Raw genomic sequence first — 56,563 nt, forward strand, 5'->3', positions numbered from 1 at the left:
GGCGGAGAGTTGTTGGTGCCGAGTGCACGCGGCATCGTCGACCAGCTCGCCAAACTGGGCTTCGAGGCTCCCAATCCGATGGATACGACGGCGCAAGAGTGCCCAGTCGCAGGGTGCTCCCAATCCATCGTCACCGATACCCTTCGAGTCAAATCGTTCACCAGTACAGGTAAGGCGGAGAGTTACGCCAAAGAGCGCGGTCTCGACCAAGTGGCGACCATCGTCGTCTCCTTCGCGCCACCAGTATCCCCATCCGATCAGGATCGCTATTGGGCCGAAGTCCAACGGCTCGTGCAGTGAGCTGTCACCGTGAGTAGCTGGCCGACGTGGACGCTTGGAATGATCTTCCTGATCGCGGCGGCGGCGATCTGGGGCGCGGGCATTGAGTTGTCGAGACAGACCGACGTGCTGTCGACGCGGCTGAATCTGGGGTCTGCGCTCGGCGGCCTGATCCTGCTCGCGATAGCGACCAACCTGCCCGAGATCGCCATCGTGACCAGCGCCTCGCTGTCAGGCAAGGTCGAGGTCGCCGTGGGTAACATTCTGGGCGGCATAGCAATTCAGACCGTCGTGCTGGTGGCGCTTGACGCATTCGGTGTGCGGGGACGCAAGCCACTCACGTACCGGGCGGCATCATTGGTGCTCGTCCTGGAAGCGACGTTGGTCGTCGCGATCTTGGCGATCGTGATCGCAGGAACTCAGATGCCGAAATCGGCAATAGCGCTCCGACTGACTCCGGCAACGGTCCTGATCCCCATCGTGTGGGTGACCGGGCTGCTGCTGCTTCGGCGGGCAAGGACGTCCTTGCCGTGGCATGAATCCGGTCAGCCACCTGATGGCCAGAGTCGGCCACGCGGGCACAGCACACAGCACGCCGAGCAACAGGCCAGCGATCGCGGAACCAGTACGCGGGCTTCGGTGGGGATGTTCGGTGTGGCTGCGGTGGTGACCCTGGTCGCCGGAGTATTACTGGAACGCAGCGGTGACGTGATCGCCGACCACATCGGTTTGTCCGGTGTGCTGTTCGGGGCGACCGTGCTTGCCGCCGCCACCTCACTTCCGGAACTGTCGACCGGTCTGACCTCGGTGCGCCACGGCGACTACCAACTCGCCGTCTCCGATATCTTCGGCGGAAATGCTTTCCTACCGGTGCTTTTCGTGCTGGCCACGCTGCTCACGGGGCACGCCGTACTGCCGGATGCCGAAGGAACCGATATCTACCTGACGGCCGTTGCGATGGTGTTGACTCTCGTCTACGCCGCAGGTCTGCTGTTTCGACCGCGACGCCGAATACTGAGGCTCGGCGCCGACTCGCTCGCGGTGCTGATCCTGTATGTCCTGGGCGTCGTCGGACTGTTCGTCATCGTCAACGGTTAGTGCGAGGAGTTCACAGTGCTACTTGTCCTGGCTTTCGGCCTGGTGCTTCTGATCAGTGTCTCGCTCTCGGGTGTCGCCGCCAGAACGGTGCTGTCGACGGCCCTGCTCTTCTTAGTGGCCGGCGCGCTGATCGGACCCGGGGGACTGGGTGTCGTCACCATCGGCCCGGATGACCCGATCGTTTCTCTGCTGGCCGACATCGCACTGTTCACCGTGCTGTTCACCGACGGTCAGCGCGCTAATCTCTCTGCACTGAAAGAGAATTGGACTCTGTCCGGCCGCGCGCTCGGTCTCGCGATGCCACTGACGATGGTCGGGATTGCGCTCCCTGCGCACTATCTCGCCGGTCTTGATTGGCCCACCGCCTTTCTCATCGGTGCGATTCTGTCGCCGACGGATCCGGTGTTCGCCGCCGCGCTCGTCGGCAGATCCGATGTTCCGCTGCGGCTGCGCCGACTGCTCAATGTCGAGTCCGGTCTCAATGACGGCCTCGCTCTGCCGTTCGTCCTGATCTTCCTTGCCACCGCTCAACACGAGCACTCCGACCTCGGCGAGGTGGTCACCGAGCTGTTGCTCGGTCTCGTGCTCGGTGCCGCCGTCGCGGCAGCGGTGGCATTCGCCTGGAGGGCCAAGATCCTCACCGCCGAGCCACGACTGCAGCCACTGGGGCCCATGGCAATTGCCATCCTGGTCTACGCGGGATGCCACCTGACCCACGCCAACCCGTACCTGGCGGCGTTCGCGGCTGGGTCGACACTGGCCACCCTCGATCATGTCGCGGCGGAGCGCTTCGAGCCGTTCGGCGAACTGCTCTCTGAATTGACGAAGTTCGCGGCCCTGTTGGTGTTCGGTGCCCTGATCACGCCTGATCGGCTGTCCCATCTCGGTCGGCAGGAATGGCTTTTCGCCGTCGTGGCCATCGTCCTGGTGCGTCCGGCGGCCATGTTGCTCTCGCTGTTGCGCACGCAGTTGCCGCGCAGTGAGCGACTGACCGCGGCCTGGTTCGGGCCGAAGGGATTCGCCTCAGTGGTTTACGGGCTGTTGGCGTTGCAGTCCGGAATCGCGGATAGGGAGCTGGTTTTCGACTTGGTTGCCGTCACCATCGCGTTGTCCATTGTGCTGCACTCGTCGACCGATGTGCCGGTTGCGCGAATGCTGCGAATAGAGCCTCCCGACAACTTGCCTGCCGGGCGCCCCGACGTCGATCCGCGTGAGACGGACGCGTCATCGGGGCCCGAGATGCGATGAAATGCCAGTGATGCCCTGGCCACCAACATGATCCGTCGTCGGATGGTTAGAACCCGCCGGATGACCACGTGAGCCGACGTGGCGGGGCGTCCAGCCATTGGCGTGACCAGATCAGGCCAACACGAAGTACCGCAGCCACAGATACGGCGCGGCGATCGCGATCGTCAAGGTGGTGACGATCGCGCCCTTGCGGGTGAACTCCCAAAAGCTGATGGGGTGGCCTTCTCGGGCGGCGATGCCGAGCATGACGACGTTGGCGCTGGCTCCGACGGCCGTGAGGTTGCCGCCGAAGTCGGCGCCCGCCGCCAGCGCCCACCAGAGTGCATCTGCCTGGACGGGATCGGAGATTGCGGCGGTCAAGTCCGCGACGACCGGACTCATGGTGGCGACATACGGGATGTTGTCGATCACGCCGGAAAGCACTGCGGAGACGATCAAGATCAGCATCGTCGCTGTCAGCGCGTTACCGCCGGTGACATCGGCGGCAAGCCGGGCGAGGCTGCCGATCACCCCGGTCTTCACCAGCGCCCCCACCAGAACGAACAAGCCGATGAAGAACAGCAGGGTTTCCCATTCGACGCTGCCGAGGTAGTCCTCACGGTCGACACCAGAGATCAGGATGAGCAGCCCCGCGCCCAAGAGTGCCACCACAGACGGAGCGATGTGGATGACGGAATGGCCGATGAAGGCGGTGAAGACCAGCGCCAACACCACTCCGCATTTCCACAGCAGGCGTGGGTCGCGGATGGCCTCGCGTTCATTGAGCGACATCACGTCAGCGACTCGGTCCGGGTGAACGGCGAAAGCCCCGCGAAAGAGGATCGGCAGGACGAGCACGAAAGCCACCAGCACGATGATCACCAGCGGAGCCATGTGTACCAGGAAGTCGTTGAACGTCAGGCCAGCGCGGCTGGCGATGATGATGTTCGGCGGATCTCCGACCAGGGTGGCGGCGCCACCGATGTTGGAGGCGAACACCTCCGCCATCAGGAACGGCACCGGGTTGATATCGAGACGCTCGCACACCAGCAGCGTCACCGGCGCGATGAGCAGCACCGTGGTCACGTTGTCGAGGAATGCCGACGCGACTGCCGTGATCACCACCAGCAGGACCATCACCCGCCGCCCGGAGCCGCCGGCCCGTTTGGTGGCCCAGATCGCCGCGTACTCGAATATCCCGGTCTGGCGCAGCACCCCGACGATGATCATCATGCCGAGGAGCAAGAAAACGACGTCCCAGTCGATACCGGTCTCGTGCGAGTAGAACGCGTCCTCGGAGCTGACGATGCCGAGTATCAGCACCACGGCACCGCCGCCAAGCGCCGCCTTCACCTTGGACACCCGCTCGGTGGCGATCAACGTGTAGGACACGATGAAGACCAGCACCGCGACCGTAGTCATCGCAGATCACCGGCCAGGGATGGCCCGCTCAGTGAGATTGGAGCGCGACTTCGAGAAGCCGCGAGGCCGTGATGACCCCGATCAGGTCCTTGCCTGCGAGCACGGCGACCAACGGAGCACGTTCGTGCGCCATCACGGCAGCGACCTCCACGATCGTGTCGTCGGCCTTCACCGTGGGCATGTCCGGGCGTTGCTTGGGCAGTACTGCGGCGACCGTCTTGCCACTGAGTTTGTCCGCGATGCGGTCGGCCATCGATTCGCTCAAAACCCCCGCCAGCGCGGGATCGTCCCGGACATATCCCGGCACGAGCAGTCGGACTACCTCCGATGCGGGCAGGATCGTCGTCGGGCAGCCGTGTTCGTCGGTCACCACCAACCCCGCGAGCCGGCGCTCGGCCATTAGCCGCACCGCATCCAGGGCGTTGGAGTCCGCCGTCACGACAGGGAATTCTTCGGCGATCTGCTCGGCGCGCACCACTAGACACTACGTCGCAGCCGGAGACCGGTACCGCTATCGGGCAGGTTGCCGCCGCCAACACTGCGCCAGCACATTCAAGGACAAGCGCCATGCCGGACTCCCACCGTTGCGTTCAAGTCGACACCGGCGGTGCGACTGCCGACCAGACTTCCCGGCACTCCGCCCATAAACATGCCGTAGTTACTCGTCTCGGGCAACCGCGGTCGGTTGGCAATCGCCTGCGTCCGGGTGTATGTACTCACGTTGGGTCCCCCATCGCGGTGGTTCACCGTTTGTGGATCTGGGCACTCGACCTCGCTCCAAAATGTGCGAGTCGGCTCTGAAAGGCAAATGCAAAGCAGTTGCGCCGCTGCGAGTTTCGCCTGTGGAGGCCGCTGCCGCTGAGCCGGTGAACGGCAGCCTTGATGGAAAAATCGACCTGCGAACCTGTAATTCGATCGCGGCGGGATGAGTCATCTGGCTCCGGCGGCCACGGTACCGCCGACCGACCAATGCGAGCGCTCGCCGAGGTCTAGCACCTTCAGATCAATTTCTTGTTGAAAGGCACTACATGACAATGCATCTCGGGACAACGCGCCGGGCTTCACGGTCGAAACCACGCAGGGAGCGATCAGTTTCTGCGATTGGCTCGGCGACAGCTGGGGGTCCTGTTCAGTCAGGGTGCGGAGATCAACTTTCCGATGATCGCCGACACAGACCATAAGGTTTCGATGCCCTACGACATGATCCACCATCCCGTGACTGTGCCTCCGCGATCAAATCCGCATGAGCTTCATCTCGACGAGCCGGTCCGCTGCGGTGTCGACCTGCTGGGTCACAGCCTCCCGCACGTGGGCCGGGTCGGAAACCTGCTGCCCGTCGAGTTCGACCGGGAACGCGCCCTCTTCGGCCAGCGCCAGCAGCTCCCTCACCAGTGCATCCCGATCGCGGGTGCCGTCGAGCAGCGGCAGCAGATGCCGGTCTAACGGGGACAGGATGAGCGCCTCATGCCAGAGATTGAAGATCGACGCATCCTCGTTCCAGCGGGTGATCTCCGCCATGCGTCTGATGGTCTCATCCAGCCGCAGCTGGGCGTCGGGGACCGACTCCGGTAGTACCGGATCGAGCCGGTATCGCGCGTGTCCCTGCCCGATCAGAACCCCCAGCAGGCCATCGACATGCTCGCCGAGATTCTCGGCCGGGGCGAAACCGGCGGACATCAGCCGTGCCTGTACCGCCTCGACCAGCTCCCGATGGGACATCGTCCACGGCCAGCGACCGTTGAGTTCCTCCAGCGTCGCCTTGAGCCCGGGATCGTTGGTGAACAGCGTCGCCCCGTTGGCAACCTCGTACTCCTGGCGGGAGTGATCCATCACGGTCCGGCCCTCGACGGGTGGCGTCCAGGCGGCGAAATGCAAACGGCCATAACGACTCAGGTCGGGGTTGTAGTTGATCTGGGGTGCTCGCTGCGCATGAACCAACAACGATTCGCGGAATGCCCGGTTGACCACGAAATCCAGGTACTGCTCCGCGAGCACCTGGACGCCGCCAGATTTCGCGGCCACATAGTCGGCGACCTTCGGTCCGTGGTTGGACGCAAACATCGTCTCAGGACGTGCCTCTGCCAGAAATGCCAGACCGTGCGCGCTCGCTTTGCCCAGCAGCTCGTAGAAATAGCAGGGTGTGTTGAATGCTTCCAACTCGTCGTGCAACAGATAAGAATCGCCGAAACCTTCGTCGCGGGCCCGGAATTCCGCCAGCACCCTGGCCAGTACGCCGCCGGACGGGGCAACGTCTTCGAGGAAGTCGGCCATCTCGCGCGCATCGCGGGCCTTCTCGCTGGGAGTCGTGCTGGCACCGCTGGCCAGCAGCATCGCATCTCGCATGTACTCCTTGGCTTTCCAGCCCGGATACACGTTGTAGCTGAGGTAACCCACCCCCTCGGGGGTGAGCAATTCATGTATCGACGCCAGGACGGCATCCTGGACCTCCGGTGGCACCCAGCTGTATACGCCGTGGGCGATGATGAAGTCGAACTTCCCCAGCGCCGCCAAATTCAACCGGGAGACGTCTGCGGCCAGCAACTCAAGGTTGCCTAGGCCCAAGGCTGCCGCGACGGTACGCCCTTGACGGATCTGCACCTCTGAAAGGTCGATGCCGAGCACCTGCGCCTGCGGATGGGTAGCCGCAAAGGGAATGAGGTTACCGCCAGCGGCGCAACCGATTTCGAGGACGCGGGCGTGTGCTACCTCCGGTGTTGCCAAACCGAACAGATAGGCGACGGCAGCCAGGTGCCCTGGTGCAGACTGCGGAAACGCGTCGGAGTGGTAGGGGGTCGTATCGTAATCGGCGCGGAGTCGATCGACCGCCGCACCGTTATCGCCTGCCTGCATTGTCGACAGGCTGCCCGGTAGTGCTTGCCGACCGGCGAACAGTGGGTGAACACCGCGCTAGGTGGGATCGCCTCTGGACGTGCACGGGGCGATATGACCGTCGTCGATGAGGGTCAGGGTCACCCGCATCTGGTCGGGTTGGAGGCTGCCCGTCCAATTGTCATAGGGATGGTCCAGAAACCCCACGACGAGCAACGCCGATGTCACCAACGCCGAGACGAACGCGATGGGCACCGCCTGAATGACGGCGCTCTCCCGACGCTCGGCCTGCTGATCGAACCATTGACCGTAGGCCGCTTCCTGCTTCGGGTTCGTGGGATCGGTCGCGGCGAAGTCCGTCACCACCGTGTCGACCCAGTGTTCTACCGAGGCAGACGATTCGCCGCGTTCCATCGCCGGCCATTCGTCTGAAATGACGGCACGTGCATCGCAGATGAGGTCGCCGTGTAATCGGCTCCCGTCGTGCCCTTCGAGCACGGCGGCCACGTTGTGCAATTCGGTGACCGAGATGGCCTCCATGCTGCCGCCGTCGCGGGCGCGCTGATAGTTCTGCAGCGCCAATTGACCGATACGAACCTAGGTGAAACCCCTAGCAGAGGCGACTGGCTCCGGCGTGGGGCGGTTTGGGTTGCCTAGAAGATCCCGCTGTAGGCGTTCAACGCCGGCTGGCCACCCAGGTGTGCGTAGAGAACCTTTGATCGGGGGTCGATCTGCCCAGAATGCACCAGATCCACCAGACCCGCCATCGACTTACCCTCGTAGACGGGATCGAGGATGATCCCTTCGAGTCGGCCGGTCAGCGTGATCGCGTCGACCGTTGATTTCACCGGTATGCCGTAGAGATCGCCGGCCCAGCCCTCGAGAATCGTGATCTCCTCATCCCGCAGTTCGCGACCCAGCCCGATGAGCTCCGCGGTGTTGCGGGCGATACGTTCGACCTGAGCCCGGGTCTTTTCCACCGTCGCGGAGGCGTCGATGCCGATGACGCGGCGGGGCCGGTCCTGACCGGCGAAACCTGCGATCATCCCCGCGTGTGTCGATCCCGTCACCGTGCAGACCACGATGGTGTCGAAGAAGATGCCGAGTTCCTGCTCCTGTTGTTGCACTTCGTATGCCCAGTTGGCGAAGCCGAGTCCGCCTAGCCGGTGATCGGACGCGCCCGCTGGGATCGCATATGGAGTACCGCCTGCGCGTTTGACATCCTCGATGGCGTTCTGCCAGCTGTCTTTGAATCCGATTCCAAAACCGGCGGGATCAAGGCGCACGTCCGCTCCCATGATGCGGGAGAGTAATATATTGCCGACCTTGTCATTGACGCAATCGGGCCAGTCAACCCATTTCTCCTGTACTAGAACGGCTTTCAGCCCAAGGCTGGCGGCAACGGCCGCCACCTGACGGGTGTGGTTGGACTGAACACCCCCGATGGACACCAGTGTGTCGGCTCCCTGCTCGAGCGCCTCTGGGATGAAGTACTCCAACTTTCGAGTCTTGTTGCCACCGTAGGCCAGACCGGAGCTGACATCCTCGCGCTTAGCCCAAATCTCGGCACCGCCAAGATATTGGCTCAAGCGACGAAGCGGGTGGATGGGGCTCGGGCCGAAGGTCAGCGGGTAGCGCTGGAAATCTGCGATAGTCATTGAGCCTCTCCTGTGACGATGGGTATAACCGCGGCGCCACGCTGCCCAGTTCCTGCCAAACCGCGCCGAATTCACTTGACCCAAAAGCAATGTTCACCGTAACATGCAATATATTGCTCACGGGGCTGGTCTTTGTCAATCGCACTGACTGCAGGGCTGGGGCAGTTGTGGAGGCGGGGTAGAGCTGGGCTCCGCACTCGAAGATGACCAGTTTGACGCGCTCTCTTGACTCTCTCCCTAGGGGAGGCTGCACCGTGACGGTATGACACATAACAGGACCGAAAACACCAGCATCTCGTGGAACGCGTTGCCGTCGGTGATCACTAGTTGTCTGGCCGCGCATCGGGGACTGCCCCCAGTTTGGTTGACTCCTGACCTGTGAGGATTCGTCCTTGCTGGAAGGATCAATTCCGTGCCGAAAGCATTTCCCGCCGAGTTCCGCGCTGACGTGATCGCTGTAGCCCGCAAGGGTGAGGCGCCGCTACGTCAGATCGCGAAGGACTTCGGCATCTCCGAGGCCTGCCTGCATCGCTGGCTCAAGATCGCCGACCGCGAAGACGGTATCGACCGAAAAGGAGCAACCGCGGCCGCGGGTGACGTCTCTGCCGAGCTGCGTGAAGCGCGCAAACGGATCAAGCTCCTCGAGCAAGAAGCCGAGATCATGCGCCGTGCCGTCGGCTACTTGTCGCGGGACGTCAACCCAAAATGATGTACCCGCTGGTCCTTGATCTTGCCGCAGACGGTGTCCCCGTCACGGTGACCTGCCGGGTTCTTGGCTTCTCTACCCAAGCGTTCTACAAGTGGCGCAAAGCCCCTGTGACACAACGCGACTTGGACGATGCACATCTCATCAACGCCGCCCTCGACATCCACGCCGACGACCCCACCTTCGGCTACCGCTTCATCGCCGATGAACTCCCCGCACTCGGGATCATCGCCGGCGAGAACAGAGTGGCTCGACTGTGCTCGCAAGAACGCATCTGGTCGGTCTTCGCCAAGAAGCGCGGACTGAACAGGAAGGCCGGGCCACCCGTGCACGACGACCTCGTTGGCCGCCAATTCTCTGCCCAGACCGCCAACGAGATCTGGTTAACCGACATCACCGAGCACCGCACCGATGAAGGCAAGCTCTACCTCTGCGCCATCAAGGACGTGTACTCCAACAGAATCGTCGGCTACTCGATCGACTCGCGGATGAAGGCGTCGCTGGCCGTGGCCGCCCTGCGTCACGCCGTCGGCGTCCGCTCGCCCGTCGCTACGATCGTGCATTCCGACCGCGGCAGCCAATTCCGGTCACGGAAATTCGTGTACATGCTGTCGCACAACGGGTTACGAGGCTCCATGGGCCGCGTCGGGGCATGTGGAGATAACGCCGCCATGGAGTCTTTCTTCGCACTATTGCAACGTAACGTCCTCGACCGGCAACGGTGGTCCACCCGAGCCGAACTGCGACTGGCGATCGTCACCTGGATCGAGCGCACCTACCACCGACGCCGCCGCCAACGCGCCCTTGGCAAGCTCACCCCGATAGAGTTCGAACTGCTCCACACCCCAGCCGCAACCGCGGCCTGAAATTCACACCCCGCGAGTCAACTGAACTCGGGGCAGTCCCTCGGGCTCGTGATGTCTCCACTGCGGTCACCGCCTTCGCGGAAGGCGCCGTAGTAGTCGACGAAGGCCACACCTACTTGGGAGTCAAGTAGATCGCCGATTGGCTCGACGGTGCCGGTAGCGAATACTCCTTCACCACAGCGTTCACCGGTGCCACCACGTCTGGGGAAGAACAGTTCGACGTGACCCAGCGACTGGAGGGCGACTTCCCCGGAGGGGTAGCCGATCTGCACTACCGATTCTTGCTGAGCGGTCCGGTAATCGATCGACTCGTCGTTGAACCGTGAGCCGACGGCGGCGTCCCACGCGATGACTGTGTCGCGACCCGATGCAGTCGCTGACTTCATCGATCAGGCTGCACACACGACTCGCAGCTGACAAATCCACGAATGACGAAGGTGTGAAAGACATGACAACGACCGACGGCGGACCCGGACATCTGGCATCGGCAGCCGAGTTCGAGCATTACGACTTTGTGGTGATTGGCGCCGGCTCGGCCGGGTGTGTCATCGCTGCCCGACTGTCCGAGGACCCAACTGTTCGTGTGTTATTGCTCGAGTCTGGCCCGGCTGACGCGAGTCCCCAGATATCCACTCCACCGGCCTGGCCGGCGCTGTGGGGGACCGATGTCGACTACGCCTATGACACTGTCCCGCAAGCGAATGCCGACGGCCTGAGCCGCAACTGGCCGCGCGGACATACCCTCGGCGGTAGCAGCAGCATCAACGCAATGGTGTTCCTGCGCGGCCACCCGAGCGACTTCGACGCCTGGGCGCAGGCCGGTTGCACGGGCTGGGACTACGAGTCGGTGGTGCCCTACTTCCGGCGCCTCGAGACGGTCAGCGGTCGGGATACTCGCTACCGCGGGACCGACGGACCGATGTACCCGGCGCCAGCCGCTGCCGAGGTCGCCAACCCACTGTCGCAGGTCTTCCTCGAGGGCGCGGTTGCAGCGGGCTTTCCCTTAACCGACGACTTCAACGGCGCGGTTTCCGAGGGCGCCGGTTGGCACGACTTATCAATCTCAGAAGGGAAGCGGCAGAGCACTGCCGCCGCGTACCTGCGCCCGATAAGTGGGCGCAGGCCGAATCTGTCCCTTTCCACCCAATCCCGGGCGCGTAAGTTGCGGATTGAGGGAAATCGTTGCGTAGGAGTCGAATACGAACGTGACGGGATGATCGCGATCGCGTACGCGGACGCCGAGGTGGTGCTCAGTGCTGGCGCGGTTGACTCACCACGGTTGCTGCTCCTGTCCGGGATAGGACCGGCCGCTGAACTCGAAGCGGCCGATGTCATCGTTGTGCATGACCTGCCCGGGGTGGGTCGCAATCTGCATGACCACCCGTTCTCCGGTGTCGTCTACGAGGCGGCGCAACCGATACCTGTCGGCCGGACCAACCTCGCTGAGACCTCAATGCTGTGGCGCAGCGATGAGTCGCTTGCCGGCCCGGATATGCAGCTGATGTTCATTCACGTACCGTTCCACCTGCCGCACCTGGCGGCCCCCGCGAACAGCTTCACGCTCGCGGTCGCCACGGTACCCGAGGCTCGCGGTTCGATCCGGCTCGCAGGACCAGACCCGACGACTGCGCCTTTGATCGATCCGAATTACCTTGGTGCTGAGTCAGACGTGGCGCGGATGATCCACGGTCTGCAGGTGGCCCGGGAAATCGCGGCCAGTGAGCCGTTCACGCCATGGTGCGCGCGCGAGGTGCTTCCCGGGCCGGAAGCCACTGACGAGACGGCACTGCGCGCCTTCCTGGCCCGCAGCACCGGCACGTACTTCCATCCAGTCGGCAGTTGTGCGATGGGCATCGGGTGTGAGGCGGTCGTCGATCCGGAGCTGCGAGTGCACGGGCTGACCGGCTTGCGGGTGGCCGACGCATCGATCATGCCCAAAGTTCCGTCCGTCAACACCAATGCCGCGACCATCATGATCGGCGAGAGGGCTGCCGACCTGATCCGTGGGCGAACCTCTCGGTCTGGCTGGACGCGATCAGCATCTCTTTGATGGGGGACGAATGACAATCGGGGAACTCGGTGCGGACCTTACGGGTACCGATGACGGCAGACCACTGGTTGTGCTTCTGCACGGGCTGACTTTCGATCGCGGCATGTGGGCTCCGCTGATCAGCGCCTTGGACAGCCGCCGGGTATTGGCGGTCGACCTGCCCGGGCACGGCGATTCGCCCGTGCGCGACTCATACGACGTCATGGATGTCGTAGATGAGTTGCATGCAGCAATCATGTCGATCGGCGCGGGCAAGCCGGTGTTGGTGGGGCACTCGATCGGAGGTCTGCTGGCCACGGTGTATGCGGGCAGGCACCCGGCGCGTGCAGTCCTGAACATCGATCAGCCGTTACTGCCTGGCCCCTTTGGGGAATTCCTGCGGTCGGCCGAACAGGTGCTGCGCGGGCCGGACTATGTAGGTGTTTGGAACCAGCTGCTCGCGGGGATGGGAGTCGAGCACCTGAGCCGACAGCTGCGAGATCTGGTGCGCTCGAAGCCTCGTCAGGATCTACTTCTTGGATACTGGAGCGAGATTCTGGAGATATCGCCGGTAGAACTTCGAAGGCGGCGGACGAGCGACCTGCACGCCTTACGGGAATTCGGGACCGCCTACCACCACATCAGCCGGACCGTGTTAGACCCCGGTTACGAAGCATGGTTTCGAAAGGTGATTCCAGAAGCTGGCATCACAGTTCTGGCGGGCAGTGGGCACTTTCCCCACTTAGGCCAGCCGGACTTGGTCGCGGAGATAGTGTCCCGCTGGCAGTGAAGTGTTCTTGCACAAGGCATCCCGTGCTGATCGAACGGAACTCCTGCCCACGACATGCGATATTTCGAGGGCGATATGCAGAGTTCAGGACGGTCCGTGTCGTTGACGCTGTGGCCTGCTACCGCTGCCAGCCTGACTTTTAACCTACGATATCTGCCATGCCGGTGCCCGATGAACACGGAAAACATCGAAGGTCGCTGCTGCGAGAGCAGGCATACATTTCGATCAGGGATGCAATCGTCAACGGCACGCTGGCACCCGGGGAGACCTTGCGCGACCCGGAACTCGAGAAGTGGCTGGGGATCAGCCGCACGCCGATCCGGGAAGCCATTGCCCGACTCGAGACAGCGGGCTTGGTTCATACCTTGCCTGGTCGTTCGACGGCGGTCTCGACCATCGAACGCAAGGCGGTGTTCGATGCGCAGGCCGTCGCGGCCTGTCTTCACGCGTTAGCCGTCCGTATCGCGGTTCCGCTGATGGGGAAGCATGAATTTGCCGAAATGGTGAAGGCCAATAAGGAGTTCGCCACCGCCGTCTCCGCAGGAGACGCCGAGTCTGCAATACGCGCTGACGATCTGTTTCACGGCGTTTCGGTCAGCGCCAGTCAGAATCAGACGATTCCGGTCGCTCTTGAACAAGTCACTCCGGTCCTTCGCCGAGTCGAGTTTTTACGCTTCTCCTCACTTTCCGGCCGTAAGTCGATTGCGCAGCACAAGCGAATCATCGAGCTCTGCCGCCACGGTGATGCGGAGGCCGCGGCGGATGCCACGCAACGGAACTGGGAGACGTTGTCGCCCATTTTGGACGGGCTTGACGACGCATGACGACTGAGCCTTAAGCGATCAGGCCAGGGCCATGAACAGCTTCTCCAACTCGGCTTCACTCAGTGGCTGCTTGCCATCGGCGCTCTCGCCGGTGAGGCATTCACGCATACCGGTGGCCACGATCTTGAAGCCGGCACGATCCAGCGCTTTGGATACTGCGGCCAGCTGAGTCACGACGTCCTTGCAGTCGCGCCCCTGTTCGATCATCGAGATCACCCCGGCCAACTGACCTTGGGCGCGCCGCAGCCGATTCAACACCGCGGCGATGTTCTGTTCGTCGCCAACCATGGGGATCCCTTCAGTTTGTGTAGCAGTGGTAACACTGTACCCACCGGGGTATATGCCCACCATGAACGCGCCCAGTGCGGTCAGCCGTAGTGGCGATGAGTCTGGCCACGGGTGATGGTCCTTTTGTGGGCGCGAGCGGTGACCAAAGCCTCTAGGTGACCTATACCGCCGGGGGTATGTTGGCTACATGGCATCTACACCTCAGGTGGAATCTGCTAGCGGGAATAGGATACCCCCTGGGGTACTTGTATACCCGTAGGGGTATATGCCAAGATGGCAGTACCGAGGCAAAGAGAGAAGGAAGTCACCATGATTTTCCAGCAGTACTATCTGGACTGCCTGTCCCACGCGTCATACCTGATCGGTGATGAAACCACCGGCCGCGCAGTTGTTGTCGATCCGCAGCGCGATGTTGCTGAGTACGTCGCCGATGCCAGGGACCAGGGCCTGACCATCGAACTGGTCATCGAGACCCACTTCCATGCTGACTTCCTCTCCGGCCACCTCGAATTGGCGGAGGCGACCGGCGCAAAGATCGTCTACTCCGCTGTCGCCGAGACCGAGTTCGAATCGATGGGTGTCGCCGACGGCGAGCGCTACTCGCTCGGAGAGGTGACATTGGAGTTCCGCCACACACCGGGACACACTCCCGAATCGCTGAGCATCGTGGTCTACGAACATGCCGACGACGCCGTTCCCTACGGGGTGCTGACCGGCGACGCTTTGTTCATCGGCGATGTGGGTCGCCCGGACCTGCTGGCCTCGATCGGATTCACTCGCGAGGAGCTCGCAGACAAGCTGTATGACTCGCTGCACGACAAGCTGATGACGTTGCCCGACGCGACCCGGGTCTATCCCGCGCACGGCGCAGGCTCGGCCTGCGGTAAGAACCTCTCGACCGACCTGTGGTCGACCATCGGCGAGCAGAAGGCGACGAACTACGCGCTGCGGGCCCCCGACAAGGCAACCTTCATGAAACTCGTCACCGAGGGGCAGCCGCCGGCGCCCGGGTACTTCGTCTATGACGCGATCCTCAACCGCAAAGCCCGCGGACTGCTCGATGAGACCAAGATGCCGGCCGCGATGACATATGAACAGGTCGACGCCGCGATCGACAACGGCGCCGTCCTCGTCGACGGACGCACTCCCGAGGAGTTCGCCCTGGGGCATCTGCGGCGTGCGATCAATATCGGTCTGGAAGGCCGCTACGCCGAATTCGCTGGGTCGGTGCTCCCATCCGATGTCGACATCGTGCTCTTCACCGAGCCGGGTCACCAACTTGAAGGCAAAAACCGCCTGGCCCGGATCGGATTCGACCGGGTGATCGGCTACCTCGCCGAGCCGTACCAGGAAATGCTGGCACACCGCGATGATGTCTCAGTGGCATCGCGGTTGACTGCCATGGCCTTCGATGACCGCGTGTCGCGGATGCCCGACCTTCAAATCGTCGATGTCCGTAATCCGGGCGAAGTCGAAGCAGGCACCATCCCGAACGCGATCACCATCCCGGTGGGCCAGCTGCCCAGCCGGCTGGACGAACTCGATGCCACTGTGCCGACTGTCGTCTACTGCGCAGGCGGCTACCGGTCGTCAGTGGCGGCAAGCCTGCTGCGGCAGAACGGCTTCACCGATGTCAGCGACATCCTGGGTGGCTTTGGTGCCTGGGCCGACGCACACCAGAACGCCTGAGCTCACCATGACCATCAAAGCTAAGCATCGGATTTTGATCATCGGCGGCGGCACGGCCGGGATCACCGTCGCGGCCCGCATGCTGCGCAAGGGCATCTCCGACGTGGCGGTGATCGAGCCGTCGAGCATGCACTACTACCAGCCGCTGTGGACTCTCGTCGGTGCCGGGCAGGCGAAGGCCACGACCACCGAGCGCGCGGAATCCTCGGTGATGCCCAAAGGTGTCACCTGGATTAAGAACGCCGCCAGCATATTTGACCCAGACAACAACACGGTCACCTGCGCTGACGGAGCTACCTACGCCTATGACGTACTCGTGGTGTGTCCGGGTATCCAACTCGATTGGAACAGCATCGAGGGACTACAGGAGGCGCTGGGCCGCGACGGGGTGTCATCGAATTACCGTTTCGACCTCGCGCCGCGGACGTGGGACTTCATTCGTCATCTGCGCTCGGGCACAGCGGTTTTCACGGTCCCCTCTGGTGCGATCAAGTGTGCAGGGGCCCCGCAGAAGATCGCCTACTTGGCCGCTGACTATTGGCGATCCCAAGGCGTATTGAAGGATATCGACATCCACCTGGTCATGCCGGGGGCACGACCCTTCGGAATTCCGGCGATCGCCGACAGTCTTGACAAGGTCATTGCCGACTACGGCATCACGTTGCACGCAAACTCCGAGGTGACCTCCGTGGACGCGGCGTCACACAAGGTGAGCGTCGTCAGCGTTGCTGCGGGCGGGACCGACGCCATGCTGCCGTACGACGTGCTGCACGCTGTGCCGAGACAGTCCGCACCGGACTGGATCAAATCCAGCCCGCTATCGATGGGTGACGCAACCGGATACGTCGACATCGACAAACACACCATGCAGCATGTGCGCTACCCCAACGTATTCAGCCTCGGCGATGCGGGATCATCGCCGAACTCGAAGACCGGGGCCGCAATTCGCAAACAGGCTCCCGTCGTGGTCGACAACATCGACTCGTTCCTCAAAGGTCAGCCACTGCGTGCATCATATGACGGCTACTCGTCGTGCCCGATCGTCACATCGTCGCACGCCATGCTGCTGGCGGAATTCGACTACGACTTCAAACTGGAGCCGTCATTCCCACTGCTCGATCCGACGAAGCCACATCGGGCGTACTGGTACCTCAAGAAATACGGACTCCCGGCGATGTATTGGAATCTCATGCTCAAGGGACTCGTCTAACAATTCGATTGCGACACAACGAAAGGACACCATCATGACCATTCAGAACCTCTCCGCCGCCGACTTCGAGACCACGATTGCCGACAACCCCGTCGTGCTGGTCGACTTCTGGGCGTCGTGGTGTGGCCCATGCCGGGCGTTCGCCCCGGTCTTTGATCGCTCGGCACAGGCGCACCCAGGCGTCGTGCACGCCAAGGTCGATACCGAAGCCCAGCAGCAGCTTGCGGCCGCTCTGAAGATCAGCTCGATCCCGACGATCATGGCGTTCCGTGACGGCATACTCGTCTACCGCCAGCCGGGCGCCATGCCGGCTGCCGCCCTTGAAGACCTCATCACCAGGGTCAAGGAGCTCGATATGGCCGACGTACGCGCCAAAATCGCCGCGAGTGCCTGACCGAATCCGCACAGCCAGGAAAGGATCAACATGTCACTGGCAATATCCACTACCCTGCGCACATCGTTCGAGGATGCGGTGGACAGGACGCGAAAAGCATTGGCCGATCAAGGATTCGGAGTTCTCACCGAGATCGACATGCGGGCCACGCTGAAGGCCAAACTTGGCGAGGAGATGGAGAACTATCTCATCCTCGGCGCATGTAATCCGCCACTTGCTCATCGAGCGGTTAATGTCGATCGTCAGCTCGGGTTGTTGTTGCCGTGCAACGTTGTCGTGCGCTCGGACCCGAAGGACGACGGTGCGGTGATCATCGACGCAATTGATCCAGAGATGATGGTCCAGGTGGCCGATCAGCCGGGCCTGCGCGAGGTAGCTGACGAGGCGTCAACCAGGTTGCGCGCTGCTATCGGCGCACTGTCGCAGACCGCGCGTGCGCAGTGAGCGCAGCCCCTGACACTCGGGGGAGAGGCCATCGATGACCACCGCCATCGCTCTTGCCGTCGGCGCTGTCATCGGCGTGCTGCTGGGACTCCTCGGCGGTGGCGGGTCCATCTTGGCAGTTCCTGCGCTGGTCTACGTGTTGGGTCTGGGTATTGAGCAGGCCATTCCGATGTCGTTGATCGTGGTCGGCACTGCGTCGGCGGTGGGCGCACTGCCCAAGATTCGCGTTGGGCAGGTCCAGTGGCGACTGGCTGCCATCTTCGCGCTCGCCGGCATTCCGGCCACCTTCGTCGGCACTGCCGTCGGTAAACACCTGCCTCAGTCGGTCCTCCTGAGTGGCTTCGCCGTAGTCATGGTGGTGGCGGGAATCCGAATGTTGCAGGACAACAGGGACACTGGCACGGCATGCAAAGTCGGCGATTCCGGTATCAACTGGCGCCGTTGCGCCCCGAGGTCCATCCCCGCAGGTTTCCTCGTCGGTCTGCTTACCGGACTCTTCGGCGTCGGCGGCGGCTTCCTGATCATTCCGGCCCTGGTGCTGTTGCTCGGCGTTGAGATGCCGATTGCAATCGGTACATCGTTGGTGATCATTGTCGCCAATTCGGCAGCGGGGGTCGTGTCACATCTGAGTGCGGGCAGCATCGACTGGTCGATCACCGCCGCCTTCGTCGGCACCGCCGTCCTCGGGTCGCTGTTAGCCGGCCACTTCGGCACCAAGCTCGACACGCGACGACTGCAACATTGGTTCGCCTACCTGGTCTTTGCGGTGGCGGCCTACGTCCTGATCGACACGATCTTCATCGCCTAGAACACTTCATCGGTGAAGAAGGTGAAGGCATTTGGGTCCCAAGTGCTCATTGATTGAGGACCAATGCCTCGTGGCCGCAGCGCAACGGCTTACTAACGTCAGTACTGCTCCAGGTAGCCCCGCCGCGCGCACATTCAGCTAGCTCGCCAACGAAAGGTAAACCATGACATTGCATCTCGGAGACGAAGCACCCGATTTCACCGCGGACACCACGCGGGGAGTCATCAATTTCTACGATTGGCTCGGTGATGACTGGGGAGTGCTGTTTAGCCACCCCGGCGATTTCACCCCGGTGTGCACCACTGAACTGGGAACCGTCGCCCGGCTCAAGAGCGAGTTTGATCGGCGAAACACCAAAGTTATCGGACTCTCCGTGGATTCGGTTGCATCCCATATGAAATGGGAGCGTGACATCGGTGAGACGCAAGGCACGGAGGTGAACTTCCCGATGATTGCCGATACGGACCACAAGGTGTCGGTGCTTTACGACATGATTCATCCGAACGCGAGTTCGACGAGCACCATCCGCTCGGTCTTCGTGATCAGTCCAGACAAGAAGATCAGCCTCAACCTGACCTATCCCATGGCCACCGGACGCAATTTCCCGGAGATCCTTCGCGCTATTGACAGCCTGCAGCTCACCGCGGCGCAACCCGTGGCTACCCCTGCCGATTGGCAGCCGGGGGAGGACGTGATCATCGGCCTCAGCGTCTCCGATACCGAGGCCTCCCAACGCTTCCCGGGATATTCGACACTCAAGCCTTACCTGCGGTTGACCGAGGATCCGACAGCGTAGGCATTGATCGGTCAAACGGCCGCGGTCACGCAACTCGCAGGCAGCGGAAACCAGCGCAGCGCCTCGAAATGTGCGGGCAGGCCGGTATCACCGTCAGGTACCTTGTCGGACCGGGCCGCCATCACCGCGTGGGCCTCGCGGAGGTGCTCCGCCAAGGCCGCCTCGTCTAGCGTCTCGCAGTCCGCCCGGCAGCGCAGAGTGCCCACTTCATCGTAGAAGACATCAGTCAGTCGCAGTAGATTCTGGGCTGGGCCCTTTCGGTGACGCCACATGCCGGTGTCCGGGCTAAAGGTGTAATCGGTGAGGAGGCGATCGCCGTACCATGCGATCAGTTCGACGGCGTCGATCAGGTAATCCCGCACGGTGTCGGAGATGAAGTAGTTGAAATTGATGCGCGTCCAGCCGGGTTTGATTCCCTCACAACCCAACTCGATCTCTTCACGGAAGGCCCGGGAATGTTGTGGGTCGATAGTCAGGAGCCGGTGCCCATACGGGCCGGCACAGGAACATCCGCCCCGGGCCTGGATCCCGAAGAGATCGTTGAGCAGAGCCACGACGAAATTGTGGTGCAGGTAGCGTCTCGTGCCCGACCGGATACGGAACGACACGATGGAAAGTCGTCGAGCCTGCAGATGGCCGAGGATTTCGATGTTCGGGTGAGCGTGCCAACGGTCTAGGGCACGGGACCACAGTTGCTGTTCGCGCTGTTCGATGAGACCGGTTCCCACAGCTTCTTTGAGTGCGAAAACCATTCCCGCACGGATGGACTCGATGATGGCGGGAGTACCGCCCTCTTCGCGGGCGATCGGGTCGTCAACGTAGCGATGCTCTGTCGGATCCACGAATGCAACGGTTCCACCGCCCGGCGCGGTGGGTACGGCATTGCGCACCAGCTCGCGGCGGACGACGAGAACCCCTGGGGTTTGCGGACCACCGATGAATTTGTGCGGCGAGAGAAAGATGGCGTCCTTATGGTCATCGTGGTCGGCATCGCTGTTCCGCACCCGAATTGGCACATAGGGGCCTGCGGCAGCGTAGTCCCAGAAGGACAGGGCACCGTGCTCGTGCAGCAGAGTGGCGATCCGGTCGGTGTCGGACAGCACGCCGGTGACATTCGAGGCGGCCGAGAAGCTACCGATACGCAGTGGTCGCCCCGCATACCTGATGAGCATTTGTTCCAGCTGTTCCAAATCTATGTGACCGTCGGCGTCTTCGTCGATCACCACCACATCGGCGATGGACTCCCGCCAGGGCAACTCATTGGAGTGGTGTTCGTAGGGGCCGATGAACACCACCGGCCGTTCCAGCTCAGGGATCTGTTGATCCCATCGGTAGCGCTTGGCCAACCCAGACGGAACGCACAGTTCGAGAATTCCGACCAGCTTGTTCACCGCCGCAGTCGCCCCCGACCCACAAAAGATCACCAGATCGTCATCGGTGCCGCCCACCGCGTCGTGGATGATCCGGCGGGCATCTTCTCGTAGCAGCGACGTCTGCAGTCCGGTGCCAGAGCTCTCGGTGTGGGTGTTCGCATAGCGCGGTAACACATGCTGGCGGATGAAATCTTCGATGAAGTCCAGCGACCGTCCCGAGGCGGTGTAGTCGGCGTAGGTAATCCTGCGCCGACCGTAGGGTCCGTCCAGGACGGCGTCGTTACCGATGACACCCTGCCGGACCCGCTCGAGCAGAAGCGAGGTGGGTAGCGGCGTTGCTCTGCTTCCGGCGCTCGTGGCCATGCGATCATCCCCGTCTCGGGTGGCGAGTTAGGACCCCGCCATCGTCATTGTGGGTCCGGTTAGCAGGTCACACCAGGGTCAAAAGTCCCTGCCGCTCGATACCCCCCTCCGCATATGTTGAACATATGACAGACCACGATCACCACTCCGATGTACTCAACGAGCTCAAGCCGCAACATCGTGCCTTGCGGCAGATGATTCCCGCGGTATACGAACAATTCGGCGCGCTGAGCGGCGCCGCCATGGGTACTGGCGCGGTGGATGCCAAGCTCAAGGAATTGATCGCGATGGTGATCGGAGTTGTCCAGGGCTGCGACGGATGCATCGCGTCGCACGCTCGAGGCGCGGTCCGCGCCGGTGCCACCAAGCAGGAGGCAGCGGAGGTCATCGGTGTCAGCATCATGATGCATGGTGGGCCGGCCACCATCTATGGCGCCCGCGCCTACGCTGCCTTCTGCGAGTTCGCCGACGCAGGCGCAACTCCGTCGACGTGACGGGAGTGTCGATGAACTGGGCGACTCTGCAGATCAGATGACGATCCCGGCCGTACCGTCGTCTCGGATCACGGGATGCCCGGTCTGCCGCCATGCCCCCATCCCACCGACCAGGTTGTAGACGGCCACCTCGGCGGCCGCGAGTCTCGTGGCCGCCACACCGGATCGGTTGCCCGACCGGCACACCGCGACAATGGGTGTGGCCGTGTCGAAGGAGTGCGCGGCGAGGTCGCCGAGTCGCACATGTACCGCGCCTGGAGCATGTCCGGCTGTCCACTCGTCATCCTCGCGAACGTCGAGCAGGATGGCGCCGGACTTGATGAGTTTCATCGCCCCAGCCGGATCGACCTCTAATACAGTTGTCATTCCTAGCCTTTCACTCAGTTGGTGCTCAACGGATCGCCGTCGGTGTCCGCTGGCTCAGGGGTCGCCGCCTCGATATGGCGACGCGGTTGGTCGGCGGGCCGCGAACGGACCTTCAGCGGCCACCAGAACCACGGCCCGAGCAGAGCTGCGATGGACGGTGTCATCAGTGAGCGCACGATCAGGGTGTCGAGCAGTAGCCCGATCCCGATGGTGGTGCCGCCCTGTCCGACGTTGAGCAGGGCGCCGGAGACCATGGAGCCCATGGTGAATGCGAACACCAGGCCGGCGGCGGTCACGACGCTGCCGGTGCTGCCCATCGACCGGATGATCCCGGTGTTGATACCGGCGCCGATCTCCTCCTTGAACCGAGAGACCAGCAGCAGGTTGTAGTCACTGCCGACGGCCATCAGGATGATCACCGCAAAGGCGAGCACGATCCAGTTCAGCTCGATGCCGACAATCCGCTCCCACACCAGCACCGACACGCCGAATGCGGCGCCGAGCGACATCACGATGGTGCCGACGATCACCAGCGACGCGACGAGCGCCCGGGTGATGATGAGCATGACCAGGAAGATCAGCGTGAGCGCTGCGAATGCGGCGATCATGGTGTCGTATTTCGCGCCCGACTGGATATCCCGGTACGTTGCCGCGGTGCCGGTCAGGTTGATCTCGGCGTTGGCAAGAGAGGTGCCCTTCACCGCCTCGTGCGCCGCCACGAGTTCGTCGTCCACCGTCGAAATGCCCTGCTCGGTAGCCGGATCGACGTCGTGGGTGATGATCAGACGCGCGGCCTTGCCGTCGGGGGACAAGAACAGCTTCAGTCCCTTTTGGAAGTCGGGGTTGGCGAAGACTTCTGGCGGGAGATAGAAGTAGTCGTCGGCCTTGGATGCGTCGAATGCCTCGCCCATCGCGGTGGCGGTGTCGGTCATCTGCTGCATCTGGTCGATGAGCCCGCTGAAACTGCTGTGGATGGTCTGCAGGGTCTGCTGCATGGTGGTCGCGGTCGCGATGATCGGCGGGAACTGTGCGACCAGTTGCGGTGTCAGCGCATCGATATCGTCCATCCCGTTGGTCAGCTCAGCCATGTCTCTGAGCAGTGTGGCCATGTTGTCGCTGAGACCGTTGACGCCGTCGATGGCATCGAACGCTGACCGGACACCCCAGCACGCCGGAATGTTGAAACAGTTTGGTTCCCAGTAGAAGTAGTTCCGAATCGGACGAACCTCATCGTCGAAGTCGGCCAGATGATCGCGCATCACATCGAGTGAAGCCTTCAGCGTATTGGCGTCATCGACCCCGCGATGGGTGGTGTCGACGGTGCGGTGGGTGGCGTCGGACAACTTTTGCATCAGGGTGTACATCTGGCCCATGGACGTGATCATCGCGCCCAAGTTGTCAGACATCGTGCCGATATCACCCACCCGCTGCTTGAGGAACTGCAGGTTCTGGGTGATGGGCACTGACTGCATGCTGACCTGATAGGGGATGGAACTGTGCGCGATCGGCGAGCCCAGCGGCCGGGTGATGCTCTGCACCATGGCGATACCGCGGATCCGGAACAGCGATTTGGCGATCCGGTCGAGCACGATCATATCGGTGGGATTGCGCATATCGTGGTCGGATTCGATCATCAGGATGTCGGGGTTGAGTCGTGCTGCGCTGAAGTGCTTTTCAGCCGCGGCATAGCCGACGTTCGACGGGACGTCGGCGGGGATGTAGTGACGATCGTTGTAGCTCGTCTTGTAGCCGATCGTGGCAAGGATGCCCAGAATGATGACGGTGGATGCGACGGCGAGGATCGGTTTCGGCCACCTGACGGTCGCCGTACCGATCCGTCGCCAGCCCTTGGTCTTCATCTTGCGCTTGGGATCCAGTAGGCCAAACTTGCTTGCCACCACAAGAATGGCCGGGGCGACGGTAAGTGACGCCGCGACGACCATGATTAAGGCGATCGCTGACGGATAGGCCAGTGACTTGAAGTAGGCCAGCCGGGTCAACCGCAAGCACAGCATGGCTCCGGCGATGGTGAGCCCCGAGCCAAGAATCACATGTGCGACTCCGTGAAATGCGCTGTAGTAGGCGGTTTCAGAGTCTTCACCGTTCTGGCGGGCTTCCTGATATCGGCCGATGAGAAATATGGCGTAATCAGTGCCGGCGGCGATCGCCAGGGCCGTCAGCAACGGAACTGAGAACGTCGAGAAATCGATGATGCGGAAGTGGCCGAGCAGGGCGACTGCACCGCGTGCCGATCCCATCTCGATGCCGACGATGGCCAGGATGAGAAGCACCGTGCTGAGCGACCGGTAGACCAGCAGCAGCATGATCGTGATGACGACCATGGTGACCACGGTCATCTGGACCATGCTCTTGTCACCGGTCTCGAGTGAATCCGTGGTCAGTGGGGCGGGACCAGTGACGTAGACGTGCAGTCCGTCCGGCGGCGGCGTGTGGTCGACGATGTCGCGGACGGCTTCCACCGACTGGTTGCCCAGGGTGCTGCCCTGATCGCCGGCGAGGTTGAGCTGGACGTAAGCGGCCTTACCGTCGCTGCTCTGTACCCCGGCGGCGGTGATCAGATCGCCCCAGAAATTCTGGACGTGTTCGACGTGGTGGGTGTCCCGCTCGAAATTGCCGATCAGTGTGTCGTAGTACCGGTGTGCATCGTCGCCTAGCGGTTGGTCGCTCGTCAGCACCACCATCGCAATGCTGTCGGAGGTGGACTCCTGGAACTTTGCCCCCATCTTCTTGGCGGCAACGACCGAAGGTGCGTCCTGCGGTGACATCGACACCACATTGTGTTTGCTGACTGATTCGACCTGTGGGAGAAGAAGATTCAGTCCGGCTGTGATCGCGACCCAGATCACGATAATCGGTATCGCACCGGCGCGGAGGGTACGGGGAATGAACGTATGCGTGGAGTTGGTGCTCATGCGGCTTTGTCCAGACAGAAGGCCTGGGCGTCACGGCCCTGCGCATGCTGCTCGGCGACCACTTTGTCGTTCACCAGGATTCGGCAGCCCAGGAATCCGCTATCGCCCTGGGCCACTACGTTGGCCAAGACCCCGGGGGCGGTGGTTGATAGCGTCACCGACCAGGGCAGTGTCGTGAAGCCCGCCTCCTGTGTCTTTCCGTTGACGTCGAGGTAGCTCACCCGCCCTGTGGTCGCCTCCGGCCCGACTATTTCGTAGGTCACCCGCTTGGTGTTGAACGGCACGATAGCGTCCACGTGTTCCGATCCGGCAACGAAGGGCAGGTCGGAGTCGAAGAAGGTGCGCAGGCGGCCCACCACGGCGACGCCGACCAAGAGGGCTAGCACCACCACCACGACCACCCAGAACCGTTGGAACCAGCCGAACATCGACCGCATCTTCATCGTGTGTGCCCTATCTCAGACGTATTGACAGACCTCATCGCATGAGGCGATGCCATCCCTGTGGAACATACCCCTAGGGGTATAAAGTGACAAATCGGGGGCCCTGCTCACGGGCTAGAAAATACCATAGGGGGTATGGTATTAATGGAAGATGAGTGAAACGGCCGGCGCGGGTTCAGCGACCAGCAGCGACCAGCGATCTCGGTGCGACGCCGACTTGGTCGCCGCCCTCAACCGGTTGCGGCGTGTGCACGGGCAACTCGGCGGAGTGATCTCGATGATCGAGCAGGGCCGCAGTTGCAAAGACGTCGTCACTCAACTCGCCGCGGTGTCCAAAGCGTTGGACCGTGCCGGCTTTACCATCATCGCCGCCGGGCTGCGCAGCTGTATCGACCCCGGCAACGGAGGCGGTGGCCCCGCCGAAGTATTAACCCTCGAAGAGCTGGAGAAGCTGTTCTTGAGCCTGGCCTGAAAACCCTGATCGAACTGGAAAGGAATACTCATGTGTCGTGCCGTGAAGTGCCGAGTGTGCGGAAAAACCACCTGGTCAGGTTGTGGAATGCACGTCGACGCCGTCAGGCGTGGCGTGCCCGCTGCCCAGTGGTGCGCCGGCCACTCGAGCAGTGAGGCTGCTGCGTCTCCCCGCAGGAGTTGGTTCCGCAGAGCCAAGGGTCAGCAGGACAGCGCGTAACGCCACTCGGGTCCCGCCGCACTGAGTTCAACCGTCCTCACGACAAGCGCCTTTAGTGCAAGGTTGGGCCGCGTGGTGCTGGCTTCTTGATCAGTGCCCAATGGCGCCACGGAGGTGACCAACGGCCCGCGACTTGGCACGCAATAGCTCCTAACGTGAAGTCTCATAGCACGCAAACCGTTAGGTGCCGCTGCGCTGACCGTCAGCCGCCAGCGTCAAGGAGGGCGAAATGACCAGTGGGACAGTGCATCATGGAATAGTTGTCGGCATCGACGGATCGCCGGCGTCACAAAATGCCGTCGAATGGGCTGCCAGGGAGGCGGCGCTGCGCAATGTGCCTCTGACCTTGGCCCATATCCTCATGCCGCCGGCGGTGATGACATGGCCGGAGGTGCCGATTCCCCCCGGATTTCAGCAATGGCAAGAGGCCGAGGGGCAGGCCCTCATTCACGACGCGGTGAAGATCGCGGAAGACGCGACGCGGGCCGAGTCCATCCGGATAGAGACCGCGATGGTGACCGGGCCACCGGTCGCGTCCCTCGCTGACCTGTCGAAGGACGCTCAGTTCGTCGTCGTGGGGTCGCATGGTCGTGGACGGCTTCACCGACTGCTGGGGTCGGTCGCCACGGGGCTGGCCCAGCACGGCCTGTGCCCAGTCGCTGTCATTCATGACGACAACCGTCCGTTGTCGGATACCGCCGCCGCCCCCGTGGTGGTCGGTATCGATGGTTCACCGTTCTCCGAGTCGGCGACAGCGGTCGCGTTCGACGAGGCATCACGCCGAGGTACTGGGCTGGTGGCCCTGCATGCCTGCAGCGACTGGAACGGTGGGCAGTACCTCGACATCGACCTGGCCACAGTGGAGCAGCGTGGGCACGAATTGTTGGCTGAGCGGCTGGCAGGCTGGCAGGAGCAGTACCCAGATGTCACGGTACGGCGCGTCGTCGTAACCGACCAGGCTGCCGAACATCTCGTCGAGGAGTCGAAAGGTGCTCAGCTCGTCGTCGTCGGCAGTCACGGTCGGGGCGGATTTGCAGGAATGTTGCTCGGCTCGGTCGGGTCCGCCGTGGTGCAATCTGCCCGGGTCCCGGTGATTATCGCCCGTAAGTCGTAACGACGAAGTTCGCGCACGAAACCATCGACCAACCAATCAGTCTGGAACAGTGAATGACGCAAACAATTGATTCCCCGATCCGCGCCAATGCGGCCGCCCATAACACCATGCGCGCTGCGGTGGTGACTGAATTCGGCGCACCGTTGGACATCGCCGAGATGGATCTACCTGTTCCTGGAGCTGGTGAAGCGTTGGTGAAACTGGAGACCTCCGGGGTTTGCCACACCGATCTGCATGCCGCGCAGGGTGATTGGCCGGTCAAACCGACACCACCATTCATCCCGGGTCACGAGGGGTGTGGAACTGTGGTCGCCGTTGGCAGCGACGTCGCTGACCTCAAGGTCGGCGACAGGGTGGGCAATGCCTGGTTGTGGTCGGCGTGTGGTCGCTGCGAATTCTGCCGCACCGGGCGGGAAACGTTGTGCGAGAGCCAACAAAACGGTGGCTACAGCGTCAACGGCAGTTTCGGGACTTACATGCTGGTCAACGCCGACTACGCCGTGCGCATCCCCGACGGCGTCGACCTGTTGGAAGTCGCTCCCATCCTGTGTGCTGGTGTGACGGTCTACAAGGGGCTCAAAGTCACCGACACGCGTCCCGGCCAGTGGGTGGCGATCTCGGGGATCGGCGGACTCGGTCACATCGCGGTGCAGTACGCCCGGGCAATGGGTCTTAGGGTGGTGGCCGTCGACATCGACGATTCGAAGCTGGCTCTGGCCGCCCGTCTCGGTGCTGAGGTGACAGTCAATGCCACCACATCCGATGTCGTCTCCGCTGTGCAGAACGCCACCGGTGGAGTACACGGGGTGCTGGTCACCGCGGTGCACCCCCAGGCCTTCGGCGAAGCCATCGGACTGGCCCGACGGGGTGGGACCATCGTGCTGATCGGATTGCCCCCTGGCGACTTTCCTGCCCCGATCTTCGACATCGTGCTCAAGGGTCTGACCATCCGCGGATCTATCGTCGGCACCCGCGAAGATATGGCCGAAGCACTGGACTTCTATGCGCGTGGGCTGATTCATCCCATTGTTACCGCCACACGTTTGGACGAGGTCAACGAGGTGTTCGACCGGATGAAGCGTGGTGAGATCGACGGTCGCATGGTGATCGACTATCGGCAGCCTTGACGCGTCATGATGCAGCATGCTGATGCCATGTTGTCCAGCGCCAGCCGATTGCCGGCCGACGCGCGCCAGGTGCACACCGCCGCGCAGGTAGGTTCGGCTCCACTCGACGAGGTCATCGAGTGGTTGGCCAGCTCCACCGAGGGGCTGGCCAGTGCGGATGCTGCCGCGCGGCTGATCAGTCACGGACCCAACGCGGTTCGTACGCACCGGGTCAGCGCACTCGCCGTGCTGGGACGTCAACTTCGCAGCGCCGTCCTGATACTGCTCGCCTGCACCGCCGCGTTGTCGTTCTTCCTCGGTGACAGCACTCAGGCGATCATCATCGGCGTGATCCTGGTGTCCAGTGTCGGACTGGGATTCTTCAACGAGTATCGCGCGGAACGTGCTGCAGCGGAGCTTCATTCGACACTGCGTCACACCGCCGTGGTGTGCCGGGATGGGTCGTACACCACCGTGGACGTGGCCGCTCTGGTGCCGGGCGATGTGGTGCGACTCGCTCTGGGTGAGGTGGTTCCCGCTGATCTTCGGCTGATCGGGGTGTCCGGGCTCGAATGCAATGAAGGTATCCTGACAGGCGAGTCAACCGCGGTGGAGAAGCGGTCCGACCCCAGTGATGTTGGTGCTGAGTCTGATTCGGTCACTATTGCCTTCATGGGTACCGTCGTCAGCGCCGGCGACGGGCGTGGAATCGTGTACGCGACGGGCCCTGACGCCGAGTTCGGTCGGATCGCCGCCGGCCTCGGGGCGCGCCAACCCGAGACTGCTTTCCAGGTGGGATTGCGCCGCTTTTCCTACCTGCTGCTGTGGGTGGCTCTCACGTTGACTGCGGTCATCCTGATCACCAATCTGTTGTTGCACAGACCGATCATCGACTCCATCCTGTTCGCCTTGGCGATCGCGGTCGGCATCACACCCCAACTTCTGCCAGCCGTGGTCAGCACGAGTTTGGCGACCGGTGCGGGCCGGCTGGCTCGACTCAAGGTGTTGGTCAAACGCCTGGTATGTATCGAAGACCTCGGCGATATCGACGTGTTGATCACCGACAAGACGGGCACACTGACCGACGGTCACCTCACGCTGGTCGACACTGTTGATTCCGCTGGGCAATCGTCGGACCGGGTGCTCCAGTGTGGACTATTGGCCACCGGGCTCGATCCGTTGACCGGCAGCGGATCCGGTAACCCCCTCGATGCCGCCCTGTGGGAATCTCCGCGGGCCGACGCCCTGTTGACTGAAGACCTACCGCTGGTGGCCACGCTGCCGTTCGACCACACCCGCCGCGCCGCCTCGGCGCTCGTCGGTGATGGAGAGAAGCGGCTGCTGGTGGTCAAAGGTGCACCCGAACAGGTACTCGCGAACTGTGTCGAAGTACCCATATCCGCCGAATCGACGCTCGCGGCCCTGTTCTGCGACGGTCGCCGAGTGGTGGCCGTCGCCAGCCGGCCGGCCACGGAACTATCCACCATCGTCGCCGCCGACGAGTCCGGTCTGACGCTCAGCGGCTTCCTGGTCTTCGCCGACGAACCGAAGGCCGCCGCCCGGGATTCACTTCAGCGGCTGGCACAGTTGGGCATCGAAGTCAAAGTCGCCACCGGCGATAATCCGCAAGTCGCCGAAAAGGTATGTGCGGAATTAGGTTTGGACTCCAAGGGCACGGTCACCGGAGCCGAGTTGGACGTGCTCGACGACACCGCGTTCAACGACAGAGTGCAGCAGTGCACCATCTTCGCCCGGATCTCCCCGGAGCAGAAGGCGCGACTGATCGTCTCGGCGCGACGGCACGGGCGTTCCGTGGGTTTCTTGGGCGACGGTGTCAACGATGCGCTCGCCCTGCACGCAGCGGACGTCGGTATCTCGGTGGACACTGCTACCGATGTGGCCAAGGACGCCGCTGATGTGGTTTTGCTGGAGAAGGATCTGGGAGTATTGGCGGACGGCGTCGCGGAGGGTCGTCGTATCTTCGCCAACACCATCAAATACGTGTTGATGGGCACCTCAAGCAATTTCGGTAACATGTTCAGTGCCGCGGCGGCCTCGGCGGTGCTCACCTTCTTGCCGATGCTGCCCAGTCAGATCTTGCTCAACAACTTGCTGTATGACAGCTCCCAACTCGCTATCCCGACCGATCGGGTCGACTCAGAACAACTCCATGCTCCCGCGCACTGGAACATCGCGTTCATCCGCCGCTTCATGCTCACGTTCGGCCCGATCAGCTCGCTGTTCGATTTCATCACCTTTGCGCTCATGCTGGGTGCGTTGCACGCCGGACCAGTCGAGTTCCGCACCGGCTGGTTCGTCGAATCCCTTGCGACACAAACGCTGATCATCTTTGCGATTCGTACCCGCCGGATCCCGTTCTACCGCAGCAGACCCGGGGGAGTACTGACGGTCACGACATTTGTGGTGATCGGAGTGGGCGTCGCGCTGACATTGTCTCCGCTTGCCCCGGCGTTGGGTTTCACTGCATTGCCGTGGCCATTCTTCACGGCTCTGGTCGTAATGACCGTGGCATATCTGGTACTTGTCGAGGTGACCAAGAAGGTGTTCTACGCCGACCCCATGCATCTGCACGGGCAACCAGACCGCACTCGGGGCCGCGAGCACCGGATTCATCGCAGAGCAGCGAGATTTAGTCACGCAGGCTGAGGTCTTGCACCGCCCGCGAGACGTCGGTCGGCAAACCCCTCAGCGTTGGTACGAATCTGCCCAAGGGTGGCCCGCATGATGTGGCCGACAAACGGCCGGATGAGCCACCAGTAGCGCAGGAAACGTCGCCGTGATTCGAGATCGGTTGTCTCGGTGCGGCATTCGTAGGAAAGAAGCGAAGCCGAGGCGCCGTAGGGTAGGACCGAAAAGTTCGCGGCGATCTTGCCCCAGCCGGGGTCGTCGAATCCCCGGAAATCAGCGGCGGCGACATCACGCCATTCGATGGTGGGTTGCCAAAATGTGCCGACAGCACCAAAGGCGATCTCGTGATCGCGTCGTTCGCCCAGAAGCGTCCATCCTGGCAGCCCCACCCCCTCGCCGATCACCAGGCGGGGCAGCGGAGCAGGTGGTGCCGTGCCGGAGAGTCGGGCCGGTAAACCGCGTAGCCACATTGACAGGTCCAGCACCGGCGAATGCACTGTGAGCAGGTCGAGCTCGCAGGCCGCTGTGAATGTGGTTGCTGGATCCGCGGCGACGATGATGTGCTCGGCAATGGCGACATCGTAGGTCGGCATGGCCGATTCGATGAGAAGTGCGCCTTCTGCTGGCGTTGTCATGGTGACCATGCTCGATCGGGCGGCCCGGTCACATCTAGGGTCTATGGTCCTCGGCTGCTGTGCGCGGACGAACGGGGGCCATGTGCTCTGGCAGGGGTGACTTTAGGCCCGTCCCTAACTGGGACGAGGTACATACGCTCGGGCCAGGACGACTGCGGACTTGAGCCCTGGAGATGCGAATGATCCACACCGATTGCCCGACGTCGATCGTTGTCGGTATTGACGGGTCTGAGGCCGCCGTGCGGGCCGCGCAGTGGGCAGTGGACGAGGCCATGAGCCGGGATCTTCCTCTGCGGCTGTTGCACATTATCGAACCTGGCTCTGAGGCGGTGCGACTGGAGAACGAGTACGCCCAGATCGCGTTGGAAACCGCTCGTGGCGCCGTCGAACTCCTCAGTCCGCGGGTCCATGTCCAGACGGCCATCAAGCGAGGTGGCATCGATGCGGTGCTGGCACGGGAGTCGCGAACCGCAGAACTGATCTGCATTGGAGCGTCTGCCTCGGAGAGCCTCGATGAACCATCGGGTCGCTCCACGTCTGCCGCCTTTGCCCGCTCGGCCCGCTGCCCTGTTGTGGTCGTCGGCAACGCGGGTGAGCCTGTTGCGTCTGAAATCGGTTGTGTTGCCGTAATTGTGGATGGTTCTGAATCAGATGATCTGATGCTGCGGGATGCGTGGGCGCAGGCGAGCATTCGTAAGTATTCGGTGTTGGCTATGTCTCGGGAACCCGTTGTCGGAGAACAGAAGGCGGCATCAGGATGGCGCGCACCGCAGTGAGTCGGGTGTCCGGCCTGGTTCCTGAGGCCCGGGCGCGTGAGCGAATCGTCGTCAACGTCGACTCGCGGACAGTGCGAGGTATCGGCGCCTTGGCACCGCTGCTGGTGTTCTCCTGGTTGGCCGTGTTGCTCCAGCATGACCACCCCGATGTGGACTGGCAAGCAGGTGGCCGGTTGGCATGGTGGTTGACCATTCTCGCCGGTGTGGTCCTGATTTCCCGGGGTATCTTTCTGGGCAGACCCGTGACGGCCGCCCACGCAACTGTGGCCGCGGCGGCCGTCGTGACCGGCATCGGCGCACACGTGTTGTCATTCGATCTGCTCGGCAATGTCGTGATCGCCGGCGGAGGCTTGGCGCTGATGTGGCCGACATCGGGCCAACCACGACCCGATCTGCTGCCAAAGGTGTGGTCGCTGGTCGACGCCACGCACGGCGATCCCTTGGCGCCCTTTGCGATGCAGTCGCGGAAGAGTGTCTACTTCAGCGCCGACGGAGCGGCCATGCTGGCGTACCGGACGCGGATCGGTTTCGCGGTGGTCAGTGGCGATCCAATCGGCGACGCCACGCGGTTCAACGAGCTGGTGGTCGGCTTCACCGCCATGTGCCACACCCGGGGCTGGCGCATCCTTGTGTTGGGCTGCAGTGCGCACCGGCTGCCGTTGTGGGCTGATGCCACGGTGATCGGACAACATCTGCGTGCCGTACCCTTCGGCCGCGATGTGGTCATCGATGTCGCGCACTTCGATATGGTTGGCCGGCGGTATCGCAATCTGCGACAGGCGACACAACGCACCCGCAACGCCGGTGTGATCACCGAAGTTGTTGCAGAACAAGATCTTGACGAGGGGACCCGGGCCGAGCTGATCGCGGTGCTCAATTCGTCGCACTCCGGCGTCCGCACCGAACGGGGGTTCTCGATGATCCTCGACGGTGCGTTGGAGGGGCGGTATCCGGGGGTTGTCTTGGCGATCGCCAGGGATGGCTCCGGCAGGGTGCAGGCCTTCCATCGATACGTGCTCGCCGGTGGGGGCAATGATGTCTCGCTGGATGTGCCGTGGCGCCGACCGGACGCCCCCAACGGCATCGACGAACGGCTCAGCGTGGACATGATCGCCTGGTCGAAAAGCCACGGCGCACGAAGGCTTTCGTTGGCGTTCGCGGCGTTTCCGGAGATCTTCGACGATGCGGACCGCGGAGTTGTCCAGCAGCTCTTCTATGTCTTGATTCATCTGGGGGACCGACTCATTCGTCTGGAGTCGCTCTACCGCTATCTGAACAAGTACCACGCGTTGGGTCAGCGGCGCTACGTATTGCTGTCGCTGCGCCACCTGCTGCCCGCGGTGTTCGTGTTGCTGTCTTTTGAGTTCATGCCGCGCCGTCGTCGGTTGACGAGTTGGCCGACCGACGCCCCTAGTCGCGGTCGTTGCATAGAACTGCGGCACCGTCGAAGCGGCCCGCCTTGAGATCCTGCAGGGCCTGCTGAGCTTGATCGAGCGGATACTCATGCGTTGTCACCTGCAGGTGGTGGTCGGCAGCGAATTGTAGAAACGCCTCGCCGTCAGCGCGGGTATTGGCTGTGACGCTGCGGATTTCACGTTCGTAGAACAGTTCGCGTTCGTAGTTCAGCACCGGCACATCGCTGAGATGGATACCCGCGATGGACAGGATTCCGCCGCGGTCAAGTGCCCGCAATGCGACGGGCACCAGATCGCCGACAGGCGCGAACAGCACAGCGCTGTCCAACGGTTCCGGTGGTGCGTCGTAGGCCCCCGCCGCCGAGGCTGCGCCAAGGCCGAGCGCCAACGCTTGGGCTTGTTCGCCGCGGGTCATCACGTGGACGGTGGCACCCTGGGCGAGCGCGATCTGCGCGGTGAGATGTGCGCTGCCACCGAAACCGTAGATACCGAGCCTGCCGCCTTGGGGCAGGCCGGCACGCAACAAGGCGCGATACCCGATGATCCCTGCGCATAGCAGCGGCGCCAGTTCGACATCGGTGTACCCGTCTGGCAGGCGGTAGGCGAAGGCGGCTGGCACCGTGGTGTATTCGGCATACCCACCGTCGCTGTCCCACCCGGTGTACCGCGATTGTGGGCACAAGTTTTCGGCCCCCCGCAGGCAATACCTGCACTTTCCGCACGTCTGGCGCAGCCATGCGACCCCAACCCGGTCGCCGATCGAATACCCCGATATCTCGGCGCCGAGTTCGACGACCGTCGCGACGATCTCGTGGCCAGGGGTGACCTGCGTGGAATGTGGTGAGAGATCGCCCTCGCTCACGTGCAGGTCCGTGCGGCACACCCCGCAGGTACGCACCCGAACAAGCAGCTCGCCCACTTGCGGGTGTGGGACGGGCTTACGTCCATAGGTCAGCGGATCGGTTTCGATCGGCCCGGGTTCGCGAACCGCCCACGCGTTCATCGTCTCTGGCCGGATCGCCGTCATCGATGACCTCCACGCAGATGGATGCCGCTGTGGGCCTGCCTGACACTGACCGGGTTCAGACTGGCCACCGCCACGCCCGCAGCGTAGATCAACGCCAGTGCTGTGGGGAAGTGGCCGTTTGGTGCGAACCCGTGGCCGGCGAACTGCCACAACGCCGCTGCCCACAGCGCGCCGCCCGTGACAAGCAGTAGTTCGGCAGATCGGATGGGGAGTCGAACTTCCAACGACGGCAGCGGCCGGGCGAACAATGATCGTCCTAACCACAGCAGCATCAACTCGGCGGCGGTCACCACCGACAGGGTGCTCACCCACACCAGCCGCCACAGCCACCACAGGCCCGACCCGAGGTCGGGTTGAGGGAGCAAACCCGTTGGGTAACCGACGAGTGCGACGGCGACCACTGGCACCATGTGCCAGAGGTAGAGCGCCAGTGCATGCTGGTTAGCGGTCGCCAGGAGGTGCCGCCCCCGCGCTCTACGTAGCCAGGCTGTCACCGTGGGTGCTGCTGTGATCAGCAAGCCGGCCTGGACAGCCGCCAACGCGAGCAACGCAACCGTCGGAGGCGACGTGTTTCGTATGGGTTGGCCGGGCACCCCGATCATGCTGACGGGGTAGACGCCCAATGCGATAACCGTGGCCAGCACGATGGCGGCACCCGCCGCGAGTGCGAAGGGCCGCCGGCCGAACCATTCGCCGCCGAACCAGGCAACGCCGAACTGGTAGATCGCTCCCCAGCACAGCGCATAGTTCACCCAGCCGAGCCCGGTCACGTGCCCTCCGAGGCTGACTGCGTCGACGAGAGCGACAGTGATGACCAGGGCGGCAGGCGCCTTCAGGCCCCACCGCTGTTGCGCACCCACTGCGATGGGTGTCAGCGTCACCACGGCGAGATAGACCGGTAGGAACCAGAGATGCAACGCAACGACCCACAGCGGCGTGATCAGCAGCGAGCCGTCGGTTCCAGCCCAGCCCAGCACGGCGACGATGGCCAACAGCAGCGCCACATATGCCGTTGTCGGCCCCAGAATTCCCGCCATCCGGTGCCGAAGCCACGGGCCGAATTCGCCGCCGCCGACGATGTGCCAGCGCGTCCAGGACGCGGCGTTCGCATATCCGGCTACCACGAAAAACACTGGAACCACTTGGAAGAACCACGTCAACCACTGTGTCCACGGCAGTTCTGCGAGTACTTCGTCATAGCCGAAGCGCCCGTCTCGATATGTCACCGCAGCCAAGAGCCAGTGGCCGATAACCACAATTACCACAGCCAGGACCCGGTAGAGGTCCGCCGACAGTTCGCGCTGTGCGGTCTGATCAGGCATATCAGACCCGCAGATGGGTTGAATCATACTGTGCTGGAATGAAAGTCGGGGATTGGCTCACGAGCGAACCACTAAGGCCGAACAACGAGTGCCACGCAGCACGAAGCGGCCGTACGGTCCTATCACGCGGGCGACGGTGTCGTTTCCGACGTTGCCCATGACGGTCAATTGCACTGGTGGATCGCGCTCGGCGAGAAATGTCGGAATGTCGCCGGGCACCACCAGAGTGTGCGTTTGGACGTCCGGGTAGCGAGACAGCCAGTCGGCCAACAGCCGATCGATGTCGGTGGTCGGTGACTGCCCACGCTGAGGTGGCATCACCTTCAGGACCAGAAGGGTCGCGTTACGCAACCGCGCCTCATCCAGGGCAGCCTGCAGGACCGTCCCAGAAGTGGACTTATCATCGACGATCACTGCGATATCGTCGGATTCGGATGGTGGCGCGTCGTCGCGGGTACGGATGATCGCGACCGGACACCGCGCCGACTCGGCGACGGCGGCGGCGATCGCGCCCCGCAATTTGGGTGCGCGAGATCCGATACCCGACGCTCCGACGCAGAGTAGTTCCGCGCCCTCCGACTCCGCCAGCAGTGTCGCGGCAACAGGACCGCGCATAATTTCGGTTTCAACCTTTACGGTTTGACCGGTCCGGGCGACTGCCGCTTGTGCTGCCAGTAGGGCCGCCTCAGCGTCAGCGGTCTCCCGTCGAATATCTGGCGATGTGGACTGGATGACGTGGATCAGGCGGAGCTGCAGATCGCGGCCAGCAGCTTCCTCGACGGCCCATTCGGTGGCATGCAACGCTGAGATCGAGCCATCGATACCGACGATGGCACACTGCTGGGCTTGCGTCCGCTTCACCGTGTGCTCCAAGTCTGACGTTCGGAGGACGTCTGCATTAGTGCTCGACGGTACTGCGTGCCCATGATTGGCCAATGCGGCCGTGGGGCCCCGGTAGAGAGGTCAAAAGGCCTCTGTGCAGTCCATCCCTACGAGAGGACCTTTGGCACTTGACCCTGTCACGAGTCCGCCAGCATCGTGAGTTCACAAAGCGATTGGCAAGGAGCATGAACGTGACCAAGGCAATAGTGCATTCATGGCAGGCGCAAAAGCTACTGGCCGCACGGGGCCCGTTTGCGTCGATCTACTTCAATGATGCACACGACGGGCCGGACGCTGCCGCGCAGCTTGAGGTGATATGGCGCGATATTCGGCGGGAGCTCGAAGAGCACGGTGCGCAGGCGCCGCTCATCGACGCTGTCGAGTCTGCGGTCCTGGCGGCCCGGCCGGTGGGTGGGCGCACGGGGCATGGCGTCATTGCCGGCGCTGCCGGGGTGGTGATCAACGAGCGTCTCGATGTTCCGCCGATGCCGCCGCTGGTGCGGGTCGGGGAGATTCCGTTCGTCGTCCCGCTCGTTGAGTACGGCCCCGTCGCTGGGCCGTACCTCGTGGCCGCCGTCGATCAGGTCGGCGCCGAACTTACGTTCCACCAGGGTGACTCGGTGCGAACCGCGACGGTCGACGGGGGCGGATATCCGGTTCACAAAGCTGCAGCGGCCGGGGTCAACGGCTGGGGTGATCAGCAGCACCGCGCCGAAGAGGCGGTCCGAAAGAACGTCCGCGCTGTCGCAGATCAACTCACCAACGATTTTGACCACCATCCCGTGGACGCCGTTTTCGTCATCGGCCAGGATCGCGTTCGCGCCGAACTGATGTCGATGCTCCCCGAGCGGGTCGCGGTCCATGTCGTCGCGCCCGGTTGCGGCGCGCGTCATACCGGGATCGATGATGCGGTAAGCCAAGCGATCACCCTCGAATTCCGGAACCGGCGCCGCCACGTGGCCGGTCAGGTCGCGGATCGGTTTCGCGCCGAGACTGGGCGCGGATCCGGTCTGGCCGCAAGCGGATTGGCCGAAGTGTGTGCCGCGCTGCGGGAGGGCGCCGTCGAAACCCTGGTTATCGGCGATATGGCGAACGAAACTGTGGTTGCCGGTGACGATCTGTCCATCGTCGCGCTGGACGCGGACACTCTGTCGAACTTCGGCGCGGCGCCGACGCGCACTTTGCGCGCCGATGAGGCGATCCCCTTTGCGGCGATGGCGGGAGGCGCAGCCTTGGTCCGGGCCGAGGACAGCTTGCAGGTGCCTGACGGTGTTGCTGCGCTGCTTCGCTATGTCCCGCCGGGTTACTGACTCCTGGCGCGCCCGCCATCTCGGCGGGGACCTTTTGTCGCAGGAAAGGGTCTTTTGCACATAGGCAATGTTCGGTGACACCGGCACGATCAGATAGGACGATTCGACAACTCAGAAGGATGTGAAAGGCAATGAGCGGCAAAGGTATGTCGATCGTGGTTGGTATCGACGGTTCTGACTCGGCCATCGACGCGGCGCGATGGGCGGGGGCGGTGGCCGTGCGAATGGGCGGATCGCTGCACCTCATCCACGTCATGCGCGCCGTCGATGAGACCTTGCTGGTCCTCGCGTCGCCCGAACGGGAAGACCCGGGTGCGTATCCGCGTGAACTGGGCCACGAGGTGCTGGAACGGGCTGCAGAGAAGGTTCACGCCGATTTCCCGGGCCTGGACATCTCCCGGACACTTCGCCACGGCTCCCAAAATCAAGCACTGCTTGACCAGAGTCGGCATGCGCACTTGGTGGTGCTCGCCAGCAATGAGGTGACGCCGGCGGGAGCGCTGCTTTCGGGATCGACCACTCTGACAGTGGCCGCCCACGCGGCCTGCCCGGTGGTTGCTTGGCGTGGCACCGACCTTGCGCCGACCGGCGCCCCCATCGTGGTCGGCGTCGACGATGACGAAGGTTCCCACGCTGCACTGCAGACCGCATTCGGGCTGGCCGATCTGTTGGGTGTGGGTCTCACCGTAATCCATGCACAGCCTGAACGACGTGCACCCGGGGAGATCAATATTCCCGTCATCGTTGACCAGGACGCCATTGAAAATCAAGCCCTGCAACGACTCTCGACTGAGATTGCTCCGTTGGCAGCCCGATGGCCCCGAGTCGACGTGTCCTGTGCCGTTGGGACGGGGAGTGCCGGCCGACTGATCTTGCGAAACGCAGATGATGCGCAGCTCATCGTGGTGGGTACTCGCGGACGCGGCGATGTCGCCAGCGTACTTCTGGGGTCGACTGGTCTGAGTCTGCTCCATCACAGCACCAAACCGATCGTTGTGTGTCCGGCGACGTACATCTGGGATGAGGCGCTCTCAGATCGGCGAGTCCGTGGTTCAGCACATGTCGGCCCCCGATAGCGATACTCATCCACCACCGCCAAACGACTTGGCCTACCCATCGGAAGATGCCATGGTTCGCACCCCCACCCTGCCCGTCATCGTTGGCATCGACGGTTCCAAACACGCTGTTCGCGCGGCGATCTGGGCCTGCGACGAAGCTTTGCGCCGCAATACGATGCTGCGACTGGTGTACGTGATCGCGTCCGACGTGGACGATCTGCAGGCTGAGTTCGACGATGCTCGGCTGGCACTCGGTGAGGCCAGGGCCGCCGTCGAGTCGATGGAGACACCCGTCGAGATGACCTCCGAGATCCTTCGAGGTGATCCCGCGACACGGGTGATCGAATCCTCCCGGACTGCAGGGTTGGTATGCATCGGGGCCAACGGCATGCACGACTCCGCGCCCGGTCATCGCGGCGCCACCGGCGCCACGATCACCGAATCCGCCTTCTGCCCGGTGGTGATGGTTCGCCATCGCCGTGCCCATCGCCACGCCCCCGGCGAGCGGTGGGTGGTGGCAGTGCTAGACGAATCACCGGTCTCCATCAGCGTGATGCGGACTGCTCTGGATGAGGCATTGCGGCGCGACGCCTCGGTTCTGGCCCTGATTGCCTGGCCGGCAAGAAACTATGGGTCTGTCCACTCCGACGACGATCTTCGCGCAGAGCTCGATCGTTACCTGTTGGACTCCGGCTGCAACGAGCCAGACGTCGGCATCTGCGTAGCACCGGTTCCCGAGAACCTGACCGACCTATTGGCTCAGACCGCCGATCTCGACCAACTCGTCATCGTGGGCAAGAGCAATCCCAATATCATCGCCGAACTTGTTGGTCCACAGGCCCGTTCGAAGCTACGCAAGACAAATTGCTCGGTGATGATCCTCCGAGACGAACTGGACACAGTGTTGGCGGCGTCCTGATGGGAGCGCGCTTGCGGACCATTGGCTGGAACTGTGGGACTTTCGCCCGTAGGGCTGACCACTGCGGACCGAATACCGTTGGTGTGACCACCAAACCTACGAAGCAGGAGCGTGTCGCACCATGACGAAGACCGTTGAGAAGACCACCGCAGCACCGGAAGCCGCTGGCCTCACTGACGAGGTACTCGAATCGGCCAAGGCAGGAGAGCATGCCGCGAGCCAGGCATTGCATAAGTTCCGGAGCACCCTTGATGAAGCGATCCCGGAGTCTGTGCTGCCGCTGCGCACCAAGATCGTCGATGCCGCGCTCGAACTGGCTGACGATCTGGTCAACGCGCAGTACAAGTTTCACCGCAGCCTGCTCAAGACAGCCGATCGGGCCCTGACCAAGTCGGAGTAGATCGCGCCGTTGTGTCGATCGCGAGCAACTGCGCGCCGTGGTGACCCTGGGGTTGACGGAAGATCCGTTGACCGCAGGGTCACACGCGCTTTTACGGGCGCCGGTTTGTGTCGAATCGTGCACCCGCAGGCAACGGGATCTGAGCTGCTCTCACAACCCGGTGGGATACGCCTCCGGCGTTTGACCTTGGATCCATCGACTGGTGGGTTCCAGCGGGGCCAGCGCAGTGGTGGTGTCGATGTGAATCAGTGCGTCGTATTGGTCAGCGAGCCGCACGTGGAAGTAGTGACTGTGACGCTCGGTCTGGGGCTGGTAGATGACGCCGATGGCGCGGTGCAGTCGCACGGTGCTCAGTGCGTCGGAGACCTCGGGCGGATGCACACCACCCATTCGCAGCAGGAAGGGCTCCTGCTGGACATCGTGCAGCAGCTCCTCGACACTGCCAGGCAGGCCGGGTCGCACGACCTTGCGCTCCGCGAGCCCGCCCCATTCGCTGGCGGCTGTGACCTCACCCCGATGGGTGCTGAATCCGATGAGCCGGCAGTTTTTTCCGTGCCGTTCACGGACGAGCTGGCCCAGGGTGTACTGGCCGTCAGCACCGACTTCGGTGGCACGAGCATCGCCAACGTGGGAGTTGTGCGCCCAGACCACGATTCGAGCGGTTCCATTGAGGCCCTGTTCGCGGTCGAGGTGGGCCAACACGGCCTCCAATGTCTCGACCATGTGCGAGTCGCGCAGATTCCAGGAGGCAACTCGGCCGCGGAACATGGTGCGGTAGTAGGCTTCCGCGTCGCGCACCGCCGTCGCGTTCTGAAGCGCGTTGAACAGCTCCTCCTCGGCGGACGCGCCGTCGTGGCGTAGGTAGTCGAGTCGGTTGCGCTGCAGTTCGACCAGCTGTGTCACCACCTCACGCTCGCAAGACTCACCTGCACCGAAGGCGGCGGCGTAGCCATACGCCTGCCCGTCGTCGCCCGAGGCGTGATCGAAGCACCCGTAGCGGTGCCGGGCCTGTGCTGCAGCGGCGGGGTCGACATCCGAAAGGTAGTCGACGACCTCTTCCATCGACCGATGCAAGCTGTACAGGTCGAGCCCGTAGAAGCCGGTCTGGGCACGATGGCGGTCGCGCTGGCGGCGGTTGTAACCATGCAGCCAGTCGACGAAGTCGAGGACCACCTCATTGCGCCACATCCAGGCCGGGAACCGTTCGAAGCCCTGTAGTGCTTCGTCAGCGTTACGGTCGTCACCCTGACCGCGGACGAACCGGTTCACTCGGTATGCGTCCGGCCAATCCGCCTCGGCCGCAACGCCGGTGAAACCTTTCTCCTCGATCAGCCAGCGGGTGATATCGGCGCGGGCCCGATAGAACTCGTGTGTCCCGTGGGAGCCTTCGCCGATCAGGATGATCCGCGCATTCCCGATGATGTCCTCGAGCGCCTCCCGGGGGGGTACCCCATTGGGCGCAGGTTCGACTATCAGCCTGATGGCTTCTGCAGCATTGTGCCGCGGTGATGGCGGGGCGGTGGTGCTCACGGTCGGCGTCGCCATCAGGCGGCGTACTTCATCGTCGGACACTTGGGTGAAATCCCAATAGGATTCGCCGACCGCGGTGAATGGCGTTGGCATCGAGGCGCAGACGATATCGTCGACGATCCCTTCGAATTCCCGGCAGGTGGATTCTGGTGCAGCGGGGACGGCGACTACCAAGCGTGCGGGTTGCTGGTCGCGCAGAGCGAGGACGGCAGCGAACATGCTGGAGCCGGTGGCCAGGCCGTCGTCGACGAGGATGACCGTCTTGCCCGCGAGCTCGGGGTGAGCGCGGTCGCCGCGGTAGGCGACTTCGCGCCGGACAAGCTCCCGGCCCTCTGCATCGACAACGTCGCGCAGCTGCTGTGAGGTGATGCGCAGCCCGCGGACCACGTCGTCGTTGAGTACGGTTCGCCCGCCACTTGCGATGGCGCCCATGGCGAATTCACCGTGTCCGGGCACGCCGAGCTTGCGCACCACAAAACAGTCCAGAGGGGCGCCCAAGGCTCGGGCCACCTCCCAGGCAACGGGAACACCACCGCGGGCCAGGCCGAGTACGACTACGTCTTCGCGACCCTGATATGCCGTCAGCAGGTCTGCGAGGACACGGCCTGCTTCGCGCCGATCGCGGAAGACGGCCGCAGAGACGTCTCGGCTCGGGTGGATCGTCATCGACGGTTCCTCTCGTCACTCTCCGACGACTCAATCTGACTACTCCGCACGTTTCGCCGATAGGGCCGGAGGTCCCCTCCGATGAGGGATATCAGTTGGAAAGCCCCGCAGCCACCGACTCCACCCTGTCGACCAAGGGCGAAAGCCCATCGTTTCGGGGACCAATGCCTCAGGCCCGGCCGCCCGGTGACGGCCTAGCGTGGCCTTCGACGGAGGTATCTCCGCAGCACTGATCGACAAGGCATCTAGGGGAGCACTATGACCACGTCGGAAGCGCACACAGGGATTGTGGTCGGTGTCGACGGCTCCACGTCTTCGTCGCAAGCTGTGCGGTGGGCGGCGCGCGAGGCGGGGATGCGCAAGGTCCCACTTGTCATCGTCTATGTACGGAGCACAGTGCCGTTGGGCTTGGCGGCCATGGGGTTTGCCGTGGCACCGATTCCCCAAGAGGTCTTCGATTGGCAGATCGAACATGCTCAGACGGTGGTCAGTGCTGCTGTGGACACCGTGCACGCGGCCCAGCCCAGAGTGCGGGTCAGCGGTGAGGTGATCTGCGGATCGCCGGTGCAGACGTTGATCGATCTGAGCAAAGACGCGCAGCTGCTCGTGGTCGGGTGCCGCGGGTTGGGCGCCCTCCAAAGCAGTATCGTCGGATCCGTCAGCGGCGGCGTCGTGCACCACGGGCACTGCCCCGTCGCGGTCATTCACGAAGAATCCCCGGCCGCTGCACCAGCGATGCACGCGCCAGTACTGGTGGGCATCGACGGTTCTCCGGCCTCGGAACTGGCCACCGAGATCGCCTACGATGAAGCCTCTTGGCGCGGTGTGGATCTCATTGCCCTACACGCGTGGAGCGATGACGATATGTCCGGTTTCCCTGGAACCGACCGGTCCGCTGTGATCGGCATCGCTCGCGAGACGCTGGCTGAGCGTCTGGCGGGCTGGCACGAGCAGTACCCCGACGTCACTGTGCACCCCCGCATCGTGCTCGACCACCCGGCTCGCCACCTGCTCGACGAATCTGCGGCTGCTCAGCTCCTCGTGGTCGGCAGTCACGGCCGAGGTGGCTTTGCCGGGATGTTGCTCGGATCGGTCAGCACCGCGATCGTCCACGCCGCTCGCGTCCCGGTGATCGTCGCGCGGCGATCCTGATTTCGTATGCACCCTGAAAAGACCCGTCCGCTAAGGGATTTCACGCACGGCACGCTGCACCCGATCGCGAATACCCCGCATCATCTTCTGCTCCATGATGAAATGCGGGATGTCGAAGCTGGCATGACCGACGGCGCCGCCACTGCCGCGGACGAGCAGCCGCGTCCCACTGTTGGCGGTCCGTAGGTAAAAGCACCACGCGCCCTCGGCCCGTTCGCCTCGCTGTGCGCGACGGAAATCGCTCGGTGACATGAGTATCAAATAAGACTCGGGTTCCACCGCCGCCACGATCTGGCGGGCACCTTCGCCATAGCGGCGGGCCAGCCAGACTGTGTCGCCGACACCGATCTGCTGCCACTCCGGATGAATGACGTCGGCGTTGTGAATCTTCGCGCCGACGGCTCGTTCCAACAGCGAGTAACTGTAGAAGCCGGCGCGGTCTTCGCCGATCTGTACCAGCCACGACCAGACCATCGCCGGGGGTGCGCTGATCGTGAGTGCCCTTGTGGTGCGGCGCGATTCGGCGGCAATCAGCTCATCACCGGGAAGCGCGTCCGCAGCCTCGGTGCTGTCGGCGCCCCAGGTGTACATCCACGGTCGCAGCGTGCCGTAATAGAGCGTGATTCCCGTGGTCGCGGCGAGCGCCGCCGCCAGCGCAACACATCTCTTGCCCATCGTCATGAAAGCGAGGCTAGACACACTCGTGTCATCGCCCTAGGGCCGAATGTCTTTCGAATGCTGTGCAACGTGGCCGCTAGAAGACGTAGTGACCTTGGTCTCTACCCCGAGCACGGTTGGGCCGAAACGATGAGAGCTGATAAATGCCGCCCCAGAGAGGTGATGATGACGCCGACCCAGCGCAGGGAGCTGACCCAGGAGCAGCTCGACGACATCGCGTGGCAGTTCCTTCGCTCCGAATTCGCCAGTCAGCGGGCCGACTGGCCTATCGACCGGCGCGTCGATGCCTTCTTGCTCCACAACGGACCTCCCGGACTCGTCGACGACGGTTCGGGCTACCGCGCTCTGCTCGAACGCATCATGGCCAATATCAGGCCAGCGCTCCGCACCGGAGCGCTGCGGTCGTCAAGCCGTTGAGATTGATTGGACTGAAAGCCCCCAGCAGCAGCTCTGTGGTGGCGACGGCCCCGGAGCCGCCAGAACGACTCCGGGACCGTCTCGTCAGTGGCAACGACGTTGTGCCACGAGAAAGGCGACTATCGAGTCGCGCCTCAAATCTCAGCACCTCTGCCAAATAAGGGCATAGGGCCGAAAGTCACCAGTGGCGGATCGATGTGACGGTGAGCGGGAACGGACGTCTGACCTGCGTTTCGTCACTGAAGGTGCTCAGTCGCACGCGCCGATTACACCGGTAGGCTCAAAGCCATATGTTCTCGCGAATTCTCGGCAGTGTGCTCCCGGTGCGGGTCACCGTGGCCTACGCGACGGCGTTGCTCGTGATCGCGACCACGCTCCTGGCGCTAGGGCCAAGGGTGCAGGCCGACGTGATCGCTGCGCTGAGCACCAATCTGCACAACCTGAGCCGCGGCCACCTCGGAACCCTGCTGGGGAGTGCCTTCGTCACAGCGGAGGGTCAGACGTATGTCTTGTTGCCCGGACTGGTGTGCCTGCTGGCGTTGGCAGAGTTGTTCTGGCGCAGCCGGCGGTTGATACAGGCATTCGCGCTCGGTCACGTCGGGGCCACCGTGGTCGTGGCCGCGGGGCTGGCTGCCGCGATCAAGGTCGGATGGCTGCCGATGTCGGCTGCCGGTGTCAGTGATGTCGGGCTGAGCTACGGTGCCGTCGCCGTGCTCGGCACGTTGACTGCGGCGATCCCGCTGGACTGGCGCCCGGCGTGGATCGTTGGCTGGCTGACGGTGGCGGCGGTCGTGGTGGGCGCTACGGCCGCCGATTTCACCGCGGTGGGGCATACGGTGGCATTGGTCCTGGGGATACTGCTTTCCCAACGGTTCCGGGTGACGACACCGTGGACCTTGCCGCGACTGACCCTCCTGGGCGCCGCCGTGGTATTTGGTCTGATGCTGCTGGTGGGAGTGTCGCTGCCGACGGCGCCACTCGTGCTGCCGGTTGGACTGGCTGTCGTGCTGACCTCACGGTGGTTGACGTGGCTGGTGCTGCGTCCAAGCCGTTCGTCGCAGGTCTACCCACCCAAAGGCGCGACCCAGCGCAGCTGAGTGCCGCCGCCAGGAGCATTTCTGATATCGCAGCTGCCAACCACCACATCCGCGCGGTGCTGGAGGTTCGCCAGCCCGCTGCGACGTAGATTGTCGGAGTCGATACCGCAGCCGTCGTCGATGACGTCGATGGTCAAGTCGTCGGCGACATTGACGTCGATGGTCAGATGTGTAGCGCCGGAATGCCTTACCGCATTGCTCACCGCTTCGATGATGACGGGTAGTGCATGTTCGGCCAGTTTCGCATCGATAGCACTGAGGGGCCCCGACATCCGCACCGTTGTCACGATGTCGCGGTCATCGGTCAGATCGGCGATGGCGTTCTGGACCTGCTGGCGAAAGTCGCTCTCGTCGCCGTTGGACTGGAGGGCGAAGATTCGGCTGCGGATCTCCTCGATGGTGGACTGCAGATCGTCCACCGTTCGGTTCAGCCGTTTGGTGATCTCGGGAGACCGTGATCGAGCGATGGTCCCTTGCAAATCCATCCCGGCGGCAAAAAGTCGTTGGATGACGTGGTCATGCAAGTCGTGCGCGATCCGCTCGCGATCGACAATCAGTGATAACTCGCGTGCCTGGGCACGGCTCTCGGACAGTTTGAGCGCGACCGCCGCATGATCGGCGAAGTCGCTCAAAAGTTCCAGATAGCTTGCGTCGAAAGGGGTTTGATCCGATTGCCGGGCTACCACGAGCACACCGAGAACAGACTGCTGCGCGCGAAGCGGCATCACGATCGCCGGCCGCTGCGCGACATCGGTGAAGGCCTGGATGGGGTGGAGAAACGATTCGGTGACCAGCGGTACGCCCGAACGGAACACCCCACCGGTCGTCGAACCTTCCACCGGTACCCGCTGACCTACTACTTCTTCTGCCAGCACCCCCACCGCCGCCGAAACAACCAGAGTCGCAACGTCTTCCGGCGCCAGGTCGGCATCATCGGGGAGAAGCACAATGGCCTGCTCGGCGTCGGCCAGCTGGCAGGCGCTCTCGGCGATCAGGTGCAGTGGTGAGACGGTCGGAGCGACGTCGGAGACCAATGCTGTGGTGATCGCCCGGCTGGCCTCCATCCATTTGGCGGTGCTCCGCACCCGGTCGAACAATCGCGCATTGTCGATGGCGACCGCGGCAGCCGACGCGAGCGCGCGGGCAACGACTTCGTCGGATTCGGTGAAGGCCGGCCGCGCCACCGGTTCGGTGAGATAGAGGTTGCCGAACGTGCTCTGCCGGATCGTGATGGGTACCCCGAGGAAGGCGAGCATGGGCGGATGGTGTTCGGGGAATCCGACGGCGGCGGGATGCGCACGCAGATCTTCGAGCCGTAATGGTTCCGGTTCATCGAGTAAGACGCCGAGGACGCCCTTGCCGACGGGCAGATGGCCGATCTTGTCAGCGGTCACGCTGTCGATGCCCGAGTGCAGAAATGAGACGAGCGAGCCGTCAGGTCCGCGCACACCCAGTGCGCCATAGCGCGCCCCGGTCAGCTCCATCGCTGCGGTCACGATGCGATGGAGGGTGGCATCGAGGTCCAAATCCGAGGCCAGGCCGACAAGCACGTGGAGGAATCGCTCCATCTGGTCGCGGGCACCCAACAACTCATCGAGCTGTGCGTGCAAGTTTCCAGCCACAGCACTACGGCCCAATGCCGCGAAAGTCGAATTCCGTTCGTCGCTGTCCACACAGCCCCCGCCTCCGCCTCCAGATATCTGCGGAGACGTCGTCGAGTGTAGTTCCAAGTTCACCGAAGCCGTTAGTGACCAGCGGAAATCGGTTCTTGGTCGACCTCTCCGACACCGCAGCAAAAGATGCCGCAGATTAGCTGTGGCTGACGCCGTCTGACAGCAAGGCGAAGTAGCTCTCCTCCTCGGTGGCGAAATGCAGCGACAGCAAAGCATGCAACCCGTACAGGCAGGCCAGCAGATCCTCGGTCTGCGCGTCCTCGATGGCGCCCGCAGTGTTCGCGCTCTCCAGGTGCGCGTGCAAGCGATAAGCCAATCGGTCGATCTCGGCGTGCATCCGGCTCATCGTCGCGGTGACTTCAGGACTGCCCAGTGGCTGGGCCAGCGCCGGATACAAAGACCGGTCTTCGGCATGCTCATGTGGCAACAGCGTGTCCTGGACAAAGGCATCGGTGCGACGTAGCAACGCCAGCGCCGCGTCCCGTTCGCCGATGGCCAATTCGTGGGCAGTGTCCCGAAGGAGTAGCAAGTCTTCGCGCATCCCTTCGTGCTCCGCGGAGAATCTGCGAATCAACCCCTGTGTGGAGGCGGACAAGGACGACATCTCACTGGCGCCTGCCCGCAGTGCCCGCAAGGCGTTGAGGATGACGGCCACGTCGATCACTTCCTGGAGCAGCGCGCCGATCGCCGCCGGTAGTAGTCCGGCCGCCGCGAATCCCATTGCGAGAATCGACAACACCATGCCGGTGATCGCACTTTGCAGCGCGATCTGCCGTGACCGCCTGGCGACGACCATCGCGTCGGCCAGTCGATCGAGTCGATCTGTCGTCAAGACGATGTCAGCCGCTTCAGAACTCGCGGTCGAGCCACGGGCGCCCATCGCCACGCCCACGGTCGCAGCGGCAAGAGCGGGTGCATCGTTGACACCGTCGCCGACCATGACGGTCACCGCGTGCTCCCGTTCGGCGCGAACCCCGGCGACCTTGTCTGCGGGAGTCTGTTGCGCCCTCACCTCGTCGAGTCCGAGCACGGCGCCGATCTGCTCTGCGGGGCCGCGGCGATCGCCGGTCAGCATGATCACCCGACTGATGCCGGCGGCGCGAAGTCGGTGGATGGTGCGCGATGCGTCGGGCCGTACCGGATCCAACAGCAGGATCGCGCCGGCAAGTTCGCCGTCCACGTTCACCCATGCCACGACGGCGGCGTCGAATGTCGCGCGGGACAGCGCGGCGGCCGCCCACGTTGGAGGATCGGTAGCCAATGCGTGGTTACCGACGGTGATTCGCCTGCCGTCGACGATCGCCGCGATTCCCTTACCCGCTTCCTCGACGACGTCGGTCGGCAAGCTGAGCGGCAGGCCGCGGTTGATGGCCTCATGCACAATCGCCTTGGCCAGGACGTGGGGCGAGAACTGGTCGGCTGACGCGGCCAGACGCAAAATCTCTGCCGGCGTCCAACCCGTGGCCACCACGACGTCCGTGCCTCGCGGTCGACCGCTGGTGACCGTGCCGGTCTTGTCCAGCACCAGGGTGGTGGCCTGACCTAAATTCTCCAAGGCACTGCCGCCGCGAACGATGACGCCCAATCGCGAGACCCGAGACAATCCCGACACGATTGCCACGGGTGCGGCCAGCAGCAGCGGACACGGCGTCGCGACCACCAACACCGCCACCGCGCGTGCGGCAGATCCGCTCCACCACCAAGCCGAGCCGGCGACGATCAAGGTCAGCGGAAGGAACCACTGAGCGATCCGATCGGCCAGGCGCACAACGGGTGCACTGGTCGCGGCGGCTTCGCGGGCCAGACGCACGATGCCCGCATACGTGCTGTCGTCGGCGGTGGCGGTGGCCTGGATCTCGATAGCCCCCCCGGCGTTGATTGTCCCGCTTCGGGCTTCTTGTCCCTTCTGCAGCTCGACGTGCACAGACTCGCCCGTCAGCGCGGATTCGTCGAGCACCGCCCATTTCGAGGCGATTCGGGCGTCAACCGGAAGCATCTCACCCGGGCCGACCACCAGAACGTCATCGACGGCGACCTCTGCGAGAGGCACCGTGACGACGCCGTCGGCGGTGCGGCGACGGGCGTCTTTCGGCGCGCGCTCCAGCAGTGAACGGAGATCTTTGGCGGCTCGCCGCGAGGCCGCGCTCTCCAGCGCCTGACCGGTGGCCAACATGACTCCGATCAACGCACCGGCCAGATACTCACCCACGGCGAGGGTGCCGAGCAGGGACAGCACCGCGATGATGTCGACACCGAACCGGCCATGTCGCAACGCGGCAATCACAAACCACAGCGCCGATAGCAGGGCGACCAACGTGCCCGCCGACCACAGCCCGTCGGCGATCTGCGTCGCACCGCAGAACCACGCGACACCACCTGCCGCCAAAGCAGACACCGTGACGACGACGAGTAGCTGCAGAAGCCGTTGACGGACCACATCACGACGATTCGCAGGCGAGCCAGTCACGGCGCTACCCGCTGTGCAGTGGCGGTGGGGCAGCAGACGTGCTGGTGGCCGCATGCTCGGCGCTGCGGCGAATACCCAGCAGCATCCCGCGGGTCATCAACGCTGTGACGGGGCCGGCCAGCTCGGCCAGCAGCACTTCGCCAGGGTGACGTAAGGCGACCCGGGTCCGGACCAGGAGTCTGCACTGATCATCCCAGTGGGGGATGAGATGGAAAGACCACACCGTTTCCCACGGCAGAGCGGGTGGCCCCAAGTGCAGCACGATGGTCTCTTCCTTGATCACCTCGACAACGTTGAGCGCGACGCCCTTCGACATTCCGAGCCATCCACGCGGAGCCAGCCGGACGACATCGCCAGCCTCGAGTTGTTGCCACTCGAAGTGGACCCGGTCAGCGGTGCGGTGCTGCAATCCGAGCGAATTCTCCAGCAGCTCATAGCCATAGAGTCCACCCCGGTCCTGGCCCATTTGCACCAGCCATGGCCAGACATCGGTTGCCGACCGGGCGATCGACACCCCTTCGGTGCTCCGCAGTACGGGCTGTCTCATCAGCTCGTCGCCCGGCAGGGGCATGCGGCACTCTTCTTTGGTTGTGCCCCAGTCGCGGAAGTACCGCCGAGCGCCGTACAGCAGCACAACCGCTGCCGCGGCCAGCGTCACCTGCCGTCTGTACATGGTCATACGTCCTAGTCTCGCGGCGACGAGCCGTCGGGGACTAGGGCCGGTAGTCCTTGGCGTCGGCCCGAAAGTCCTGAGCCCGGATGGGCTGACGAATGGCTCACTGCATAAAGGACTTCGGCCCCTATGGCCGGCCCACCAGAAGTGGTCGGATGCAGTGGCAGATGTGCGGTTCACCCCGTAACCAGTACGTCCGTGCGAGTGCACAGCAGTTTCTCCGAGGAAAGCGATCGTGATGAGACCAAGCCAGACCGACTCCGGTGATCGCACGACGATCGTCACTCTGACGATGAACCCCGCCCTTGACATCACCACCTGCGCCGATGTGGTGCGCCACACCGACAAGATTCGGTGCTCCGAGGTCCGGTACGACCCCGGCGGTGGTGGCATCAACGTGGCTCGGGTGGCGCGCGTACTCGGCGCCTCGACAGCGGCGGTGTTTCCCGCCGGTGGACCAACGGGCGGACTTCTCACGGACCTGGTCGCACAGGCCGGCGTCCCGTTGCACTGCATCGCCATAGCGGCCGCGACACGGGAGAGCTTCACTGTCGACGAATCCAGCAGCGGTCGTCAGTATCGGTTCGTCCTGAGTGGACCGACGGTGACAGACGGCGAGCAATTGCAGTGTTTGGAAATCCTGCGCAACGCCGCTCTGTCCGCCGAATTCGTCATCGCCAGTGGCAGTTTGCCGCCCGGTGTGGCGCCGGACTTTCACCAGCGGGTGGCGGATATCTGCGCAGAACTGGGTGCGTTGTTTATTCTCGACACTTCCGGCGGTGGGCTGTCCGGCGTCGATCACGGCGTCTTCGTGCTGAAACCAAGCCTGCGTGAGCTACGGGAGTTCGCCGAGTGCCCGCTCGCAACCGAGCCGGACCAGATCGCAGCCGCCCGAGAGCTCATCGAGCGAGGGGTCACGCAAGCCGTCGTGGTGTCGAAGGGCGCCGAAGGTGCACTGGTGGTGACATCGACGACGTCTCAGCGATTCCCGGCGCTACCTGTACACGCCATCAGCGGCGTCGGCGCGGGTGACGCGATGGTGGCCGGCATTGCTGTCGGACTGAGCCGTACCTGGTCGCTGCGTGATGCGGTTGGGCTCGGAATCGCTGCGGGGACAGCAATGTTGATGACGCCGGGCACCGCCACACCCAATCTGGCCGATATCGAGCGTCTGCACGAAACAGTCGGCGCGCCTTCAGAGATCGACGCCGTCAGCAGTGGAGCCTAATTCTGATCGGCCGACTGCCAGGTGAGGACATCGCTCAGAGGACGGCGGGGGGTCAGCGGTTGGACGTCTTCCACCGGCGGGAACTCGCCGACCCGGATCAATACCTGCGGTAACGCCCGCCCAGACAACCCGCAAAGGATCTCGCGGCTGGCCTCGACCTCGGTCATGTGAGTCAGCGGGCAGGTGGCCAAACCGGCCATGGTCGCCTCCAGCAGGGTCACCGACAGCGCTTCGCCACAGGTCAGTACGTCGCGCGGTGTGTCGTCGAGCGCAGACAGCAGCACCAACGTCGACCTGTCTTCGTTGACCTCCATCCGGCGGTCACTGTGATGGGTGACCGGGAAGTTACGACCGATGTCGACACGGTCACTTTCGGCCGCCGATACCAACGAGCTGTTCGGAATACCGTCTGTTGCTCCGAACGGTCCTGTCCACCAAGCGAGTTCGGCGTGGTAGGAGGAGTCGTAGAGTCGCAGCGATTCGGTCAGTTGGGACGCTTCGGCCAGCCGCGGACGGGACTGCGCAGGTAGGACATCCAACAACGCGAGATCAGCACCGACAGTTCGACGCAGCACTGGTTCGAGTGCATCCCAACCTGAGGGTGCCGCAAAGGGCAAGCGGTCAGTGCGGCGGATCAGGATTGCATCCGCCCGGCGACGATGCGCCTCGGTGACGAACTGTATCGGGGCGAATTCGATCGACGCCAGATGATCGTGATCGTTGGGGTTCGGGTAGTACTCGATATCGGCCAGCCAACCGGCTGCGGCCATGGCGACCCTGAGGTGATCGAGCACCGCGCCGCAACTGAGTAGTGCCTGCCGCCCTGCGGAATCGGTGGCGACGAGCCGGTCGCGATCCAGATGCAATTGCAAGACTCCGCCACCTTTGCCGACGAATCGCCACGGTTGACTGTTGTGGATCGACGGTGCCCGGCACGCCAGGTGCACAGCATCGGCGATGACGTCGCTTGGTACCGCTGTTTTCGGCGTCATGGCTGCTCCTGTTGCGTCATACCGGGAACTATGGCTCTTTCCCGGTTGTGCTCGCCAGGGTCTTTGTGCCCGGATGACGCAGGACCTGTGGCGGGTGTGCAGGGACTCTGGGCGCTACCGGCTGACCTGCACTGGAGTGACGATCATGGGTATGAACTCAGCACCGGGCGTGATCGCCGCGTCGAACAACGCAGCCATCGACGCCTCGGAGCCGCCCGAAGTGCACGAGACCCACACAGGGATGGTCGTCCTGATCGGGGACCGGGCGTACAAGAGCAAGAAGCCGGTCGTCACCGACTTCCTCGATTTCAGTACGGTGCAACGGCGTGAGGAGGCTTGTCAGCGCGAAGTTCAGCTCAACAGCAGGCTGGCCCGCGACAGCTACCTCGGAATCGCCCATCTCACCGATCCGGCGGGCGGCCAGCAGGAGCCGGTGATCGTCATGCGCCGATACCCCGACTCGATTCGGCTCGCATCGATGGTGCGGCGAGGTGAACCCGTCGAAGACCATCTGTCGGCGATAGCCAGGACGCTCGCGCAGTTCCACGCCGGTGCCGCCCGGTCCCGGAAGATCGACGACTGCGCGAAGGTCGCGGCGATCACTGCGCGCTGGAGCGAGAACCTGACCGAGCTGCACCGCTATGCGCCGGCATTGTTGGCCTCCGAATCGCTGGCCGAGGTGCAGCGCCTGGCAATGCAATTCATCGACGGACGCGCGGCACTGTTTGCCGACCGCATCACCGATCGCCGCATCCTCGACGGACACGGCGACCTGATCGCCGACGATATCTTCTGCCTGCCAGACGGCCCGGTGTTACTGGACTGCCTGGAGTTCGATGACCAACTGCGGTTCGTCGACAGCCTCGACGACGCAGCGTTCCTGGCGATGGATCTTGAATTCCTCGGCAGAGACGATCTCGCTGAATTTTTCCTGAAGCAGTACCGCCACTTGGCCGCCGACCCGGGCCCAGAAGCATTGGTGCACTTCTACATTGCCTACCGGGCTGTCGTGCGGGCAAAAGTCGACTGCATCAGAGTGGACCAGGGGGACCGCGACAAGGCGGCCTCCGACGCCCGCAGGCACCTCGAACTGGCGCTACAACACCTTCGCGCCGGCACCGTGCGGTTGGTACTTGTCGGGGGTGGACCAGGCACGGGCAAGACGACATTGGCCCGCGCGCTGGGCGAACGCACTCATGCGCAGGTGATCTCCAGCGACGACATCCGTCTTCAGTTGCAGTCTGACGGCGAGATCGAGGGCCCGGCCGGCACGTATAACGCTGGTCTCTACAGTCCAGAAAAGATCGATGCGGTGTACGCGACGATGCTGCGCCGGGCCCGTCTGTTGCTTGCCGGCGGCCATCCGGTGATTCTTGACGGCACCTGGCGCGACCCGCAACAACGTGCCAAAGCCGAGGAGATGGGCCGCCAAGAACGCTGTCCAACAGTGGAATTGGTATGTACCGTGGCCCTCGACGAAGCCATCGCGCGGATCGCGGACCGCGGCGTCACCACCTCCGACGCCACCCCGCAGATCGCCTCGGCCATCGACCATGATGGTCGCTTCTGGGGCGGGGCCCACCACATCGATACCGGGCGTCCGGTGGGCGAAACGGTCGCCGAAGCACAAGAAGTGTGCAGTCTCGCCATCTGAAGATCGTCGACTTCTTCACCCGGACAGGGAGTTACACCCATGAAGGCATTGGTTTTTCACGGACCGGGACAACGGTCCTGGGACGAGGTGCCTGACCCTACCGTTCAGCACCCCACCGACGCCATCGTCCGCGTCGATGCGGTGACGATCTGCGGCACCGATCTGCACATCCTCGCCGGTGACGTCCCCGAAGTCGAGCGGGGCCGCATCCTGGGGCACGAAGCGGTGGGTACGGTCACGGCCGTCGGTTCGGCGGTGCGCCGGTTGACTGTCGGCGATCGCGTGTTGGTGTCCTGTATCAGTGCTTGTGGCACCTGTCGCTACTGCCGGGACGGCCAATACGGGCAGTGCCTCGGCGGTGGCGGCTGGATCCTGGGACACCTGGTCGACGGCACCCAAGCTGAGTACGTCCGTGTGCCTTTCGCCGACAATTCCACCCACAAAGTTCCTGACCGGGTCACCGACGAACAGATGGTGATGCTTGCCGATATTCTGCCGACCTCCTTTGAAGTCGGGGTGCTCAACGGCCGGGTCCGGCCGGGCGATGTGGTGGCGATCATCGGGGCGGGCCCGATCGGATTGGCGGCGATTCTGACGGCGCAGTTGTACAGCCCCAGCCACATCATCGCCATCGACATTGCGCAATCGCGACTGGAGGCGGCCATGAAGTTCGGCGCCGATATCATCGTCAACGCCGACTATCACGTGGCGCGCACGATCATCGACGAAGTGACCGGGGGACTGGGCGCTGATGTGGTGATGGAGGCGGTGGGTCGACCAGAAACCTTCGAGCAGGCCATCTCCCTGGTCCGGTCTGGCGGCCACGTCGCCAACATCGGTGTGCACGGCGCGCCGGCCACCTTGCATCTTGAAGACATCTGGATCAAGAATCTGACCATTACCACCGGGTTGGTGGACACGCATTCGACACCCACACTGATCGGTCTCGTCGCAAATAATCAACTGGACACCACGCCGATGATCACTCACCGATTTTCCCTGGGAGAGTTCGAAACCGCCTATGACGTCTTCAGCCGCGCAGGGGAAACCGGTGCGCTGAAGGTTGTGCTGACAGCCCCGAAATAGCTTCCAGTACAACGCATTGGGGTATCGGGACGGCACAGCGCCGAGCAGGAGGAACTGGAACCATGTCTGAGAATGCGGCACCGATCGTAGTTGGGGTCAACGGTTCTTTCGTCGCGCTTCACGCAGCCTGCTGGGCTGCTGGGGTTGCCGAGCGTCTGGGTGTGCCGCTGCACATCATCACCGCGACACCCTATCTGGGGCACAACCCGTCGGAGGCAGCCGCGGCCATCCGCGCAGCAGCGATCACCGAGCATCGGGAGTCCGCCGCTCTGATCCTCGAGGCCACGAAAGAGGCTGTCTGCAAGGAGCATCCGGGTCTGACCTTGACCACCTCCTCAGCTGACGAACCGGCCGACGTGGCCCTGGGCGCGGCGAGCCGAGCGGCCCGTCTGTTGATCCTGGGCTGCGCCGACGTGAATCCATTGGGCGCCGTGCTCGTCGGGTCGACGACGCTGGCGATACTGACGCGTGCGGAGTGTCCCACCGTGGCGTGGCGCGGCAATTCCTTGGCGCCTACCGGCCAACCGATCGTGGTCGGTGTCGATGGGTCGGCCGTCGACGGCGGTGCTTTGGGGACTGCCTTCGAGTTAGCCGATGTTCTCGGTGTCCCGCTGCGT

The 56,563-nt window shown here is 63.3% G+C and carries 53 protein-coding genes (2 of these 53 cut by a window edge); 32 read left to right on the forward strand and 21 right to left on the reverse strand.

Annotation, left to right across the window (positions count from 1 at the left end; all coding sequences use genetic code 11):
- The 3 genes in view from ADBZ9O_RS16800 to ADBZ9O_RS16810 are tightly spaced (at most 15 nt apart) and all read left to right on the forward strand, a layout consistent with a single transcriptional unit that may run on beyond the window.
- Positions 1-300, forward strand: partial view of a hypothetical protein gene (locus ADBZ9O_RS16800; RefSeq protein WP_526523749.1) — the 3' portion only. The gene continues 36 nt to the left of window position 1, outside the view; only the last 300 of its 336 coding nucleotides appear in the window; its start codon lies beyond the left edge, outside the window; its stop codon occupies positions 298-300.
- A gap of 9 nt (positions 301-309) precedes the next feature.
- Positions 310-1,377, forward strand: coding sequence for a sodium:calcium antiporter (locus ADBZ9O_RS16805; protein ID WP_526523750.1), 1,068 nt, complete (start codon positions 310-312; stop codon positions 1,375-1,377).
- A gap of 15 nt (positions 1,378-1,392) precedes the next feature.
- Entirely contained in the window at positions 1,393-2,625 is a 1,233-nt protein-coding gene (locus ADBZ9O_RS16810; protein ID WP_526523751.1) for a cation:proton antiporter, read from the forward strand.
- Positions 2,626-2,736: 111 nt separating this feature from the next.
- Here the strand turns inward: ADBZ9O_RS16810 and ADBZ9O_RS16815 are convergent, their stop codons facing one another.
- From ADBZ9O_RS16815 to ADBZ9O_RS16835, 5 genes are all read right to left on the reverse strand, one after another.
- Positions 2,737-4,026: an ArsB/NhaD family transporter gene (locus tag ADBZ9O_RS16815; protein WP_526523753.1), complete on the reverse strand. Its 1,290-nt coding sequence runs from the start codon at positions 4,024-4,026 to the stop codon at positions 2,737-2,739.
- 28 nt (positions 4,027-4,054) lie between these two features.
- A complete protein-coding gene (locus ADBZ9O_RS16820) occupies positions 4,055-4,501 on the reverse strand; it encodes a CBS domain-containing protein (protein ID WP_526523754.1) in 447 nt (148 codons plus the stop codon).
- Between the two features lie 758 nt (positions 4,502-5,259).
- Entirely contained in the window at positions 5,260-6,876 is a 1,617-nt protein-coding gene (locus ADBZ9O_RS16825) for a methyltransferase regulatory domain-containing protein (RefSeq protein WP_526523756.1), read from the reverse strand.
- Positions 6,877-6,933: 57 nt separating this feature from the next.
- Positions 6,934-7,437 carry a bestrophin-like domain gene (locus tag ADBZ9O_RS16830; RefSeq protein ID WP_526523758.1) on the reverse strand — a complete coding sequence of 168 codons (504 nt, stop codon included), beginning with the start codon at positions 7,435-7,437 and terminating at the stop codon, positions 6,934-6,936.
- A 71-nt stretch (positions 7,438-7,508) separates the two neighbouring features.
- The gene (locus tag ADBZ9O_RS16835) at positions 7,509-8,513 is read right to left on the reverse strand and encodes a 1-aminocyclopropane-1-carboxylate deaminase (protein WP_526523760.1); all 1,005 of its coding nucleotides are present in this window, start codon (positions 8,511-8,513) and stop codon (positions 7,509-7,511) included.
- Positions 8,514-8,925: 412 nt separating this feature from the next.
- Here ADBZ9O_RS16835 and ADBZ9O_RS16840 point away from each other — a divergent pair.
- Positions 8,926-10,085 (forward strand): IS3 family transposase gene (locus ADBZ9O_RS16840; protein ID WP_526523762.1). Its coding sequence is split into 2 segments (ribosomal slippage): positions 8,926-9,217 and positions 9,217-10,085, totalling 1,161 coding nucleotides; the frame shifts between segments, so codons are not numbered across the junction.
- A 17-nt stretch (positions 10,086-10,102) separates the two neighbouring features.
- Here ADBZ9O_RS16840 and ADBZ9O_RS16845 read toward each other — a convergent pair.
- On the reverse strand, positions 10,103-10,471 hold the full coding sequence (locus ADBZ9O_RS16845) for a hypothetical protein (RefSeq protein ID WP_526523764.1): 369 nt from the start codon (positions 10,469-10,471) through the stop codon (positions 10,103-10,105).
- A 62-nt stretch (positions 10,472-10,533) separates the two neighbouring features.
- Here ADBZ9O_RS16845 and ADBZ9O_RS16850 point away from each other — a divergent pair, with 62 nt between their 5' ends.
- From ADBZ9O_RS16850 to ADBZ9O_RS16860, 3 genes are all read left to right on the forward strand, one after another.
- Positions 10,534-12,135, forward strand: coding sequence for a GMC family oxidoreductase (locus ADBZ9O_RS16850; RefSeq protein ID WP_526523766.1), 1,602 nt, complete (start codon positions 10,534-10,536; stop codon positions 12,133-12,135).
- Positions 12,136-12,145: 10 nt separating this feature from the next.
- Complete coding sequence (locus ADBZ9O_RS16855) at positions 12,146-12,904, forward strand: alpha/beta fold hydrolase (RefSeq protein WP_526523768.1); 759 nt, start codon at positions 12,146-12,148, stop codon at positions 12,902-12,904.
- 158 nt (positions 12,905-13,062) lie between these two features.
- Positions 13,063-13,728, forward strand: a complete 666-nt coding sequence (locus ADBZ9O_RS16860) for a GntR family transcriptional regulator (protein WP_526523770.1) — start codon at positions 13,063-13,065, stop codon at positions 13,726-13,728.
- 18 nt (positions 13,729-13,746) lie between these two features.
- Here the strand turns inward: ADBZ9O_RS16860 and ADBZ9O_RS16865 are convergent, their stop codons facing one another.
- Complete coding sequence (locus tag ADBZ9O_RS16865; protein ID WP_526523772.1) at positions 13,747-14,016, reverse strand: metal-sensitive transcriptional regulator; 270 nt, start codon at positions 14,014-14,016, stop codon at positions 13,747-13,749.
- Positions 14,017-14,325: 309 nt separating this feature from the next.
- On the opposite strand from ADBZ9O_RS16865, the gene ADBZ9O_RS16870 reads away from it, so the two are divergent.
- The 6 genes from ADBZ9O_RS16870 (at position 14,326) to ADBZ9O_RS16895 (ending at position 19,357) form a co-directional block, all read left to right on the forward strand.
- Positions 14,326-15,705: an MBL fold metallo-hydrolase gene (locus ADBZ9O_RS16870; RefSeq protein ID WP_526523774.1), complete on the forward strand. Its 1,380-nt coding sequence runs from the start codon at positions 14,326-14,328 to the stop codon at positions 15,703-15,705.
- Positions 15,706-15,712: 7 nt separating this feature from the next.
- Complete coding sequence (locus ADBZ9O_RS16875; RefSeq protein ID WP_526523776.1) at positions 15,713-16,915, forward strand: NAD(P)/FAD-dependent oxidoreductase; 1,203 nt, start codon at positions 15,713-15,715, stop codon at positions 16,913-16,915.
- Positions 16,916-16,949: 34 nt separating this feature from the next.
- Positions 16,950-17,309 (forward strand): thioredoxin, encoded by a 360-nt coding sequence (gene trxA, locus ADBZ9O_RS16880; protein WP_526523778.1) that lies wholly within the window; start codon positions 16,950-16,952, stop codon positions 17,307-17,309.
- A gap of 30 nt (positions 17,310-17,339) precedes the next feature.
- Positions 17,340-17,753, forward strand: a complete 414-nt coding sequence (locus ADBZ9O_RS16885; RefSeq protein WP_526523780.1) for a DUF302 domain-containing protein — start codon at positions 17,340-17,342, stop codon at positions 17,751-17,753.
- Between the two features lie 34 nt (positions 17,754-17,787).
- Complete coding sequence (locus ADBZ9O_RS16890) at positions 17,788-18,561, forward strand: sulfite exporter TauE/SafE family protein (RefSeq protein WP_526523782.1); 774 nt, start codon at positions 17,788-17,790, stop codon at positions 18,559-18,561.
- Positions 18,562-18,724: 163 nt separating this feature from the next.
- The gene (locus ADBZ9O_RS16895; protein ID WP_526523784.1) at positions 18,725-19,357 is read left to right on the forward strand and encodes a peroxiredoxin; all 633 of its coding nucleotides are present in this window, start codon (positions 18,725-18,727) and stop codon (positions 19,355-19,357) included.
- Between the two features lie 11 nt (positions 19,358-19,368).
- Here ADBZ9O_RS16895 and ADBZ9O_RS16900 read toward each other — a convergent pair whose 3' ends face one another.
- Entirely contained in the window at positions 19,369-21,093 is a 1,725-nt protein-coding gene (locus ADBZ9O_RS16900) for an aminotransferase class V-fold PLP-dependent enzyme (RefSeq protein WP_526523786.1), read from the reverse strand.
- Between the two features lie 125 nt (positions 21,094-21,218).
- Between ADBZ9O_RS16900 and ADBZ9O_RS16905 the strand changes: the two genes are divergently transcribed.
- Positions 21,219-21,587, forward strand: coding sequence for a carboxymuconolactone decarboxylase family protein (locus tag ADBZ9O_RS16905; RefSeq protein ID WP_526523788.1), 369 nt, complete (start codon positions 21,219-21,221; stop codon positions 21,585-21,587).
- A 33-nt stretch (positions 21,588-21,620) separates the two neighbouring features.
- Here ADBZ9O_RS16905 and ADBZ9O_RS16910 read toward each other — a convergent pair whose 3' ends face one another.
- The 3 genes from ADBZ9O_RS16910 to ADBZ9O_RS16920 are packed head-to-tail and all read right to left on the reverse strand — an operon-like array spanning position 21,621 to position 25,329.
- Positions 21,621-21,953 (reverse strand): rhodanese-like domain-containing protein, encoded by a 333-nt coding sequence (locus ADBZ9O_RS16910; RefSeq protein WP_526523790.1) that lies wholly within the window; start codon positions 21,951-21,953, stop codon positions 21,621-21,623.
- Between the two features lie 14 nt (positions 21,954-21,967).
- Entirely contained in the window at positions 21,968-24,886 is a 2,919-nt protein-coding gene (locus ADBZ9O_RS16915; protein ID WP_526523791.1) for an MMPL/RND family transporter, read from the reverse strand.
- A complete protein-coding gene (locus ADBZ9O_RS16920) occupies positions 24,883-25,329 on the reverse strand; it encodes an MmpS family transport accessory protein (protein ID WP_526523793.1) in 447 nt (148 codons plus the stop codon). The genes ADBZ9O_RS16915 and ADBZ9O_RS16920 overlap by 4 nt, the downstream gene beginning before the upstream one ends.
- Positions 25,330-25,480: 151 nt before the next feature.
- Here ADBZ9O_RS16920 and ADBZ9O_RS16925 point away from each other — a divergent pair, with 151 nt between their 5' ends.
- From ADBZ9O_RS16925 to mgtA, 5 genes are all read left to right on the forward strand, one after another.
- A complete protein-coding gene (locus tag ADBZ9O_RS16925; protein ID WP_526523795.1) occupies positions 25,481-25,801 on the forward strand; it encodes a metal-sensitive transcriptional regulator in 321 nt (106 codons plus the stop codon).
- Positions 25,802-25,888: 87 nt separating this feature from the next.
- Positions 25,889-26,020 (forward strand): hypothetical protein, encoded by a 132-nt coding sequence (locus tag ADBZ9O_RS16930; RefSeq protein ID WP_526523797.1) that lies wholly within the window; start codon positions 25,889-25,891, stop codon positions 26,018-26,020.
- Between the two features lie 229 nt (positions 26,021-26,249).
- Complete coding sequence (locus ADBZ9O_RS16935; protein ID WP_526523799.1) at positions 26,250-27,134, forward strand: universal stress protein; 885 nt, start codon at positions 26,250-26,252, stop codon at positions 27,132-27,134.
- 53 nt (positions 27,135-27,187) lie between these two features.
- The gene (gene adhP, locus ADBZ9O_RS16940; RefSeq protein ID WP_526523801.1) at positions 27,188-28,261 is read left to right on the forward strand and encodes an alcohol dehydrogenase AdhP; all 1,074 of its coding nucleotides are present in this window, start codon (positions 27,188-27,190) and stop codon (positions 28,259-28,261) included.
- Positions 28,262-28,267: 6 nt separating this feature from the next.
- Positions 28,268-30,907 (forward strand): magnesium-translocating P-type ATPase, encoded by a 2,640-nt coding sequence (mgtA, locus tag ADBZ9O_RS16945; protein ID WP_526523803.1) that lies wholly within the window; start codon positions 28,268-28,270, stop codon positions 30,905-30,907.
- Here mgtA and ADBZ9O_RS16950 read toward each other — a convergent pair.
- On the reverse strand, positions 30,895-31,524 hold the full coding sequence (locus tag ADBZ9O_RS16950) for a hypothetical protein (protein ID WP_526523805.1): 630 nt from the start codon (positions 31,522-31,524) through the stop codon (positions 30,895-30,897). The two genes, mgtA and ADBZ9O_RS16950, sit on opposite strands and share 13 nt — an antisense overlap.
- 179 nt (positions 31,525-31,703) lie before the next feature.
- Here ADBZ9O_RS16950 and ADBZ9O_RS16955 point away from each other — a divergent pair, with 179 nt between their 5' ends.
- The gene (locus tag ADBZ9O_RS16955; RefSeq protein ID WP_526523807.1) at positions 31,704-32,300 is read left to right on the forward strand and encodes a universal stress protein; all 597 of its coding nucleotides are present in this window, start codon (positions 31,704-31,706) and stop codon (positions 32,298-32,300) included.
- The gene (locus tag ADBZ9O_RS16960) at positions 32,282-33,763 is read left to right on the forward strand and encodes a phosphatidylglycerol lysyltransferase domain-containing protein (protein WP_526523809.1); all 1,482 of its coding nucleotides are present in this window, start codon (positions 32,282-32,284) and stop codon (positions 33,761-33,763) included. Before ADBZ9O_RS16955 ends, ADBZ9O_RS16960 begins: the two co-directional genes overlap by 19 nt.
- Here the strand turns inward: ADBZ9O_RS16960 and ADBZ9O_RS16965 are convergent.
- The 3 genes from ADBZ9O_RS16965 to ADBZ9O_RS16975 are packed head-to-tail and all read right to left on the reverse strand — an operon-like array spanning position 33,711 to position 36,925.
- Positions 33,711-34,718, reverse strand: a complete 1,008-nt coding sequence (locus ADBZ9O_RS16965) for a zinc-binding alcohol dehydrogenase family protein (protein ID WP_526533230.1) — start codon at positions 34,716-34,718, stop codon at positions 33,711-33,713. The genes ADBZ9O_RS16960 and ADBZ9O_RS16965 overlap by 53 nt on opposite strands.
- A gap of 20 nt (positions 34,719-34,738) precedes the next feature.
- On the reverse strand, positions 34,739-36,064 hold the full coding sequence (locus ADBZ9O_RS16970) for an acyltransferase family protein (protein ID WP_526523811.1): 1,326 nt from the start codon (positions 36,062-36,064) through the stop codon (positions 34,739-34,741).
- A gap of 57 nt (positions 36,065-36,121) precedes the next feature.
- Positions 36,122-36,925 carry a universal stress protein gene (locus ADBZ9O_RS16975; RefSeq protein WP_526523813.1) on the reverse strand — a complete coding sequence of 268 codons (804 nt, stop codon included), beginning with the start codon at positions 36,923-36,925 and terminating at the stop codon, positions 36,122-36,124.
- A gap of 212 nt (positions 36,926-37,137) precedes the next feature.
- On the opposite strand from ADBZ9O_RS16975, the gene ADBZ9O_RS16980 reads away from it, so the two are divergent.
- The 4 genes from ADBZ9O_RS16980 (at position 37,138) to ADBZ9O_RS16995 (ending at position 40,633) form a co-directional block, all read left to right on the forward strand.
- Positions 37,138-38,256: an Rv2629 family ribosome hibernation factor gene (locus tag ADBZ9O_RS16980; protein WP_526523815.1), complete on the forward strand. Its 1,119-nt coding sequence runs from the start codon at positions 37,138-37,140 to the stop codon at positions 38,254-38,256.
- A 131-nt stretch (positions 38,257-38,387) separates the two neighbouring features.
- Positions 38,388-39,332: a universal stress protein gene (locus ADBZ9O_RS16985; protein ID WP_526523817.1), complete on the forward strand. Its 945-nt coding sequence runs from the start codon at positions 38,388-38,390 to the stop codon at positions 39,330-39,332.
- On the forward strand, positions 39,316-40,233 hold the full coding sequence (locus tag ADBZ9O_RS16990) for a universal stress protein (protein WP_526523818.1): 918 nt from the start codon (positions 39,316-39,318) through the stop codon (positions 40,231-40,233). Before ADBZ9O_RS16985 ends, ADBZ9O_RS16990 begins: the two co-directional genes overlap by 17 nt.
- Before the next feature lie 121 nt (positions 40,234-40,354).
- On the forward strand, positions 40,355-40,633 hold the full coding sequence (locus tag ADBZ9O_RS16995; protein ID WP_526523820.1) for a hypothetical protein: 279 nt from the start codon (positions 40,355-40,357) through the stop codon (positions 40,631-40,633).
- Between the two features lie 150 nt (positions 40,634-40,783).
- Here ADBZ9O_RS16995 and ADBZ9O_RS17000 read toward each other — a convergent pair whose 3' ends face one another.
- On the reverse strand, positions 40,784-42,829 hold the full coding sequence (locus tag ADBZ9O_RS17000) for an erythromycin esterase family protein (RefSeq protein ID WP_526523821.1): 2,046 nt from the start codon (positions 42,827-42,829) through the stop codon (positions 40,784-40,786).
- Positions 42,830-43,087: 258 nt separating this feature from the next.
- On the opposite strand from ADBZ9O_RS17000, the gene ADBZ9O_RS17005 reads away from it, so the two are divergent.
- Positions 43,088-43,981, forward strand: coding sequence for a universal stress protein (locus ADBZ9O_RS17005; protein WP_526523823.1), 894 nt, complete (start codon positions 43,088-43,090; stop codon positions 43,979-43,981).
- A 30-nt stretch (positions 43,982-44,011) separates the two neighbouring features.
- Here the strand turns inward: ADBZ9O_RS17005 and ADBZ9O_RS17010 are convergent, their stop codons facing one another.
- Positions 44,012-44,656 carry a hypothetical protein gene (locus tag ADBZ9O_RS17010; RefSeq protein ID WP_526533232.1) on the reverse strand — a complete coding sequence of 215 codons (645 nt, stop codon included), beginning with the start codon at positions 44,654-44,656 and terminating at the stop codon, positions 44,012-44,014.
- Positions 44,657-44,821: 165 nt separating this feature from the next.
- On the opposite strand from ADBZ9O_RS17010, the gene ADBZ9O_RS17015 reads away from it, so the two are divergent.
- Positions 44,822-45,076, forward strand: coding sequence for a hypothetical protein (locus tag ADBZ9O_RS17015; protein WP_526523825.1), 255 nt, complete (start codon positions 44,822-44,824; stop codon positions 45,074-45,076).
- Positions 45,077-45,366: 290 nt separating this feature from the next.
- A complete protein-coding gene (locus tag ADBZ9O_RS17020) occupies positions 45,367-46,173 on the forward strand; it encodes a rhomboid-like protein (RefSeq protein ID WP_526523827.1) in 807 nt (268 codons plus the stop codon).
- Here the strand turns inward: ADBZ9O_RS17020 and ADBZ9O_RS17025 are convergent.
- From ADBZ9O_RS17025 to ADBZ9O_RS17035, 3 genes are all read right to left on the reverse strand, one after another.
- Positions 46,140-47,795 carry a sensor histidine kinase gene (locus ADBZ9O_RS17025; RefSeq protein ID WP_526523829.1) on the reverse strand — a complete coding sequence of 552 codons (1,656 nt, stop codon included), beginning with the start codon at positions 47,793-47,795 and terminating at the stop codon, positions 46,140-46,142. The two genes, ADBZ9O_RS17020 and ADBZ9O_RS17025, sit on opposite strands and share 34 nt — an antisense overlap.
- A 187-nt stretch (positions 47,796-47,982) precedes the next feature.
- Positions 47,983-50,313 carry a heavy metal translocating P-type ATPase gene (locus ADBZ9O_RS17030; protein ID WP_526523830.1) on the reverse strand — a complete coding sequence of 777 codons (2,331 nt, stop codon included), beginning with the start codon at positions 50,311-50,313 and terminating at the stop codon, positions 47,983-47,985.
- Between the two features lie 4 nt (positions 50,314-50,317).
- Positions 50,318-50,986, reverse strand: coding sequence for an SRPBCC family protein (locus tag ADBZ9O_RS17035; protein WP_526533234.1), 669 nt, complete (start codon positions 50,984-50,986; stop codon positions 50,318-50,320).
- A 235-nt stretch (positions 50,987-51,221) separates the two neighbouring features.
- Here ADBZ9O_RS17035 and ADBZ9O_RS17040 point away from each other — a divergent pair, with 235 nt between their 5' ends.
- Entirely contained in the window at positions 51,222-52,214 is a 993-nt protein-coding gene (locus ADBZ9O_RS17040) for a 1-phosphofructokinase family hexose kinase (protein ID WP_526523832.1), read from the forward strand.
- On the opposite strand, the gene ADBZ9O_RS17045 is transcribed toward ADBZ9O_RS17040, so the two are convergent.
- Positions 52,211-53,206, reverse strand: coding sequence for an Acg family FMN-binding oxidoreductase (locus tag ADBZ9O_RS17045; protein WP_526523834.1), 996 nt, complete (start codon positions 53,204-53,206; stop codon positions 52,211-52,213). The genes ADBZ9O_RS17040 and ADBZ9O_RS17045 overlap by 4 nt on opposite strands.
- A 151-nt stretch (positions 53,207-53,357) precedes the next feature.
- Here ADBZ9O_RS17045 and ADBZ9O_RS17050 point away from each other — a divergent pair, with 151 nt between their 5' ends.
- The 3 genes from ADBZ9O_RS17050 to ADBZ9O_RS17060 form a co-directional block, all read left to right on the forward strand.
- Positions 53,358-54,860, forward strand: coding sequence for a bifunctional aminoglycoside phosphotransferase/ATP-binding protein (locus tag ADBZ9O_RS17050; protein WP_526523836.1), 1,503 nt, complete (start codon positions 53,358-53,360; stop codon positions 54,858-54,860).
- A 39-nt stretch (positions 54,861-54,899) separates the two neighbouring features.
- Positions 54,900-55,946, forward strand: coding sequence for a zinc-dependent alcohol dehydrogenase family protein (locus ADBZ9O_RS17055; RefSeq protein WP_526523838.1), 1,047 nt, complete (start codon positions 54,900-54,902; stop codon positions 55,944-55,946).
- A 62-nt stretch (positions 55,947-56,008) separates the two neighbouring features.
- On the forward strand, positions 56,009-56,563 hold the 5' portion of the coding sequence (locus ADBZ9O_RS17060) for a universal stress protein (RefSeq protein ID WP_526523840.1). The gene runs 336 nt beyond the window's last position; only the first 555 of its 891 coding nucleotides appear in the window; its start codon is at positions 56,009-56,011; its stop codon lies off the right edge, out of view.

The organism is Mycobacterium sp., from assembly GCF_965229105.1.
GTDB lineage: Bacteria > Actinomycetota > Actinomycetes > Mycobacteriales > Mycobacteriaceae > Mycobacterium.

Excerpts from the sequence above, each read along its gene's own strand:
- ADBZ9O_RS16815 (WP_526523753.1), bottom strand. The coding sequence starts at position 4,026 with ATGACTACGGTCGCGGTGCTGGTCTTCATCGTGTCCTACACGTTGATC.
- ADBZ9O_RS16825 (WP_526523756.1), bottom strand. The coding sequence starts at position 6,876 with ATGCAGGCAGGCGATAACGGTGCGGCGGTCGATCGACTCCGCGCCGAT.
- ADBZ9O_RS16835 (WP_526523760.1), bottom strand. The coding sequence starts at position 8,513 with ATGACTATCGCAGATTTCCAGCGCTACCCGCTGACCTTCGGCCCGAGC.
- ADBZ9O_RS16845 (WP_526523764.1), bottom strand. The coding sequence starts at position 10,471 with ATGAAGTCAGCGACTGCATCGGGTCGCGACACAGTCATCGCGTGGGAC.
- ADBZ9O_RS16850 (WP_526523766.1), top strand. The coding sequence starts at position 10,534 with ATGACAACGACCGACGGCGGACCCGGACATCTGGCATCGGCAGCCGAG.
- ADBZ9O_RS16855 (WP_526523768.1), top strand. The coding sequence starts at position 12,146 with ATGACAATCGGGGAACTCGGTGCGGACCTTACGGGTACCGATGACGGC.
- ADBZ9O_RS16860 (WP_526523770.1), top strand. The coding sequence starts at position 13,063 with ATGCCGGTGCCCGATGAACACGGAAAACATCGAAGGTCGCTGCTGCGA.
- ADBZ9O_RS16865 (WP_526523772.1), bottom strand. The coding sequence starts at position 14,016 with ATGGTTGGCGACGAACAGAACATCGCCGCGGTGTTGAATCGGCTGCGG.
- ADBZ9O_RS16870 (WP_526523774.1), top strand. The coding sequence starts at position 14,326 with ATGATTTTCCAGCAGTACTATCTGGACTGCCTGTCCCACGCGTCATAC.
- ADBZ9O_RS16875 (WP_526523776.1), top strand. The coding sequence starts at position 15,713 with ATGACCATCAAAGCTAAGCATCGGATTTTGATCATCGGCGGCGGCACG.
- trxA (WP_526523778.1), top strand. The coding sequence starts at position 16,950 with ATGACCATTCAGAACCTCTCCGCCGCCGACTTCGAGACCACGATTGCC.
- ADBZ9O_RS16885 (WP_526523780.1), top strand. The coding sequence starts at position 17,340 with ATGTCACTGGCAATATCCACTACCCTGCGCACATCGTTCGAGGATGCG.
- ADBZ9O_RS16890 (WP_526523782.1), top strand. The coding sequence starts at position 17,788 with ATGACCACCGCCATCGCTCTTGCCGTCGGCGCTGTCATCGGCGTGCTG.
- ADBZ9O_RS16895 (WP_526523784.1), top strand. The coding sequence starts at position 18,725 with ATGACATTGCATCTCGGAGACGAAGCACCCGATTTCACCGCGGACACC.
- ADBZ9O_RS16900 (WP_526523786.1), bottom strand. The coding sequence starts at position 21,093 with ATGGCCACGAGCGCCGGAAGCAGAGCAACGCCGCTACCCACCTCGCTT.
- ADBZ9O_RS16905 (WP_526523788.1), top strand. The coding sequence starts at position 21,219 with ATGACAGACCACGATCACCACTCCGATGTACTCAACGAGCTCAAGCCG.
- ADBZ9O_RS16910 (WP_526523790.1), bottom strand. The coding sequence starts at position 21,953 with ATGACAACTGTATTAGAGGTCGATCCGGCTGGGGCGATGAAACTCATC.
- ADBZ9O_RS16915 (WP_526523791.1), bottom strand. The coding sequence starts at position 24,886 with ATGAGCACCAACTCCACGCATACGTTCATTCCCCGTACCCTCCGCGCC.
- ADBZ9O_RS16920 (WP_526523793.1), bottom strand. The coding sequence starts at position 25,329 with ATGAAGATGCGGTCGATGTTCGGCTGGTTCCAACGGTTCTGGGTGGTC.
- ADBZ9O_RS16925 (WP_526523795.1), top strand. The coding sequence starts at position 25,481 with ATGAGTGAAACGGCCGGCGCGGGTTCAGCGACCAGCAGCGACCAGCGA.
- ADBZ9O_RS16930 (WP_526523797.1), top strand. The coding sequence starts at position 25,889 with ATGCACGTCGACGCCGTCAGGCGTGGCGTGCCCGCTGCCCAGTGGTGC.
- ADBZ9O_RS16935 (WP_526523799.1), top strand. The coding sequence starts at position 26,250 with ATGACCAGTGGGACAGTGCATCATGGAATAGTTGTCGGCATCGACGGA.
- adhP (WP_526523801.1), top strand. The coding sequence starts at position 27,188 with ATGACGCAAACAATTGATTCCCCGATCCGCGCCAATGCGGCCGCCCAT.
- mgtA (WP_526523803.1), top strand. The coding sequence starts at position 28,268 with ATGATGCAGCATGCTGATGCCATGTTGTCCAGCGCCAGCCGATTGCCG.
- ADBZ9O_RS16950 (WP_526523805.1), bottom strand. The coding sequence starts at position 31,524 with ATGACAACGCCAGCAGAAGGCGCACTTCTCATCGAATCGGCCATGCCG.
- ADBZ9O_RS16955 (WP_526523807.1), top strand. The coding sequence starts at position 31,704 with ATGATCCACACCGATTGCCCGACGTCGATCGTTGTCGGTATTGACGGG.
- ADBZ9O_RS16960 (WP_526523809.1), top strand. The coding sequence starts at position 32,282 with ATGGCGCGCACCGCAGTGAGTCGGGTGTCCGGCCTGGTTCCTGAGGCC.
- ADBZ9O_RS16965 (WP_526533230.1), bottom strand. The coding sequence starts at position 34,718 with ATGAACGCGTGGGCGGTTCGCGAACCCGGGCCGATCGAAACCGATCCG.
- ADBZ9O_RS16970 (WP_526523811.1), bottom strand. The coding sequence starts at position 36,064 with ATGCCTGATCAGACCGCACAGCGCGAACTGTCGGCGGACCTCTACCGG.
- ADBZ9O_RS16985 (WP_526523817.1), top strand. The coding sequence starts at position 38,388 with ATGAGCGGCAAAGGTATGTCGATCGTGGTTGGTATCGACGGTTCTGAC.
- ADBZ9O_RS16990 (WP_526523818.1), top strand. The coding sequence starts at position 39,316 with ATGTCGGCCCCCGATAGCGATACTCATCCACCACCGCCAAACGACTTG.
- ADBZ9O_RS16995 (WP_526523820.1), top strand. The coding sequence starts at position 40,355 with ATGACGAAGACCGTTGAGAAGACCACCGCAGCACCGGAAGCCGCTGGC.
- ADBZ9O_RS17000 (WP_526523821.1), bottom strand. The coding sequence starts at position 42,829 with ATGACGATCCACCCGAGCCGAGACGTCTCTGCGGCCGTCTTCCGCGAT.
- ADBZ9O_RS17005 (WP_526523823.1), top strand. The coding sequence starts at position 43,088 with ATGACCACGTCGGAAGCGCACACAGGGATTGTGGTCGGTGTCGACGGC.
- ADBZ9O_RS17010 (WP_526533232.1), bottom strand. The coding sequence starts at position 44,656 with ATGGGCAAGAGATGTGTTGCGCTGGCGGCGGCGCTCGCCGCGACCACG.
- ADBZ9O_RS17015 (WP_526523825.1), top strand. The coding sequence starts at position 44,822 with ATGATGACGCCGACCCAGCGCAGGGAGCTGACCCAGGAGCAGCTCGAC.
- ADBZ9O_RS17020 (WP_526523827.1), top strand. The coding sequence starts at position 45,367 with ATGTTCTCGCGAATTCTCGGCAGTGTGCTCCCGGTGCGGGTCACCGTG.
- ADBZ9O_RS17035 (WP_526533234.1), bottom strand. The coding sequence starts at position 50,986 with ATGTACAGACGGCAGGTGACGCTGGCCGCGGCAGCGGTTGTGCTGCTG.
- ADBZ9O_RS17045 (WP_526523834.1), bottom strand. The coding sequence starts at position 53,206 with ATGACGCCGAAAACAGCGGTACCAAGCGACGTCATCGCCGATGCTGTG.
- ADBZ9O_RS17050 (WP_526523836.1), top strand. The coding sequence starts at position 53,358 with ATGAACTCAGCACCGGGCGTGATCGCCGCGTCGAACAACGCAGCCATC.
- ADBZ9O_RS17055 (WP_526523838.1), top strand. The coding sequence starts at position 54,900 with ATGAAGGCATTGGTTTTTCACGGACCGGGACAACGGTCCTGGGACGAG.